At 49.4% G+C, this 56,195-nt stretch carries 62 protein-coding genes and 5 tRNA genes (1 of these 67 cut by a window edge); 54 read left to right on the top strand and 13 right to left on the bottom strand.

From position 1 onward, the window contains the following. The 5 genes in view from NYE26_RS04300 to NYE26_RS04320 are tightly spaced (at most 26 nt apart) and all read left to right on the top strand, a layout consistent with a single transcriptional unit that may run on beyond the window. Nucleotides 1–249 carry the final stretch of an alpha/beta hydrolase gene (locus tag NYE26_RS04300; protein ID WP_339254123.1) on the top strand. 510 nt of this gene lie to the left of the window's left edge, so 249 of the gene's 759 nt are visible here — the last part of the coding sequence; its start codon lies off the left edge, out of view; the stop codon is at nt 247–249. A 2-nt stretch (nt 250–251) separates the two neighbouring features. Next, nucleotides 252–1,535, top strand: coding sequence for a radical SAM protein (locus tag NYE26_RS04305; protein WP_339254125.1), 1,284 nt, complete (start codon nt 252–254; stop codon nt 1,533–1,535). 26 nt (nt 1,536–1,561) lie between these two features. Beyond that, nucleotides 1,562–2,848, top strand: coding sequence for a radical SAM protein (locus tag NYE26_RS04310; RefSeq protein WP_339254127.1), 1,287 nt, complete (start codon nt 1,562–1,564; stop codon nt 2,846–2,848). A gap of 4 nt (nt 2,849–2,852) precedes the next feature. Then, nucleotides 2,853–4,151 (top strand): radical SAM family heme chaperone HemW, encoded by a 1,299-nt coding sequence (gene hemW / locus NYE26_RS04315; protein ID WP_339254129.1) that lies wholly within the window; start codon nt 2,853–2,855, stop codon nt 4,149–4,151. A 15-nt stretch (nt 4,152–4,166) separates the two neighbouring features. Then, a complete protein-coding gene (locus NYE26_RS04320) occupies nt 4,167–4,973 on the top strand; it encodes a hypothetical protein (RefSeq protein WP_339254131.1) in 807 nt (268 codons plus the stop codon). A 523-nt stretch (nt 4,974–5,496) separates the two neighbouring features. Here NYE26_RS04320 and NYE26_RS04325 read toward each other — a convergent pair. Beyond that, nucleotides 5,497–6,435 (bottom strand): 2-dehydropantoate 2-reductase N-terminal domain-containing protein, encoded by a 939-nt coding sequence (locus NYE26_RS04325; RefSeq protein WP_339254133.1) that lies wholly within the window; start codon nt 6,433–6,435, stop codon nt 5,497–5,499. A 148-nt stretch (nt 6,436–6,583) separates the two neighbouring features. Between NYE26_RS04325 and NYE26_RS04330 the strand changes: the two genes are divergently transcribed. From NYE26_RS04330 to NYE26_RS04350, 5 genes are all read left to right on the top strand, one after another. After that, a complete protein-coding gene (locus tag NYE26_RS04330; protein WP_339254135.1) occupies nt 6,584–7,135 on the top strand; it encodes a TetR/AcrR family transcriptional regulator in 552 nt (183 codons plus the stop codon). Nucleotides 7,136–7,237: 102 nt separating this feature from the next. Beyond that, a complete protein-coding gene (locus NYE26_RS04335; RefSeq protein WP_339254137.1) occupies nt 7,238–7,561 on the top strand; it encodes a hypothetical protein in 324 nt (107 codons plus the stop codon). Nucleotides 7,562–7,679: 118 nt separating this feature from the next. Beyond that, complete coding sequence (locus NYE26_RS04340; RefSeq protein WP_339254139.1) at nt 7,680–8,138, top strand: RidA family protein; 459 nt, start codon at nt 7,680–7,682, stop codon at nt 8,136–8,138. Between the two features lie 44 nt (nt 8,139–8,182). After that, entirely contained in the window at nt 8,183–8,689 is a 507-nt protein-coding gene (locus tag NYE26_RS04345) for an AAA family ATPase (protein WP_339257313.1), read from the top strand. Between the two features lie 290 nt (nt 8,690–8,979). Further along, nucleotides 8,980–9,783, top strand: a complete 804-nt coding sequence (locus NYE26_RS04350) for a hypothetical protein (RefSeq protein ID WP_339254141.1) — start codon at nt 8,980–8,982, stop codon at nt 9,781–9,783. Nucleotides 9,784–9,816: 33 nt separating this feature from the next. Here NYE26_RS04350 and pyk read toward each other — a convergent pair whose 3' ends face one another. Beyond that, nucleotides 9,817–11,247, bottom strand: a complete 1,431-nt coding sequence (gene pyk / locus NYE26_RS04355) for a pyruvate kinase (RefSeq protein ID WP_339254142.1) — start codon at nt 11,245–11,247, stop codon at nt 9,817–9,819. A 139-nt stretch (nt 11,248–11,386) separates the two neighbouring features. On the opposite strand from pyk, the gene NYE26_RS04360 reads away from it, so the two are divergent. From NYE26_RS04360 to NYE26_RS04385, 6 genes are all read left to right on the top strand, one after another. Further along, on the top strand, nt 11,387–12,289 hold the full coding sequence (locus NYE26_RS04360) for a LysR family transcriptional regulator (protein ID WP_339254144.1): 903 nt from the start codon (nt 11,387–11,389) through the stop codon (nt 12,287–12,289). Nucleotides 12,290–12,564: 275 nt separating this feature from the next. Then, nucleotides 12,565–13,191 carry a GNAT family N-acetyltransferase gene (locus NYE26_RS04365; protein WP_339254146.1) on the top strand — a complete coding sequence of 209 codons (627 nt, stop codon included), beginning with the start codon at nt 12,565–12,567 and terminating at the stop codon, nt 13,189–13,191. Between the two features lie 97 nt (nt 13,192–13,288). Continuing rightward, complete coding sequence (locus NYE26_RS04370; protein WP_339254148.1) at nt 13,289–14,209, top strand: YafY family protein; 921 nt, start codon at nt 13,289–13,291, stop codon at nt 14,207–14,209. Nucleotides 14,210–14,302: 93 nt separating this feature from the next. Then, the gene (locus NYE26_RS04375) at nt 14,303–15,220 is read left to right on the top strand and encodes a DUF2785 domain-containing protein (RefSeq protein WP_339254150.1); all 918 of its coding nucleotides are present in this window, start codon (nt 14,303–14,305) and stop codon (nt 15,218–15,220) included. Beyond that, nucleotides 15,217–15,879, top strand: coding sequence for a Type 1 glutamine amidotransferase-like domain-containing protein (locus NYE26_RS04380; protein ID WP_339254152.1), 663 nt, complete (start codon nt 15,217–15,219; stop codon nt 15,877–15,879). Before NYE26_RS04375 ends, NYE26_RS04380 begins: the two co-directional genes overlap by 4 nt. Nucleotides 15,880–16,234: 355 nt before the next feature. Continuing rightward, the gene (locus NYE26_RS04385; RefSeq protein WP_339254154.1) at nt 16,235–16,492 is read left to right on the top strand and encodes a ferritin-like domain-containing protein; all 258 of its coding nucleotides are present in this window, start codon (nt 16,235–16,237) and stop codon (nt 16,490–16,492) included. 398 nt (nt 16,493–16,890) lie between these two features. Here NYE26_RS04385 and NYE26_RS04390 read toward each other — a convergent pair whose 3' ends face one another. Further along, nucleotides 16,891–17,730 carry an alpha/beta hydrolase gene (locus NYE26_RS04390; RefSeq protein ID WP_339254156.1) on the bottom strand — a complete coding sequence of 280 codons (840 nt, stop codon included), beginning with the start codon at nt 17,728–17,730 and terminating at the stop codon, nt 16,891–16,893. A 144-nt stretch (nt 17,731–17,874) separates the two neighbouring features. On the opposite strand from NYE26_RS04390, the gene NYE26_RS04395 reads away from it, so the two are divergent. From NYE26_RS04395 to NYE26_RS04410, 4 genes are all read left to right on the top strand, one after another. Further along, on the top strand, nt 17,875–18,738 hold the full coding sequence (locus NYE26_RS04395) for a LysR family transcriptional regulator (RefSeq protein WP_339254158.1): 864 nt from the start codon (nt 17,875–17,877) through the stop codon (nt 18,736–18,738). Nucleotides 18,739–18,953: 215 nt separating this feature from the next. Further along, entirely contained in the window at nt 18,954–19,964 is a 1,011-nt protein-coding gene (locus NYE26_RS04400; protein WP_339254160.1) for an HD domain-containing protein, read from the top strand. 408 nt (nt 19,965–20,372) lie between these two features. Beyond that, nucleotides 20,373–20,843: a GNAT family protein gene (locus tag NYE26_RS04405; protein WP_339254162.1), complete on the top strand. Its 471-nt coding sequence runs from the start codon at nt 20,373–20,375 to the stop codon at nt 20,841–20,843. Beyond that, a complete protein-coding gene (locus NYE26_RS04410) occupies nt 20,840–21,388 on the top strand; it encodes an HAD-IIIA family hydrolase (RefSeq protein WP_036723327.1) in 549 nt (182 codons plus the stop codon). Before NYE26_RS04405 ends, NYE26_RS04410 begins: the two co-directional genes overlap by 4 nt. 33 nt (nt 21,389–21,421) lie before the next feature. Here the strand turns inward: NYE26_RS04410 and NYE26_RS04415 are convergent, their stop codons facing one another. Continuing rightward, nucleotides 21,422–22,339 (bottom strand): stalk domain-containing protein, encoded by a 918-nt coding sequence (locus NYE26_RS04415; RefSeq protein ID WP_339254165.1) that lies wholly within the window; start codon nt 22,337–22,339, stop codon nt 21,422–21,424. 157 nt (nt 22,340–22,496) lie between these two features. Here NYE26_RS04415 and NYE26_RS04420 point away from each other — a divergent pair, with 157 nt between their 5' ends. Beyond that, a complete protein-coding gene (locus tag NYE26_RS04420) occupies nt 22,497–23,165 on the top strand; it encodes a hypothetical protein (RefSeq protein WP_209876386.1) in 669 nt (222 codons plus the stop codon). A gap of 7 nt (nt 23,166–23,172) precedes the next feature. On the opposite strand, the gene NYE26_RS04425 is transcribed toward NYE26_RS04420, so the two are convergent. After that, nucleotides 23,173–23,880, bottom strand: a complete 708-nt coding sequence (locus NYE26_RS04425; RefSeq protein ID WP_339254167.1) for a hypothetical protein — start codon at nt 23,878–23,880, stop codon at nt 23,173–23,175. Between the two features lie 1,171 nt (nt 23,881–25,051). Between NYE26_RS04425 and NYE26_RS04430 the strand changes: the two genes are divergently transcribed. Further along, nucleotides 25,052–26,158, top strand: a complete 1,107-nt coding sequence (locus NYE26_RS04430) for a GGDEF domain-containing protein (RefSeq protein ID WP_339254169.1) — start codon at nt 25,052–25,054, stop codon at nt 26,156–26,158. 1 nt (nt 26,159) lies between these two features. Here the strand turns inward: NYE26_RS04430 and NYE26_RS04435 are convergent, their stop codons facing one another. Next, a complete protein-coding gene (locus NYE26_RS04435) occupies nt 26,160–26,732 on the bottom strand; it encodes a CGNR zinc finger domain-containing protein (protein ID WP_339254171.1) in 573 nt (190 codons plus the stop codon). Between the two features lie 172 nt (nt 26,733–26,904). Between NYE26_RS04435 and NYE26_RS04440 the strand changes: the two genes are divergently transcribed. Both NYE26_RS04440 and NYE26_RS04445 read left to right on the top strand, forming a co-directional pair. Next, a complete protein-coding gene (locus tag NYE26_RS04440) occupies nt 26,905–27,399 on the top strand; it encodes a DinB family protein (protein ID WP_339254173.1) in 495 nt (164 codons plus the stop codon). A 110-nt stretch (nt 27,400–27,509) separates the two neighbouring features. Then, on the top strand, nt 27,510–27,680 hold the full coding sequence (locus NYE26_RS04445) for a hypothetical protein (RefSeq protein ID WP_200869223.1): 171 nt from the start codon (nt 27,510–27,512) through the stop codon (nt 27,678–27,680). Between the two features lie 90 nt (nt 27,681–27,770). Here NYE26_RS04445 and cmpA read toward each other — a convergent pair whose 3' ends face one another. Next, entirely contained in the window at nt 27,771–27,908 is a 138-nt protein-coding gene (cmpA, locus tag NYE26_RS04450; RefSeq protein ID WP_143803736.1) for a cortex morphogenetic protein CmpA, read from the bottom strand. Nucleotides 27,909–28,027: 119 nt separating this feature from the next. Beyond that, a complete protein-coding gene (locus NYE26_RS04455; RefSeq protein WP_036697237.1) occupies nt 28,028–28,387 on the bottom strand; it encodes a hypothetical protein in 360 nt (119 codons plus the stop codon). Between the two features lie 119 nt (nt 28,388–28,506). Here NYE26_RS04455 and NYE26_RS04460 point away from each other — a divergent pair, with 119 nt between their 5' ends. After that, nucleotides 28,507–28,992, top strand: coding sequence for a SprT family protein (locus NYE26_RS04460; protein ID WP_339254177.1), 486 nt, complete (start codon nt 28,507–28,509; stop codon nt 28,990–28,992). Here NYE26_RS04460 and NYE26_RS04465 read toward each other — a convergent pair. Beyond that, complete coding sequence (locus NYE26_RS04465; RefSeq protein WP_339254179.1) at nt 28,989–29,630, bottom strand: pentapeptide repeat-containing protein; 642 nt, start codon at nt 29,628–29,630, stop codon at nt 28,989–28,991. The genes NYE26_RS04460 and NYE26_RS04465 overlap by 4 nt on opposite strands. A 36-nt stretch (nt 29,631–29,666) precedes the next feature. Further along, the gene (locus NYE26_RS04470; RefSeq protein ID WP_339254181.1) at nt 29,667–30,095 is read right to left on the bottom strand and encodes an Lrp/AsnC family transcriptional regulator; all 429 of its coding nucleotides are present in this window, start codon (nt 30,093–30,095) and stop codon (nt 29,667–29,669) included. A 138-nt stretch (nt 30,096–30,233) separates the two neighbouring features. On the opposite strand from NYE26_RS04470, the gene NYE26_RS04475 reads away from it, so the two are divergent. From NYE26_RS04475 to NYE26_RS04500, 6 genes are all read left to right on the top strand, one after another. Then, entirely contained in the window at nt 30,234–30,986 is a 753-nt protein-coding gene (locus NYE26_RS04475) for an MBL fold metallo-hydrolase (protein ID WP_339257315.1), read from the top strand. An 85-nt stretch (nt 30,987–31,071) separates the two neighbouring features. Continuing rightward, nucleotides 31,072–31,147, top strand: a tRNA-Asn gene (locus NYE26_RS04480). Nucleotides 31,148–31,153: 6 nt separating this feature from the next. Next, a tRNA-Ser gene (locus NYE26_RS04485) sits at nt 31,154–31,242 on the top strand. Nucleotides 31,243–31,562: 320 nt separating this feature from the next. After that, entirely contained in the window at nt 31,563–32,567 is a 1,005-nt protein-coding gene (locus NYE26_RS04490; protein ID WP_339254183.1) for a Gfo/Idh/MocA family oxidoreductase, read from the top strand. Nucleotides 32,568–32,610: 43 nt separating this feature from the next. Continuing rightward, on the top strand, nt 32,611–33,534 hold the full coding sequence (locus tag NYE26_RS04495; RefSeq protein ID WP_339254185.1) for an AraC family transcriptional regulator: 924 nt from the start codon (nt 32,611–32,613) through the stop codon (nt 33,532–33,534). Nucleotides 33,535–33,547: 13 nt separating this feature from the next. Further along, complete coding sequence (locus NYE26_RS04500; RefSeq protein ID WP_339254187.1) at nt 33,548–34,630, top strand: Gfo/Idh/MocA family oxidoreductase; 1,083 nt, start codon at nt 33,548–33,550, stop codon at nt 34,628–34,630. A 238-nt stretch (nt 34,631–34,868) separates the two neighbouring features. Here the strand turns inward: NYE26_RS04500 and NYE26_RS04505 are convergent, their stop codons facing one another. Beyond that, entirely contained in the window at nt 34,869–35,693 is an 825-nt protein-coding gene (locus tag NYE26_RS04505; protein WP_339254189.1) for a type II CAAX endopeptidase family protein, read from the bottom strand. Nucleotides 35,694–36,240: 547 nt separating this feature from the next. Here NYE26_RS04505 and NYE26_RS04510 point away from each other — a divergent pair. The 18 genes from NYE26_RS04510 to NYE26_RS04595 all read left to right on the top strand — a co-directional run bounded on the left by NYE26_RS04510 (nt 36,241) and on the right by NYE26_RS04595 (nt 52,605). Beyond that, a complete protein-coding gene (locus NYE26_RS04510; RefSeq protein ID WP_036723345.1) occupies nt 36,241–37,146 on the top strand; it encodes a branched-chain amino acid ABC transporter permease in 906 nt (301 codons plus the stop codon). 12 nt (nt 37,147–37,158) lie between these two features. Beyond that, nucleotides 37,159–38,127, top strand: a complete 969-nt coding sequence (locus NYE26_RS04515) for a branched-chain amino acid ABC transporter permease (RefSeq protein WP_339254191.1) — start codon at nt 37,159–37,161, stop codon at nt 38,125–38,127. After that, entirely contained in the window at nt 38,096–38,878 is a 783-nt protein-coding gene (locus tag NYE26_RS04520; RefSeq protein WP_339222793.1) for an ABC transporter ATP-binding protein, read from the top strand. Before NYE26_RS04515 ends, NYE26_RS04520 begins: the two co-directional genes overlap by 32 nt. 4 nt (nt 38,879–38,882) lie before the next feature. After that, nucleotides 38,883–39,584, top strand: a complete 702-nt coding sequence (locus tag NYE26_RS04525) for an ABC transporter ATP-binding protein (protein ID WP_339254193.1) — start codon at nt 38,883–38,885, stop codon at nt 39,582–39,584. Nucleotides 39,585–39,658: 74 nt separating this feature from the next. Continuing rightward, nucleotides 39,659–40,855, top strand: a complete 1,197-nt coding sequence (locus tag NYE26_RS04530; RefSeq protein ID WP_339254195.1) for an ABC transporter substrate-binding protein — start codon at nt 39,659–39,661, stop codon at nt 40,853–40,855. A gap of 176 nt (nt 40,856–41,031) precedes the next feature. Next, nucleotides 41,032–42,165 carry an alanine dehydrogenase gene (ald, locus tag NYE26_RS04535; protein ID WP_339254196.1) on the top strand — a complete coding sequence of 378 codons (1,134 nt, stop codon included), beginning with the start codon at nt 41,032–41,034 and terminating at the stop codon, nt 42,163–42,165. 142 nt (nt 42,166–42,307) lie between these two features. After that, a tRNA-Glu gene (locus tag NYE26_RS04540) sits at nt 42,308–42,382 on the top strand. 117 nt (nt 42,383–42,499) lie between these two features. After that, a tRNA-Leu gene (locus NYE26_RS04545) sits at nt 42,500–42,582 on the top strand. 221 nt (nt 42,583–42,803) lie between these two features. Continuing rightward, the gene (locus NYE26_RS04550; protein ID WP_339254198.1) at nt 42,804–42,941 is read left to right on the top strand and encodes a hypothetical protein; all 138 of its coding nucleotides are present in this window, start codon (nt 42,804–42,806) and stop codon (nt 42,939–42,941) included. 278 nt (nt 42,942–43,219) lie between these two features. Further along, nucleotides 43,220–43,690, top strand: coding sequence for a DUF6323 family protein (locus NYE26_RS04555; RefSeq protein WP_339254199.1), 471 nt, complete (start codon nt 43,220–43,222; stop codon nt 43,688–43,690). Next, nucleotides 43,690–45,129, top strand: a complete 1,440-nt coding sequence (locus tag NYE26_RS04560; RefSeq protein ID WP_339254201.1) for a DUF6179 domain-containing protein — start codon at nt 43,690–43,692, stop codon at nt 45,127–45,129. Before NYE26_RS04555 ends, NYE26_RS04560 begins: the two co-directional genes overlap by 1 nt. Nucleotides 45,130–45,265: 136 nt before the next feature. Beyond that, nucleotides 45,266–45,553: a GNAT family protein gene (locus tag NYE26_RS04565; RefSeq protein WP_339254203.1), complete on the top strand. Its 288-nt coding sequence runs from the start codon at nt 45,266–45,268 to the stop codon at nt 45,551–45,553. Between the two features lie 59 nt (nt 45,554–45,612). Further along, a complete protein-coding gene (locus NYE26_RS04570; protein WP_339254205.1) occupies nt 45,613–45,885 on the top strand; it encodes a hypothetical protein in 273 nt (90 codons plus the stop codon). Between the two features lie 140 nt (nt 45,886–46,025). Beyond that, a complete protein-coding gene (locus NYE26_RS04575) occupies nt 46,026–47,570 on the top strand; it encodes a response regulator (RefSeq protein ID WP_339254207.1) in 1,545 nt (514 codons plus the stop codon). A gap of 2 nt (nt 47,571–47,572) precedes the next feature. Next, nucleotides 47,573–49,303: a histidine kinase gene (locus NYE26_RS04580; protein WP_339254209.1), complete on the top strand. Its 1,731-nt coding sequence runs from the start codon at nt 47,573–47,575 to the stop codon at nt 49,301–49,303. Between the two features lie 143 nt (nt 49,304–49,446). Further along, nucleotides 49,447–50,793: an extracellular solute-binding protein gene (locus NYE26_RS04585; RefSeq protein ID WP_339254211.1), complete on the top strand. Its 1,347-nt coding sequence runs from the start codon at nt 49,447–49,449 to the stop codon at nt 50,791–50,793. A gap of 76 nt (nt 50,794–50,869) precedes the next feature. After that, the gene (locus NYE26_RS04590) at nt 50,870–51,796 is read left to right on the top strand and encodes a sugar ABC transporter permease (RefSeq protein ID WP_339254213.1); all 927 of its coding nucleotides are present in this window, start codon (nt 50,870–50,872) and stop codon (nt 51,794–51,796) included. Then, entirely contained in the window at nt 51,793–52,605 is an 813-nt protein-coding gene (locus NYE26_RS04595; protein WP_076082389.1) for a carbohydrate ABC transporter permease, read from the top strand. Before NYE26_RS04590 ends, NYE26_RS04595 begins: the two co-directional genes overlap by 4 nt. A gap of 217 nt (nt 52,606–52,822) precedes the next feature. Here the strand turns inward: NYE26_RS04595 and NYE26_RS04600 are convergent, their stop codons facing one another. Continuing rightward, entirely contained in the window at nt 52,823–53,020 is a 198-nt protein-coding gene (locus tag NYE26_RS04600) for a hypothetical protein (RefSeq protein WP_036697411.1), read from the bottom strand. 146 nt (nt 53,021–53,166) lie between these two features. On the opposite strand from NYE26_RS04600, the gene NYE26_RS04605 reads away from it, so the two are divergent. Then, on the top strand, nt 53,167–53,544 hold the full coding sequence (locus NYE26_RS04605; RefSeq protein WP_036727506.1) for a helix-turn-helix transcriptional regulator: 378 nt from the start codon (nt 53,167–53,169) through the stop codon (nt 53,542–53,544). 83 nt (nt 53,545–53,627) lie between these two features. After that, a tRNA-Leu gene (locus NYE26_RS04610) sits at nt 53,628–53,710 on the top strand. A gap of 118 nt (nt 53,711–53,828) precedes the next feature. Here the strand turns inward: NYE26_RS04610 and NYE26_RS04615 are convergent. Further along, nucleotides 53,829–54,308: a glutathione peroxidase gene (locus NYE26_RS04615; RefSeq protein WP_036727508.1), complete on the bottom strand. Its 480-nt coding sequence runs from the start codon at nt 54,306–54,308 to the stop codon at nt 53,829–53,831. 171 nt (nt 54,309–54,479) lie between these two features. Here NYE26_RS04615 and NYE26_RS04620 point away from each other — a divergent pair, with 171 nt between their 5' ends. The 3 genes from NYE26_RS04620 to NYE26_RS04630 all read left to right on the top strand — a co-directional run bounded on the left by NYE26_RS04620 (nt 54,480) and on the right by NYE26_RS04630 (nt 56,001). Then, nucleotides 54,480–54,914 (top strand): organic hydroperoxide resistance protein, encoded by a 435-nt coding sequence (locus tag NYE26_RS04620; protein ID WP_036727509.1) that lies wholly within the window; start codon nt 54,480–54,482, stop codon nt 54,912–54,914. A 281-nt stretch (nt 54,915–55,195) separates the two neighbouring features. After that, nucleotides 55,196–55,474, top strand: coding sequence for a hypothetical protein (locus NYE26_RS04625; RefSeq protein ID WP_036727511.1), 279 nt, complete (start codon nt 55,196–55,198; stop codon nt 55,472–55,474). Nucleotides 55,475–55,581: 107 nt separating this feature from the next. After that, on the top strand, nt 55,582–56,001 hold the full coding sequence (locus NYE26_RS04630) for a thiol-disulfide oxidoreductase DCC family protein (RefSeq protein ID WP_339254218.1): 420 nt from the start codon (nt 55,582–55,584) through the stop codon (nt 55,999–56,001). Nucleotides 56,002–56,195 lie beyond the last annotated feature (194 nt).

A 56,195-nucleotide genomic window follows, 5' to 3' on the forward strand; every position in this document is an offset into this window, starting at 1 on the left:
GCGACCCACCGTCTGATGATTCAGATCAAGCATCCCGATCTCCGGCCGCTCCTTCAGGGCATCCGGCAGAGAACGCTGATTATTAGCGGGGAGGCGGACCGGATTACGCCGCTGCACAAGGCGCTGGAGCTGAACCGGTATTTGCCGGACTCCCGGATGCATTCGGTTCCAGGCGCTGGACACTTTATGTTTCTTGAGGCGGGCGAAGACGTAGCTGCTGCCGCGCTTACTTTTCTTAAGGGGGAGTGAGCATGGGCAGAGTGCTGCTGATCTCGGCGAATACGGAGAAGCGGCCCCCTGTATTCCCGCTGGGTCTTAGCTATATTCACGCCAGTCTTGTCGCTTCCGGCTGGGAGGCAGGCATGCTGGACATGACCCAGCTGGAGTACACCCGGGAGGCCGTTACGAATTACCTTAACGCCTATGCGCCTGATTACATCGGCTTGTCGATCCGTAACCTGGATAATTGCTGCATGCAGTACCCCCGGAGCTTCGTGGATCAGGTCTGCTTGATGGTGGATTGGGTGCGTGAATGGAATAGCAGGGCTGGTATCATTCTGGGCGGGGCGGGCTTCTCGCTACTGCCCAGGCAATGGCTGCAGGAGACGGGAGCCGATTACGGCATTGTCGGTGACGGCTGTGACAGTATCGTGGAGCTGCTTAACCAGCTGGAGGCGGGGCAGGTGCCGTCCGCAGTAAGCGGGCTCATGTTCAGGACAAGGGCCGGGGAATGGAATTACTGGTCGCCGTATGCGCCTGAGCAGCTGGATCAGGAGTATTTTCCCAGCCGCAGCGGGTTTCTGCACAGCTATGATGTGGAGCGGAGGGTCCGCCATAATGTATTGACCAAAAGGGGCTGTGCGCTAAGCTGCACCTATTGTGCTTACCCGTCTCTGGAGGGCCGGGCCGTCCGTCTGCGGTCGCCGAAGGGGGTTGCCGATGAAATTGAGCAGATGGTGGTTCAGTATGATATCGGCTCTTTTGATTTCGTGGACAGTGTGTTCAACTATCCGCTGGAGCATGCCGAAGAGATCTGCCGGGAGCTGATCGGGCGGACGCTTCCGTTGTCCTGGGGCTGCTTCCTGAATCCGCGGTTCTTCACGGCAGAGTTCGCCGGTCTGCTTAAGCAGGCCGGGTGTACAGAGGTGGAGTTCGGCATTGATTCAGGCAGCGATATCTGCCTCAGGTCGTTCAAGAAGAACTTCCGGCAGGCCGAGATCCGGACAGTGGTCCAGCTCTGCCGCGACCAGGAGCTGGACTTCAGCTTCTGCCTGCTGATCGGGGGGCCGGAGGAGACGCCGGAGACCCTGCACGAGACGCTGGATCTGATGGAGGAGCTATCGGTGCAGCGCATCTTCGGCTTGTTCGGCATCCGTATACTGCCGTCCACTGATATGTACAGCTATGTCGGTTCGCCGGAGCCGGATGATCTGCTCCATCCGAAGTTCTTCATGTCTCAGCAGCTGAGTCTGGAGCAGGCGAACAGCATCTGTGCGCCGTACCGGGAGCGTAACCCGGACTGGATGTTCATATGAAAGAGGAAGAGCGGGTGGAGTGAAGCATGAGAATACTGGTGGTGTCTACGAATACACTGCTGAAGCCGCTGCCAGTTCTTCCCGTCGGGGCGGGAATGGTCTACTCGGCTCTGACCGCTGCCGGATTCAGGACACGCTTTCTGGATCTGGCCTTTATGGCTGAGCCGCTGGAGGCACTCCGCGAGGAGCTGCGGGTCACCGGAGCGGATCTGATCTGCCTCTCGGTACGCAACATCGACAACCAGGTGATTCAGCAGCCGGAGAGCTATCTCTCTTTCTTACAGCAAGTCATGCAGGTATGCCGTATTTGCAGTTCGGCCAAGGTACTGCTTGGCGGAGCTGCCATGCTGGTCATGCCGGGCGAGCTGGTGAAGGAGCTGGGGGCGGATTACGGCATCAAGGGGAGCGGGAGCGAAGCGGAAGCGGTGCGGCTGGCCCGTGAGATCGAGCGGGGGCAGGCCCCGGAGACAGGTACGGTACGTAATGCAGATCCCGCCTATCATCCGGTGTACAGCCGTATTCCGCCGAAGCCGCTGTTCGCTCCGCAGTATTTTATCCCGAACCCCCGCATCAAAAAAGCCTCGATGGGCTATCAGGCCTCCAGAGGCTGCAGCCGGCACTGCATCTATTGCTCGGAGGGCTACATGAATGCCGGCGCCTGCCGGATTCCTGCGGAGCAGTTCAGCGAAGATATGAAGATCCTGGAGAATGACTATCAGGTGCATAATATTACTTTTGTAGACGGTGTGTTCAATCATGATGTGGAGGAGACGATGGAGTTCTGCCGGCTGATCGGCCGCACCAGCCCCTTGCTGGAATGGAGCTGCGCCCTGACTCCGGCCCATATTACCGGGGACCTGATCCGCTTGCTGAAGGAGACCGGCTGCCGCTTCGTAGACATCGGTGCCGACTCGGGTTCGCGGCAGATGCTCCGGCGGATGGGCAAGCAGTTCACCCCGGAGCAGCTTGTTGAACTGGGACACCTGCTGGAGCAATATCGTCTTCCTTATTCGGTATCGCTGCTGTTCGGCGGGCCTGGGGAGAATGCGGAGACGGTGCAGGAGACGGTGCAGCTGGTCAATCAGATGAATCCGGTCTATATTCTGGCCAGCCAAGGCATCCGTGTCTACCCTCACACCGCACTCTACAATATCGCTCTACAGGAGCAGGTGATCCGGGCTGAGGATAACTTGCTTTTTCCGGCCTATTACCAGTCTAAGGACTACAGCGCTGACTTGCTCACCGATGCTCTGTCTGCATCACGCCACATCTATAAGGATATGCTTATGAATTCAATTGGAGGAAGGACTTGATAGAATGAACAAGCCAGTGTACCCGTTCCGGGAGATCGGGATAGGGCATTATCCCATGGGGAACACTCCGGTGTCGCCAGAGGACAGCGCACGGCTGCCGTCTCTGATGAACTTGAATCAAGCTGCGGCAAGCTCCAAGCTGGTCTATGTACATATTCCCTTCTGCGATTCCATCTGCCCGTTCTGCCCGTACCCCAAGGCGTTCAACGAGCAGGGAGCCCGCAAGGATTATCTGGCTGCGCTGTTCCGCGAGCTGGAGATGTACGGGATGACGCCGCAGATCCGCAATTGCTCAGTGGAGGCGCTATATATCGGCGGCGGGACGCCAAGCGTGCTGGACGAGGAAGAGATCACCGCATTATTCGAGCAGCTACAGGCTACACTGCCTATGCAGAGAGTTGAAGAGATTACGTTCGAGGGTAACCCTGCTTCCTTCACCGCCGCCAAGCTTAAGCTGCTCCATGCGCTTGGGGTGAACCGGATCAGTCTCGGGGTGCAGACGTTCAACGATGAGCTGGGCAGACGCCTCGGGCTGCTTCAGACCGGTGAGGATTCCCTGCGCAGTATTCAGGATTCCAGAGAGGCGGGCATTGCGAACGTCAGCCTGGACCTGATGTACAATCTGCCGGGCCAGACGATGGAGGAATGGCTTGCGGATCTGGCGAAGGTAGTGGAGCTGGAGATCGGTCATGTCACGTTATTTCCGCTGAAGATCATTCCCGGCTTCGGTCTGGCGAAGCGCATTGCCAGCGGTGAGCTTCCGGCCTGCGGCGGACTTGAGCTGGAGCAGCAGATGTATATAGAGGCTTGCCGTTATCTGGAGTCGCAGGGCTATTCGGTGGAATCCACGTATGATTTCGTCCGGCCGGGAGGCCATCATGTGTATAGCCGCAAGCATTTCGACGATTACCTGGACCTGCTCTCTGTGGGGCTGGGGGCGTTCGGCGATGTGGGCGGCTATGCCTACCAGAATGTGAAATTACTCCCTGAATATGTGAAAAAGATTACATCCGGCGACCTCCCTATTGCTTTAGGCTACGAAGTGAAGGCAGAGGATCTGCCTAACCAGTTCCTGGCGATGGGCCTACGCCGTACAGCGGTTGACCGCCAGCAGTTCCGCCGCAAATTCGGAGTTTACCCGGAGGAGCATTTCCCCGAGCTGTTCGACAAGTTCGTGAAGGAAGGGCTGGTGGAGATCCGCGAGGACACGATTGCGCTCACGCGTTTCCACGGGTTGTTCTGGGGCAACAATGTATGTAAGGAGTTCTGCGAGGAGCAGATCAAGATGGCTTTTCCAAAATAATGGAGGGGTACTGAAATGAACAGTAAAGTGAGTAAAAATGTCTTCTACGGCGATCTTCAGGAGGCCGGGAAGTATGCGGAGCTGGAGCAGCGTCTGCTCGGCGAGTCGAATCTGCCGGGGCCGCGGGCGAATCTGGGGGCGGCTTCCACCTTCGCGGATGCTTTCGCGTCGGATTGGGTGGCCAGTGAAGCCTGGGAGCTGCTTGTGCAGTGGACGGGCAAGACAGAGGCGGAAGCTCCTACGGATGATCCCCGCGAGTTCCTGCCGTTCTGCGCGCTCCAGGCGATGGGCAGCTATTACCGCTATGCAGAGCCTGCCCGCCAGCAGATCATTCTGGAGCGCTGCCGGGCGGCGATGAATGATGCACGCTGGCGGATGCGCGAGGCGGCAGCGATGGCGCTGCAGCGCATCGGGGAGCAGGACTTCGGCGTGCTCCGCGCACTGTTCGACGGCATGAAAGGAACGGCTAACGCGCTGGAGCAGCGGGCCTTCGTCGCTGCCCTGGCCCACCCGCCGATGCTAAAGGAGCAGGCGAACGTGCTGTATGCGCTGGAGCTGTCGGAGGAGATCCTGGACGGCATCGCTGAAGGCCGGACCCACTGCAATGCGGAGGAATTCCGCGTGCTGTCCAAGGGTCTGGAATACGCAGTTAGCGTCTTTGTGGAACGCGCCCCCGAAGCCGGCTTCCGCATGCTCGCCAAGTTCGCTGTAACCGATGACAAGCGCATGCAAAAGATCGTAAAATCCAACCTCGGCAAAGCCCGCCTGGCCAAAAAATTCAGCCAGGATGTGGAGCGTATTCAGGTGTTGATGAATGCTTGATGGGGGAGCGGGGGCGGAATGAGGCGCTTCGCGGGGGATTGGAGGGGCGGCGGCGTAAGGCTCCTGAGAAATACGCTTGTTGAGGGAGCGAATCCGTCTGGTTACCCAACTCTGCTGCTCCATGCTCCTTCGCGGACCTGAGGGCCGTTATTTTTAAACAAACCTTGTTTTTTGCGGCTAGGCGGACTGTAGTGCGCTTATTGTCTCTCTGCGAGGCGTTTTCAGGTGGCATATCCATCAATAAGCGCCCTGTAGTCCGCGAATGCTGGAAAAGTTGGATTTTTCGCGAAATAAGGGCCTCTGAGTCCACTTGGAAGAGTGGAAGAGAGCACCACGCTGAGGTCCTAGTCAAGTAAAGGAAACAGAGATAGCCGGCCTGCATACTGAAGTATGCGGTCCGGCTTATTTTGTAGTGTGTTGTGTTTATGTATTTGTTAATTTGGATGCAGTCGCACTCTACGTGTGTAGAGTGCGTGGATTGAACTCAGAATTACTCTGTTTCAATACATAGCTTAAACCACTCCTATCCTGATACCTCTACTTTGTGTTGTCCACTGTTTTCCAAAGCCGCAGCAAGCCGAGGCAAAGCTATACCTAATTTTTTCGCTTCCCGCACAACTTCATGTATCGCAAAGCCTGCTTTGCTATTGTTGTATTCCATGAAAAGCCGTGCTAAGCTACCCTTTGCAAAAACCAGCTTGTTAAACAGCGTGCCGAGAAGTGCCGGCGGGATCTTAGTCAGCAGCAGAGAAGTTGCATCAGCTTTTCCGCCTCTGGCTTTTATTACCGGAATTATCTCCCTCATACTCCTGCCAACATTTGCGAATGAGTCGCTATGATCCAAGACTGCCGCAAAACTTCCCAGTCTCAACACCTCGGCTTCCATTGCCGCATTCATGGCGAAGTGATTCCAGAGCCAGTTTTGCATATCCTTGATCCAACGAATTTTAAAATGGGCACTTTCCAATAGCACTTTGACCTTGTTGTTAATAGCTTCAGTGCCTGCCCGTGGCTGCTCCAGAAACAGCATTTTTAAAAAGCCGCCTCTAAGCCTGTTGTCCTCAATGCCACCGCCGCCTCCCGGGAATCCAAAGACCACATTGTTCATAGACAGGGGCGAGATCGATGATTTCAAATCCTGCCAAAGGTTATTGAAGATGAGGATAGGCGTGCTCCCGGCAACTGCCGATAATAGTTGTGCTGCTGCCGGAAGCTGCTCCGTGTTGACACTCACAATAATGAGGTCATAACCGGGACTGATTTTCTCATGCAATGTAACGTTCCAGTTTTCTTTGACGAGCTGTTTTCCTTTTCGTGCATCCCACATTTCAAGCTTAATGCTGCTTCCAAAAGTTTCTTTCCTCCCTTCTCTAACGTAAAATTCCACGGTATGCCCTGCCTGTTCCATCGCCCAAGCATACTGGACCGATATGACACCTCTGCCGAAAAATAAAATTCGCATATTAGCCTCCTGAGCCTATATATTAATCCTTGTTGATTATCCAACAACGTGTTGTATAATTTATTGTATAGAAGCGCTATAGGACCATCAACCATCAGATTTTTAAGATCTGTCGTATGATCGATTGCACAGAAACTGGAGGCCAATAATGAATAAGCAACCTGAAATTACGGATAAAACAAGACAAACCTTCATCAATGTATTCTGCGATTTATATAGCCAGAAACCCATTGAGAAAATAACCATCCAAGAGATCGCTAAGCGATCAGGATATAACCGCAGTACCTTTTATCAATATTTTACGGATATCTATGAGTTGTTGGATTACGTGGAAGAGCGTGTTTTTAGATCCATTAAAGAGGAAATGGCAAGCAGAGAGTTCTCCACACATACCTTCCAAGACGCACTTCAATGCCTGGAGAATGCAGAGGAAATTTCAATCCTGAAAGCGCTCTTGGGCGACTATGGTTCTGTTCGTTTTATCGAACGTTTGAAAAGAGAAATCCCTTTTGAACGATTAATTGTCGACCTTCCGGCAAATGAAGCTTTAGCACCCTATATCATTGAGTTTTACATATCCACACTAATGTCGATGTTTCGCCTGTGGATACGGAATGACAAAGATCTGTCGTCGGAAGAATTGGTCAAGCTGATAGATACCCTATTTACTAATGGGATTAGGACGACGGTGATTCCTTAATATGTTAAAATACAACAATGATATGATGAGGAGGATTGTCCTACGGTAAAAACTCAGATCAGACAGCTAACCGTCCAAGACCGGCCTTTTGTATACTGGCATGTGGGCGGTTCCCGCCTCACGTTAAATATTTCACCCAAGGAAGATAAAACCACAAAAATCACGCTCATTTTCGCAGTCACTCCACCTGAAGAGGATCGTCACACCTCCTGGGAGTTTTATGATATTTCAGCATACAAAAACAACTCCCAAACCACCATTCATCTAGGCAAACCGAGACATATTTCCGAGCTTATTCTTTACATACAACGGGAAAAACCTGAGTTGTGGCTCACAGGAAAGCAGCATACGATAGAGAATGCTTGGGAGCTGCTGCAAGCCATGGGTTACTCGAGCCTGGAGCCCGTTTGGGTTAAGCGGTGGTAGAACCTGATTCGGTGTTCTCTGCGATAAGATAGGCTGAAAAACGTAGAGGATAGGATGCCATGAAAGCGTTAAAATTCACTTTAATTTTTCCAAATCTAATGAGTGAGGAGATTGAAAAATGGCTGATCAAACAGTGGCTGGTAGATTAGCAACATTAGGAATCGTTCTCCCCCATGCAAGCGAACCGGCAGCCAAATACGCAAATTACGTAAAAGTGAACGGGTTGTTGTTCGTTTCAGGCAAGGGGCCTGCTGGTACGCCTAAAGGTAAGTTAGGTCAGGAGTATACCACCGCAGAAGGTTATGAGTTTGCCCGGCAAACGGGGATTGAGATTTTGGCTGTACTACAAACAGCTTTAGATACACTGGATAAAGTGAAACGGGTCGTTAAAATTCAGGGCTTTGTTAATGCGGTCGCCAGTTTTGAAGAGCATCATAAAGTGCTTAATGGCTGTTCCGATCTGATGCTGGATGTTTTCGGTGAAAAAGGTATTCATGCCCGTTCAGTCTTTGGAGCTGTTTCGGTTAGAGACAATCTTCCCATCATTATTGATTCGATATTTGAGGTTGAGGAGTAAATAATCAACTTATTTATGAATCCAGGAGTGATCACTTGATTATTATGATTAACGGAGCGTTTGGCTCTGGTAAGACTACGACTGCTCAAAGGCTTCAACCCTTAATTCCAAATAGCATGATTTATGATCCTGAGGAAGTTGGATATATGTTAAGAAAGATCATTACAGAAGATGAAGAGGAACTAACTGATGATTTTCAGGATATAGAATTATGGAGAATACTTGCTGTAAAGACAGCTCAAGAATTATTGAAGAAGTACAAGAAACATCTTATTGTTCCTATGACAATATACAAAGCTGTGAATTTCGAATACATTTACAACGGTTTTAAAAGTATGGATCGAGAAGTATTTCATTTTTGTCTCTTAGCATCCGAAAACACAATTAAAAAACGTATTGAAAAACGCGGGAACACTTATGATGCCTGGTACCAGCAGCATACAAAAGCAAGTGTAGCTACATTTAATGAGAGTAGATTTCAACAACATATAGAAACTGACCATAGAGAAACTGAAGAAATCATTGAAAAAATTTTAAGAAAAACAGTCTAGACTCTCATTCTGCATTTCAGGCTAATGCTACAAGTCGTATGAATTATGCACTGGCGTGACCTCCAGGCACAAGCTTCTCACAGAAAATCTGACTGATCTTCATGACAAGGTTGTCCCCGTCAAAAACAACATTGGATATACTGAGGGTCACTTCACCTTGTGTCTCTGACGTCCTTTATAACTTATCATCTCTACAATTCTAGCTCCTTTCCTATATACCTATACAACAGCACCGAGAAGCCATTTCGTGACATGAATTCACAACTCTTGTCTTAATGGGGGGCCGCATTATGAATCTTTGGCCGATGAAATTCATTTCAGTTGTAATTTGTTTGGCATTGGCGGTATGCGGATGTGCTGGCTTGAAAAGCAAGGGAACTGAGCATGTTAGGGCAAGTGATTTCATTATTCCCTTGAACGTTAGCGAAGTGTTGAAGCGTCCAGAGACTGGGGTTATTGAATATTTTGAAAACCGTCGTGAAGATTTTGATATTCTAGGCCATTATCTGTTAGAGAATGAAAAAGTGTTCCAGACTCGGCCTGTCATACTTCAACAAGATTATTCCATCGAGAACATCCAGGACCCTGAAATTCAACAAATCGCTCAAACATTGTTTCGAGAAGGTATTGTAAAGAGGATATCCTCCTTAAATGATGCCCCTAGTAAAAGTATTGACTTTTTGTTTGGTGCTGAAGACAACTTGTATCAACAAGGCATAACCTACCTCAGCCTACCAGAGATGGCCAAAGGGGATCCTTCGAAATTCAGCTATGTGAATGACTATAAGAATCTGGGCGGCGGCTGGTACTATTATGTCTTCCACTATGACAAACTTAAAGATGAAGATGAATTTCGGAATCTAGCTTGGGCCCAAATCTCAGAAAAGGAAAGAAGCACTTTAACCACGCCGAAAGAGAAAGCCATAGTGATCCTAGAGTCTGGAAAAAACGTTGGCTATTGGATGGATGACAGAAAGTTAGATGTTGTTGTATCCGTTCAATTTGATACGGAAATGAACGGCCTACTGGGACCGATTACAATGTTTTTTGATCCAATGACCAAAGATTTGATCGGGGGCAATCTGCGTTTCTAATAGGCTGGAGTAAAATGCGAACTCCGTTTTTATTTATATCCCTTCCCCAACTCGGTGAACCCGCAGCAGGTTAGTGGTTCCGGTACAGCCTACAGGGACTCCGGCGGTGATGAGCACCAAGTCGCCATTTTGCACGTATCCGGCAGACCTCGCCAGTTCAACAGCGGCTTCTACGGCTGCATCTGTGCTAGAAGTAGACTCGTCGCGGAGCAGCGGAATTACACCCCAAGTCAAGGAGAGGGCATGCAACACGCTCTCCTTAGTGGATACGGCGATTACCGGTGCAGTGGGCTTGTGCTTGGCGATCATCCGGGCGGTAAAGCCGCTTTCGGTCAGGGCGAGAATAGCTTTGGCGGAGAGTGCGAGGGCAGTGCGAACAACGGATTCGCCAATGGCGCTGGTCACGTTGGTGCCAGTCTCGTTACTCTTGCAGTTGGAGCGGCCGTAGCTCCCCAGGACGGACTCAGCGCGGGCGGCGATGCGGGCCATGGTCTCGACGGACTCCAGCGGGTATTTACCTGCGGCAGATTCACCAGACAGCATGACAGAATCGGTGCCATCGAAGATAGCGTTGGCGACGTCACTTGCTTCTGCACGGGTCGGACGCGGGTTCATCTGCATGGACTCCAGCATGTGAGTGGCGGTGATAACCGGTTTTCCGGCCAGGTTACACTTCTTGATCATGTCTTTTTGAACCAGCGGCACATCTTCTACCGGCAAGTCCACGCCCAGATCGCCGCGGGCAACCATCAGGCCGTCGGCTACGCCCAGGATGGCATCCAGGTTCTCCAGACCCTCGTCATTTTCAATTTTTGCGATGACTTGGATATGGCCGGCCTTGTGTTTGCTCAGAATATGCTTAATCTCAAGAATGTCCTCAGCTTTGCGGACGAAGGATTGAGCGATGATGTCGATATTCTGCTCAACGCCGAATTTGATGTGCCGGATGTCCTTCTCGGTTACGCCGGGAAGACTGGTTTTGATGCCGGGAACGTTGACGCCCTTGCGTGGCTTCAGCTTGCCGCCGTTCTTGACGAGGCAGGTAATCTCGGTGCCTTCGGAATTTACGACTTCCAAACGTACTAGACCGTCATCGATCAGGATGCTGCTGCCAGGCTTCACGTTTTGGGGTAACTGCTTATAGGTGACTTGGATACGGTCCTTCGTGCCGAGCACTTCCTCCGTGGTTAGAACCACGGTTTCTCCTGGTACCAATTCCACGTACTCCGAGGCCATTTTGCCGATACGAATTTCCGGACCTTTGATGTCGAGCAGGACGGCCACATATTGGTTTAGTTCCTTGGCTGCTTCCCGGATGTGGCGGATGCGCTCTGCGTGCTCCTCCAGCTCACCGTGGGCTAAGTTCAGGCGGGCGACATTCATACCGGCTTGGATCAGCTTACGGAGCATTTCGGGGCTTTCGCTGGAGGGGCCGATGGTACAGACGATTTTAGTTTTACTCATGGAATTCTCTCCTTCATCGATAAATTATTTAACCTTGTGAAAAATTTCCCTTATCCTTACAATAAAGCATAACGATTCATCAGAAAAATATATATAATTTCGTTCTTCATCAATTTTGATGTAGGAGGCAGGTCATCTTATGAATCTTCATGCCCTTAAAATATTTCACACCATTTCTGAAAAAGGCGGAGTCACCCGCGCTGCGGAGGAATTGCGGATCAGTCAGCCTGCGGTTACGGCCCAGGTCCGTAATCTGGAAAAGGAATTAGGCATACAGCTGTTAGCCCCCAAGGGGCGTGGTATCTTAGTGACCGATGCGGGTCAGATGCTGGCCAGCCATGCCAAACGATTGTTTGCATTGGAGCGTGAGCTGGATGAGGCAGTGCGTGAATACAAGGCCGGGTTCAGCGGCATCTTGCGGATTGTAGCAACCTATCTGCCCGCTAATCTGCTGCTGCCGGAATGGCTGGCCCTCTACAAGCAAGAGCATCCTTCCGTAGAGGTGGTCTTGAATACTGCAAATTCTCGGGAAGCGGTGGAGGGGCTGCTACAGTACGATGCCGAGGTAGCCGTATACGGAGGCGGCTGGGAGGAGCAACCGGGCATTGAATGGGAGGAGCTTCTGGAGGACGAGCTCTGGTTCATCGTCCCGAGAAACCATCCATACGGCGGACAGGAAATTACTTTAGCGGAGATGATGAAGGTTCCCTTCATTCTGCGTGAAGAGGGAAGTTCTACCCGGGAGCGTCTCTTCTCTTTATGCCGGGCTTTGAACGTGAGTCCTCCCAAGGTCGGTCTACAATTTAATGGGGTGAACGAGATGGTTCGGGCCGTCATCGCGGGCTACGGGGCCATCTTCATCTCCTCTCTGGCGGTTAGGGATAATGTGGAACGCGGGGAAGTGGAGCGTGTGATGGTTAACGGCACTTCGCTGCTGAATCCGATTGCCGTCTGTACCCGGAAGCAGGAGGCATTGTCGCCAGCGGCGGCAGCATTTCTCTCACTGGTCCGGGAGCAGTCGAAAGGAGGGGCAAGGAATTAACTGTTCTACTTGCAAAAGAAGAATGGCACTGTTAAGACGTTATAGAGAGAAGATTGCGGTTGCGCACATCAGTTTTTCGAAGATAAAGAGAGGACGATCAGAACATGAATGTGGAAGTGTATACGTTAAATGCGTTTGCGAAAAGGGGCAGGACTTCGCCTAAGCGAGAACGGTGAAATCAATCAGGTTCGGGTTGGCGGTGCAGTGGCTGGCATTGAACGAAGACATATCATGATGTAAGCGGAATTAAGCCACCGTACCATAGGGGGCAAGAAATGAAGCTCTCAGACAAAACAAGTACATACCATTTGAAGATATCCATTTGGTTGCTAACCAGTAAAGTGATCAAGCTAAGAATAAGGCAGGTACAACTAATGAATACCGTAAACATCGTCTACCTTGAAACAGAACGGCTTGTGATTAGAACTTTTGCAGAAAGTGATTTTGAGCAATTTAAAAAGCTTTTGGATATATATGAGGGATGGCAGGCGCAGAAGCCGAGAGCAAAGGAGTTTTTTGACTGGCACCTTTCAAATTATGGGAAGATGGATATTGTAACCGGATGCTTGTGTCTCGGGGTCTTTGAAAAGGAAACAGGGTTCATAATTGGACAGGTTGCTGCACAAGAACATGATGACCTTCGTGAGCCTGAGTTTGGGTACGGTCTTCTTACCTCCGCAAGAGGGATGGGGTATGCGAAGGAGGCTGCGAAAGCATTTCTTAACTGGATTGGGAATGAGTATGATATCCCGTATATTGTAGGAACAGTTGAGGTTAATAATCTCTCTTCTCAAAAGGTTCTTGAGCACTGCGGGTTCGAGCTTATCGATAAGCGGAATTTGTTGATTCACCTGACGGATGAGCGATATGATTTTAAGTATTATCGCTATCATTTCAAGTAGCCTTAAATAATGGATGGGGCTCATACAAGTAAATAGTTGTGCTACATAAAAAATCCCACCCAGAGGAGGAGACGTTCCTTAGCGTCACACACCAATCATGCGAGTCAATCGATTACTCTCCATGCTGCTGATCATCTCCGGTCAAGGTACGGTAACGGGCAAGGCGCTTGCCGAGCATTTCGAGGTATCCTTGCGGACGATCTACCGGGATATCGAGAAAATAGGCGAAGCCGGCATACCTATTGCATCGTCCAGCGGCAAGGGCGGAGGATACTATATTATGGACAGCTATAATATAAGCAGCCTCTTTTTAAACCGGGATGAAGCTCATACGTTTGTAGCTGTAATGAAGAATTTACACGGCTTGTTTGGCCGAAACGAAGCTTTCAATGACATGCTGCTCAAGGTGGAACATACCTATAAGCGGGAGCCGGGTAAGGATAAACTGACTCTGGATCTGTCCCATTTCAGCATGGAGCAGGAGATTAAAGAGTACATTGGGATCATCAGCAAGGCCATCACGGATAACAGGCTGCTAGTGTTCGATTATATCAACAGGGATATGGAATACCTGGAGCGAACGGTAGAGCCGGGCTGGATTGACTTTCGTCACGGCCATTGGTATGTGGTCGGCTTCTGCCGGGTCAGAAAGGACTACCGCAGATTTAAGCTTGTGCGGATCAGGCAATTGGAGCAGGGGCCGCCGTTTGAAAAAAGAGAGCTGTCGGCAGAGCGGATCGCCGATGTCATTGAGCACAATTATTCGCAGGCGGGCATACAGGTTGTGTTGAGATTCACTTCGCGAATTGGCGCGCAGCTTTCCGAGTATTTTGAGAAAGAGAAGATTAGCCGGGGTGAAGATGGCTTCTATCTCGTTACGGATACATTTCCTCATGAGGAGGGTCTGCTGAAGTTCATTTTAAGCTTCGGCAAGGAGTGCGAGCTGCTGGAGCCTCGTGAATTACGGGCGGAGCTGCAGCAATATATGCAAAATATGCTTCTATCCTACAATGACTGACCCCCTGGTGTCAGTCATTGTGTTTTATAGTAGTCATATCGGCTGGAGAAATACATAACGCCGCTATAACTGGGTTAGGAGTGAACCGACTAAATGAAAGCCTGCATTTTGGACGAAGATGTCAATGAATGGGGTACGAAGGACACGCGGACAGAACTGATACACAAGCTGCACAGATTGGAGGAAGAACAGTATATCCTGCGAGAGGGAGAAAGCATCCAAGACTTTACCGATCTGATGCTGCGGCATATTGGTGACCCGGGGCCTGAGCTTCGTGAGCATATTTATTCTACCTTTTACATATGGCTGAAGCGCGATAATAAGTTCACAGATGAGGAAATGCGGCATCTATTAACTGTCCTGATGGACGACCGACATTTGTTCTACCGGATTGGAAGCGTGGATGACCACAGCGTACTCACCAGGGCATTCGCGGTTCTGCCGATCGCTCTTATTATGCAACGGGACAGGCTTCAACCATTCTTGACGCCAAAAGACTTCCAGCATCTAAAGCGCTCGCTGCTTCGCTACTATCAGGAGGAGAAGGACCTGCGCGGTTATCTGGCAGCCGAAGGCTGGGCTCATGCCGCAGCTCACGGGGCAGATGCTCTGGAGGAGCTGATCCGCTATAAGGAAAGTGACATTGAGGTGCAGCACGAGGTGCTTATGGCGATTACAGGAATGCTGCGTAACAGTGTCCGGATTTTTGACGAGGAGGAAGACGAACGTATGGCTAACGTTGTGGACACGATGATCAGTGAATCGCTGCTACCACAGCAGGAGATTGCCGACTGGATTCATAGCTTGGCGCAGTGTACTGAATGGCCGGATACACGCGCACAGAGAGTTGCCAGAGTGAACGGGAAAAATATGGTGCGCAGCCTGTATTTCAGAACACTTGCCCGGCATGACGGGAATCATCGGAGACTTACCAGCGCCATGCTGGCGGCTGAAGCTAAATTAAACCGCTTTAACGGGGCAAACCCTGCATATGGAGGTGATGAAGCTTGAGTACTCACTATTATTTCAGTTGGTTTAATGATTTTTTACCGGAGGGGCTGGTTGAGTGGTTGCAGGAGGATCTACAAGACAGACAATCGCTTGTTATGATTAGCGCTCAACCCTCTGATTATGAAGACGGGCAGATTAACTTTGAGGATATAACGGAATGGACATGGCTCCATCAGGCCAATCTTATGTTTAAGGAGAACCATTTCATCGATTACCGCATGCCAAAGGATGAGGCCCGGCAATGGATTCAGAACGCGTCGGTCATTTTTTTATGCGGCGGAGATCCTGTTCAACAGAACAACTTTTTGGCGGAGTATGAATTAACCGATGTGATTAAGAACAGCAATGCCGTTATCTTGGGGGCCAGCGCCGGTTCGTTGAACATGGCTGCCAAATGGGTAACCTCGCAGAGCGCCGATCATACCGTTGAAATAGATACGATTCATGATGGGTTGGACTTTAATCCTTTTGCCTATGAATCTCATTCGAAACGCGATTACGCCTCGTTCGTTCAAGGCTACCTGTTCCCCTTATCGGAGGAGATCGATATATATGCGGCAGAACAGGAGAGTGCGATTCGTGTAAAAGACGACGCAATCGAAATAATGGGCCCGGTATATTTAATATCCCGCTCGAAGATTCAGAAAATAAGTGTATGATTACGAAACAACCACAGAACCATTTGAAATACAGTCAGCGATTGAATCATTGCTAAAGGTATCCATGCATGTTCAGTCTTTGGAGCTGTTTCGGTTAGAGACAATCTTCCAATCATCAGCGATTCAATAATTTGAGGTTGAAGAATAAAGGAGAACCCAGGAGGATACCTTGGAAAGCCGCTCATCCAGGCACATACTACGTTTGGTGGGAGTGTTAATCTAGGAACTGTGAGGTGAACAAAATGATGAACTTTTTTATGATCAACTCATCAGACTTGCCCCAAACCAAGAACAAGTTGAAGTGATTACCTCTATTCGGAATGATGAAAGAGGACATAATCAAATGTTCCGACAAATGTATAAGGAATTAACAGGGCATGAAGTAACAGGAGTTGGCAACGAACCTCCGGATAATGTTAATTCTTATATTGCCGGGTTGCAACAAGCCTTCCAAGGTGAATTATCTGCTGTTGAGAAATATCGAAAGATATGGTTCGGTCTTCCGTACGGCATTTACAAGGATACTCTGTATGGCATTATTCTGGATGAGCAAAAACATGCGGCTAAATATAACAATCTCCTGCTACAAAACTTAGCTGCAAATCGGTTCTGATCCTACGCACGAAGAGGCCTCTTTACTCACAGGGAGTGGAGGGGCCTCTTTGCTGATTAATATGCATCTAGTGTTCACTAGCCGTATCTGGTGTAGAGTACAAAGTCCTGTAGGGATATCTTATACAAACATTGGAGATTGTTCCTAAGTATATAGCGGAGGATCCAATGGTAGATGTGTGGAGTAGAATCAGCTCACCTTAATATTCAATTCTAGATTTTAGCTTTGCTCAGGAATAATAACATCTTCAGTGGGTACCATATGGAAAAACCAAGTTTATGCTATCCTCGAGTGTCCTTTCATATCTAATTAAGAAATTCAAACCTGAACAGTAACATCATTAGAAAAACACGAGGAAGTGGCATACACGCCTCGTGTTTTTTCTGTGTCACCCTAAATCACGAATGTTTATTGCAAAAATGGTCGATATAATCAGAACATTGTCCAGGTTCATCTTCCATTACGAAATGACCAGCTTTTGGAATGACACGTAGACAGGCATGGGGGATATCCTGGACAAGCCTCTTTGCATAAGCGAGGGGCTGCCATTCATCTTCCTCCCCCCATAGAATTTGAACGGGGACCTTCAGTTTGGGTAAATCTGTTTTATAGGATTCAGTATATTTTGCATTATAGTGAGCTACCTGATGGGAGAAAAAAGATGCTTTACCTAATAGACCGGCATGGGGTGCAAGATATGCGTCTAGTGTATCCCCTGTCATGAGGTCTTTATTATAAACTGCCATGGGTAACTGTTTTTTTAGCATGGTATCAAAATCAGTACGGGACATTTGTTCAACCCGTTCGAACTGTTCTTCAATAATTTTCTTCCAGGTTGGTGAGGGCCACGAATCATAGCTGGGGATGTTGAGTAACGTGAGCGATTGTACACGCTCAGGTTGTTCCTGAGCCAATTGGAGGCCAACAATTCCACCTAGATCGTGGGCTGCGACATGTAAACGATCCATTCCGAGTTCGTCTAAAAGCTGACTGAACAGAGTATATTGTGCTGCCACAGAAGTATCTGCTTCGAGTGGTCTTTCGGATGCTCCATATCCAAGAAGGTCATGAACGTAGATTTTATACCCTTTTTGAACCAGAGAGGGGATTACTTTTCTCCATTCATAGCTATAAGACGGTGTTCCATGAAGGAGCCATATGGGAGAGCCTTCTCCGTATTGCTCATAAGCAATTCGATATCCATTGATCAACATGGATGACGTTGCTGCTGTTTGCATGGTGATTACTCCCTTCTATAAACGATTGAGATTAATTTAGCTCTTATTGAGTTACATTGAATATAAACGATTGCATTCTATTAGTAAAATTGATAGTTTATATGTAAACAATCAGTTTTGATGATGGTAAAAAGAAGGGAGCCAATGATGGAAATACGTCATTTGGTAACATTTATTGCGATTGTAGAACACGAGGGATTTACCAAAGCTGCTGAGCATCTTGGATACGCGCAATCTACAATCACATTGCATATCAAGGCATTGGAAGAGGAGATTAACTACCCTTTATTTGATCGAATCGGTAAGCGGGTTATTTTAACGGAGACTGGGAGAAAATTGTTGCCACATGCCAAAAAAATGCTTGACCTGTATCATATGATTAAGGAAGTGACTGCTGCGCAAGGGGAATTAACGGGTAATATCGTTATCAGTATTGGGGAAACTTTGTTGATCTATCGTTTTCCGCCTATTATTGAAGAGTTCAAAAAATTACATCCCCATGTCAATATAGAATGGCACCAATTAGATTCCGTACATTATAAAGAGAATTTGATGCAAGGTAAAAGTGATATTTCCTTTATGCTGGGGACAGAGGTACATGACCCCAATTTGTACAGTGAGAAATTGGCTGAGGAGCCCATGATGTTGTTGTATCCAAATTCATTTGAGCTACAACTGGACATTGTGCAAAGCAATTTACTTTTTACCGAAAGAGGTTGCGATTATCGCACATTGTTTGAACAATGCATTGAGGAGTATCAGTTAGGGATTACTTCCAATATTGAATTCTGGAGTATTGAAGCCGTGAAACAATCTATATTGAGTGGTATGGGCATATCCTTGCTACCTCGAATTACGGTAGAGAGGGAGCTGAAGGAAGAAAAACTTTCAGGTCAGCAGTATAAACAGAATCTAGCTACGCAGTTGTTATATCCCAAAAACAAGTGGATATCTCCTCAAGTAGAAGCTTTTATTGAGATCGTTAGAAAGCATGCCTCCCTCTGGTAAGAAATGAGAAGAGTGTTGATAATTATTCGGATTCAATTCAAGTATTGAACTAACGAAGAACGTTAGTCCAACAACACAGCTGCAGTCTATGACTTTATTTTCTCGTTCAGATCTGCCGCCATTTAAAAAGCTGACTCTCCCATCTACTTCACAGTTTGCGTCTACTATTCACTGGTCCGTAACTAGAATTTAAGAACACAGGAGGAAACCTTGGAATGGACTTTCGGTTAAGACTTGATGGTGCTTTAGACGAAATATATGAACCTCTATGGAAGCTCAGGATTCAGCTCACTGATGAAGAAAAAGCACTGCTCCGAAGCAAAAAGGTGCGGCGGCTTCATTACATTCGTCATGGAGGAGCTTCTTTCATCAATACCCACCATACCTACAGCCGCTTACAGCATACGTTAGGTGTATTTGCGCTTACAGCGCATTTTGAGCCGGATAATCGTACGTTGCGGGCAGCTGCATTGCTGCATGATATCGGACATGCGCCTTTCAGTCATACACTAGAATCCCTTCCAGGCGTGGATCATCATGAATGGACTCGGGAGGCCGTGTTTTCACAGGAGATTGTTGACATCCTAGCCCGTGCAAATATTCGTACAACTGATGTTATGGACTACATAGATGGATCAAAGCGTAGCCTATTGAGGAACAAGGACGGAATTCTTCATGCAGATCATCTGGACTCCTGGGTCAGAAGTGCATTTGTCGGCGGTTATCTGACTATTTCGGCTGGTGAACTTTTTGAAGCGATGAGCTATAGAAATGGAAGTCTTCAGTTCACACTGGAGGCTGGCAAGCAGGTCACTGAGCTCATATGGGAAGAAGCCCGTATGCAAGCTTCCCCGGCTAACATCGGCGTAAACGCGATAATGAGGAAACTGGCTGGCCGCTTAGTACATAAGAATGAACTTGGAACAGCTAAGTTGCCCGTCATGACAGATACGCATATCGAGCAGTTGCTTTGTAGTGATCCGGACACACGGGAAGAGTATGAGCAGTTGCTCATGGAATCATGGCGAATTCGCGTGTCGCGGGAAAAGCCATCTTTTCCAGTGGAAACGGCAGTTTTGAGTAAGCTCTATCTCGCAATGCCGCTCATCCAAGATGTTGTGATTACTGAATATTCAGATGAATATTCGCAAGATTGTCTCGCTACGATTAACCAGCTTACAGAGCTGCTAGGCACATACTACGTTTGGTGGAGTGTTAAGATATGATGAATCCAGAGAATTTAACTTGCAAAGCATGTGCCTCCATTAGAATTAAAAATCCGGATAAATTTTGAATATAACATTTCGTAATCAAATTTAATGAGGAGTGAATTTATATTGATATTCTTTAAATTAAAGCCCTTATTTAAATTAACTGCTCTGGTTCTTACTGTCTTTGGCTGCTACGCGCTTATTATGAGATTATTTTTCTAATGATCTTTGTTCATTTGATACTTCGCTTTATGCGTCATTCTGGAGCCCATTTGGATTAAGCAGTGATAGTTGTTTCGTGTGGCGAGCAAGCCCCAAAGTTCGGGCAGTGTAATTTAGTTTTATTCAACTTCTACCTGGTCTTTACAGATATTTATTTGTATAATTATTCCATTCGCAGCCAATTACGAGGAGGAATTAATTATGCACATCCAGACAGAACGCCTTAGCATTACTGCTTTTACCCAAGAAAATTACATAAAAGTATCAGAAACGTATTCTATCAAAAATCATATCATTAACTATTTGGATAAGCTTAAAGGGGACCCTGAATTATTAGGCTGGGGTGCGTGGTTTGTGACCTTAACGGATAATCATCAAATTATCGGTGACATTGGATTCAAGGGAAAGCCCGATCATCAAGGAATTGTAGAAGTTGGATTTGGCCTTATTCCTGAGATGCATAATAAGGGGATAGCCACTGAGTCGGTAGGAGCTATTATAGAATGGGCCTTATCTTCAAAAAAAGTCCAAAAAATTGTGGCTGAATGTCTTATCGATAACATTTCATCTATCAGAGTTCTGGAGAAATTGAATTTTACACGAACTGGAATAGAGAACGGGATGATTAACTGGGAATTAGTAAATGATCAATTTAGAGGTGATTCCGCGTGACCCTTCAAGCTGTATTTGTGGATCGAGATGGGACCTTGGGCGGGAACGGCCATTTCATTCACCCCAGGGATTTTGAATTATACCCATACTCATTAGAAGCATTGCAATTACTCAAAGAACATGGAATTCCTATTATCGCCCTTACAAATCAGCACAATATATCGAAGGGGCGGGCTACAGAATTAGACTTTAGGAATGAATTTGACAGTTACGGATTTGACGCCGCATACATATGTCCGCATGAACCCGAAGACGGCTGTGTATGCCATAAACCGCAACCTGGAATGCTTCAGCAAGCGGCAACTGATCATGGATTAGATTTAACCCGGTGTGCGGTGATTGGCGATGTGGGTTCGACTGATATGCTTGCAGCGGCAGCAGTGGGAGCCAGAAGAATTCTGGTAGAGACAGGCTGGGGGATGCAGTCTTTGGATAAATACCGTCACCTGTGGTATGAACAGGCAGAACCAGATTACATCGCGAAGGACCTTCTGGATGCGGCAAAATGGTTGGTTAGCACAATAAAGCGGACAACGCCTGAATAGAGCTGCGTTGTCCGCTTTTTTCGGAGCAATAGCTTAGGATTTCACCTCTCCCGGAATCTCAAAAAACACCTCTGACTCCATACCCTTCATTCCCAAAGTAGTCTTTTTGCCGTCAAGCTCAATGAATCCGTAACCCGATTCTCCAATATGGCCCATGTAATGGTAGAATACGACGCGGCCCGTTAGTTTGGGGAGAGTGCCGTCCTGGTTGGTAATTTGGTAAGGGAGAAAGAACAGACCGCTTGCGGCTTTAACCTTCCAATCGAAGGTGGCGGTCCACTTGACTTCGCTATGGTCCCCCACAATCTCATAGTAGGAGATACTGTTACCCCCGGATAGGAAAAATTTGTCGGCCCTTCCCTCCGGGAAATAGTAGTCGAAATTGCCTCCCTCTACGCCGCCCACTTCAAATTGTTCAAGCGCGCTAACTCTGGGTAGTTTCAGGGCTGCGGTCCGGGCTTCAGCCAGATGGGAGGAGGCTAATTGCTGTTTAAGCTCTTCACTAGGCTTGGAGGCTACGAAGACGATCCGTTGTTTGGGATTCCACAAGACATAAGCCCCGGTGGATTCAGCCATGAAGCGCAATGGAACCATCACCCGCCCTTTTCGGATGGCCGAAGCCGCTTCGAGTTTCACTTCCTGATTACCGATCTTTGCTGTTCGTTGGCCTGCCACTAAGGTGACGGTCTGTCCGTCCCGGGTAAGCGTGACTGTCTTCGAGGCGTAGTTCCATTGGATGGAACTACCGGGTATTTTTTGGGCCAACTGCAGTGGAACCATCGTAGTGCCATTCGTGATATACGGAACTACATCTGTATCTACAAAAGAGTTGTTCATCAAGATCTGAATAGCAGATGAAGCGGCCGAAGCCGTTCCCGTTAAGGCATTTCCAGTGAATAGCAGTGACGCGATAAGCCATCCGGCAACGCCTCTTTTCAATCTTGTGTTCACTTTTGCATTCCCTCCTTAATCCAACTTATGTTTTATTTTTCCTTAAAATTTAGACGCACGAGAGAGGAGAAGGTTGCTATAAGTTAAGCTTGTGAGCTAATCTATATCGCAGTTTGCGCCAACGTAATACGCTGTATCATTATAGGGAGGGCTTACAGTGGAAGTAAACAATCGTATTATCAAGCATTACCTGAAAAACGTTCTGTTTATAAATGGAACAGCCTATGCTGGAAAATCAACGATGGTAAAAATGCTGGCCGATAAATATGGGTTAATTCATTGTGGTGAAAATTACGATTGTGTACCCGTAGGTATACCCACTCCAGAACAATATCCAAACTTATGTTATTTTCAAACGATGAAAGACTGGCAAGAATTTATCAACAGAACACCAGAGGAATATGATAATTGGATTAAGGGGTGTACGCGAGAGATCGTAGAGTTTGAGATAGCGTATCTTATGCACATATCCCATTCGCAAAAGGTTATCGTCGATACTAATATCCCGTTTGATATATTACGAGAGATAGCAGATTATAATCAAATTGCGATCATGCTGTCCCCGCAGTCCATGTCAGTTGAACATTTTTTTGACCGTGATGATTCGGATAAAATGTTCATCAAGGAACAAATAATGAAAGCTGATCATCCGGAAAAAACAATGGCGAACTACCTTGCCTGTATGGCTAAAATGAATAGCAAAGAGCATTATGACCAATGGGCTAATAGCGGCTTATTTACAATCGTGCGAAAAGACACAACAACTGACACAAAGTTGGAAGTGCTTGAAGTCCTTGCGAATCACTTTGGATTAACGGTCCTCTAACCACTTGCTATAAATTTTCGGAGTTGAACTCCTTTAGCCGGATTAATTTCTGTTTGCCGCGATTTCCTTTTTTCGTTGTGAGATGTCCCTGGTCGTCCGTTCTCCGCTGGATGTATTGTCCAGTCAGATAGTTAATGTCGTCCTCGTCCGACTGATCCATGGTTGTGGCTCCAGTAAAGTAGCTTCCCTGGGTGGAACCAATCAAAAACCAGTCATGATCCTGATACCGAAATCTGTACTTGTTGTACCATCTCCAGTTGCTGCCCCCATAATCACTAACCAGGACAGAACCCCGGTCAATGGTCAAGCTATCAAAAGGATCGCCCCAAACTCCGCCTTCATCCGATCGCAAAACAACATTTTTGGCGATGATGGAGAGGGTGTATGTATTATTTTTGCCGCCAAATGCGATTAAGAGTGGCCGTGGAGACGCCTCGTCCTTAACCGTATCCTTCTCAATGACCGTTGCGAGATCTGAGATCCCGTCTTTATTCAAATCTCCTTTGGCGATAGCCTTTTCTCCCAGGACAGGCTCTAAAATGTGCCAACCTGCCGGAATTAGTGCATTAATGTTATTTGCTTTGGCTGATGGTGTTGGGCTATGGGTTGGCGCTGCTTTTGCCTCCGCAGTTTGAAGTTGATAAGGAGCGTTACACCCCACTATGTAGCTTAAAAGGGCAACAATACCTACGGACCTTACTATTAGTTTTTTCATCGAGTCAGATTCCCTTCCTCTTCATGTGTTTCAGCTTAGTACGTGTACCTTCACTAGTATAGCGAATGGATTGATGAACATGTAATACCTTGGACACAACAAAAAAACTACAATATTGAGAGATTTATATTTATGCAGAATTAATTGCGATGAATTAAAATAGAAAAAGAGAATCGGTGCGAATGCCAAGATCCCATGAAATCCCTGGGGGTTTCGCACCTCGGAATTTGTCGAATTCCTGACAGGTCGATAGTGCTAGCTGAATGTCAAGGTGTGATTCATACTCTTCTGATATAATAATAAGGGAAAAGAAGTAAAACGATGTGTGAAAGGCATTGGTTATGCTCTTTGCCGCTGTCGCACTCTACACGAGTGCGTGGATTGAAATACGACAAACGCCGTTGTTGCCAATTGCGTCGTATTTGGTCGCTCCTCGTGCAGGAGCGTGCATTGAAAGTAACGTAAGCTCTGTGCCAAAGAACTAGTACAGCATCAGATTTAAAAGAATAGATAAGCTTGTGGAACCCTAGCAACCCAAAATCTAACGGACCGGAGTGACCTTATCCTTGCAAAAACGCCACTTTTTGCAGCTTAACGGACTCAGGCGACCTTATTGTTTCTCTATGAGACGTTTCGGAGTCGAAGTGTGAAGGATAAGGCCTGTGGAGTCCGTTACTCGCCCAAATGACGACTTTCTTCCTGAATAAGAGCGCGTCAGTCCGTTACACTAAGCCAATCCCCACTGAAGAACAACTCCCCCTTGGAAAATATGTAATTAGAAGGAGAATTGCGTCTGCTCCACTATTTTAAACCTGAGATGGACTACATGGAGTCTCGCTCCTTCTCTAGGGGCTTGGATTGAAATCTCAATCGGTCACAGACCGGTAAGATCGTTCCTCGTGCAGGAGCATGCATTGAAAGGGAAAATATCTCATCTATGCTATACGATTAAATATCGCTCCTCATACAGAAGCGTGAATCGAGCTTGCCTTCACAGCAATGAATCAGCTGGTGGAGAGACTTGCCATTCCACTTCCCCACCCCCCGTACATATCCCACAAGTGAGTATCCGACCCGGACCCTGGCATGTTAAAATAGGAGAAATGTGTACATCTAATGTGTGAATTTAATCGGGGGGCAACAGGTGAGAGCGTTGAGATTGAGAGATTACATGGGCCCTTCGGAGACTTCTGCGCACCGGCAGGCGAAGTGGGTCAAGCGGTTTCTGTATACGTATTGGCTGGTGATTGCTCTGCATTTCCTGGCCCAGCTGGGGTCTTTTGTATGTTTGCCGTATCCCATGGGAGCGCATGAATTCTACTATGATGTGCTGCTTTATCCGACGCTGCTGATGAGTGCGGTGGTCGGGTTGACGCAGCTGGTGGATGTTGCGGCACCGAGGTATTCCTTCGTGCTGCTGTTTGTGGCGGGGACGATTATTGCCATGATGATTATCCATCTGAATATGGATATCCGGATTATCGGGGCGTTGATGCTGCTGCCGATTATTGCGTCGGCGATTTTTTTTCGGCTGGATCTGACCTTGTTCACGTCTGCCCTCCAAGCGGCTGCGTTCTTCATTCTGTACCGCTGGGATTACTGGTTCAAGTATTACCTTACAGACTTCGACCTGGTTGCCATTCCGCTCTTCCTGCTAGTCGGGACCCTGGTGGCGGGGATTGTCATTATTAACGGGCGTGAATTGGCGAGCGATCTGGAAGCTACCTTAACGGCCAAGCAGGATCTGATGATCGAGAACGCGGTGATCCGCAAGCTGTCTACCACCGATGCACTGACAGGACTGTATAACCATATTTCTTTTCACGAATTCTATGAAAAAGCGCTGGAATACGGAAGCCAGGGTGCCCCGTTCCATCTTGCGCTGGTGGATATCGATAATTTCAAGCAAATTAACGATAAATATGGACACCGTACGGGGGATCTGGTGCTGGCCCGGGTCGCACAGATCATCAAGGACCATCTCTCTGCGGCAGACATTGCTGCCCGCTACGGCGGCGAGGAGTTTGCGGTGTTGCTGTTCGAGAAGAGCTTCGAGGAGGCCTATACGCTCATGGATTGGATACGCCACCAGCTCTCGGAGACGCTACATGAAGAGATGGAGAACGGGGCGGTGACCGTCAGCATTGGCCTCAAGAGCTATGCCGAAGGCACCACCAAAGAAACGCTCTTCGAAGAAGTCGATAATCTCCTCTATACGGCCAAGCACTCCGGCAAAAATACTACGCTGACCCCGCTGACTCAGCGGATTGTGGTATAGATTACTCTGCCGGAGCTTCACCCTCCGCTGCTTTTTTGCGTGCCCGGAACCGCCGGACCTTCATCAGATTCCCGCACAGCTTGTCGTCGCAGTACCGCTTCGAGCGGTTGCGGGTATCGTCGTAATAGACCCAGAGACAGTCAGGATTCCCGCAAATGCGGAAGCGAGAAGGTTCCTTCTCCAGCAGCGCAGCCGCAAAAGAAGCGGCAATCTCCGCCATAATCTGCCCCCAGTCCGCACCCTGCGGCTGGAGGGAGATCTCTGCGTCACCTGCGGGCGTCCAGACCACACGGCGAACAACCGGCCCGTTGCCCATGTAAGTATTTAACTGCGCAAGCAGTTCTGTAGACGGAGACTCTCCCGCGACCAGCCGCTGCAGCTCGTCCCACAACAAGCCGCGTAGTTCTTTCAGTTGCTCCAGCTCCTCCGGGAGGAGAGGGCCTGCCGCCGGCAGTTTCTGCTCCACCAGCCATTGCTCCAGCCACTCCGGTTCTTCGAGCCGGTCCTCGTCCTTGCTCCGGTCACTAGTCCGCCAATTCCGCCAATAGCTGTTCATGAAATCTACCCACAGCAAGCTTCATCTGTCCCTTCGCATGATCTTTCCCTTGATTGTAACAGTTAAAAATGAGTTATGCTAGTTACTTGATACACTCCGGCAAATATGTTAAAGTGCTCGTGTAACTGTTATTATGGTTGTTTAGTCGTTACCAAATCATTAACACCCACAAATTACAGGAGGAATTCAAATGGAAAACAAAATCAGCGATGTTCTATTGGAGAATTGGGATTATGTAATGGATGTAGAGGATTGGCAACCGCCGCTGAGTGCTGCGCTTGAAGGTGTGAACAGTGAGCAGGCCCTCTGGAAGCCGGAGGGAGCGGCGGGCAATTCGATCTGGGAGAACGTTAACCATCTGACGTATTATAAGGAGCGTCTGCTGCGTAAGCTTAAGGGGATGGAGAAATTGCCTGATCTGGAGAGCAATGACGCCACGTTCACTGTAACAGGAAGCGGGGAAGAGGACTGGAAGCAGGCGGTAGACAAGCTGAAGTCCATTCATGCCTCACTACGCGAGATTATTGTAGCTCTGGAGGAAGGCGCTTATGAATGGGGCGGCTCCGGGCATGCACCGGGCGAAGAGGTAATGAGCCTGATTCTGCATGATGCCTATCATACGGGACAGATTGTACTGGTCCGCAAGCTGCAAGGCTCCTGGCCAAGCACCCGCCGTTTCGATTAAGGCGACAGCCATATTTTACAAGAAGTCAGCGCCCTTACACCTCTGTTTCAGCTCCAAATCCCCGGGTTAATGGATGACATGCAAGTACAACCCGAGAGGAGAGATTGAAGATGGAGCCGAATTACAAGGACAGAAGTGTTGAGGTTGAACGGACAGAGGTGCACCGCAAATCGGATTCCAGTCTGGTCGCATCCACGTTCATTAAATATGCAGCCTACATTATAATCACCTTCGGAGTTCTGTTTTTCCTGGTGAAATACGTATTCCCGATGTTTAAATAAGCCGGCTGCCAAGCGCAGACTTGGCCGGATTTACGCCAAAAAGCCACGATGCCCCTTAGGGGATCGCGGCTTTTTTTTGACATAACCTACCTATACGTTCTTCTGGATCATCTCGTGGGAATCGGCGGTATTCCGGTAAAAGAACCAGCATTCATTCAGCAGTCTAATCTGACGGCAGTCCTTCTTGAAATAGGCCTTCATGAGCTGTTGGCGAAGCCATTGTGGCAAGGGTACCCCTCCTCTGCATGCTTCCTGTGTATAGATAGCATATGGGGGAATACGCCCAAAGGTGCACGGTTAGTTTCAGGTAGCCAAGCCGAATTTCACAAGGCCGCCCGGAACCAGCGTTACTGCACCCGTTCTTCTTCCTCTTCATACCATTGTTCCAACTGGGCCTGGAGCGCCCGGATTTCGGTCAATAGTGAGATCAGCGGGTAATGCTCCTCCTTAATGGAGGCAAAAGCCTGCTCCAGCCGGTTAATATACGCCAGCCCCGACTCCAAGTGATGCTCTTCGCGCAGCAGCTCCAGCGCCTCGCATTCGGCCACCGCCCGCGGCAGTCCGGGTACATTCTCGGCTGTCAGCTTGTCGATTTCTTTGTTCAGGCGAAGATTGAGGGCGCTTAGCTGGTAAGCATATTCCTCCGGCATCTCCACGAATAGCAATTCCTGATCCTGCTGCATAATTACGTAACGCATTCTAGGCATGTTTCATTCTCCCTCCGGACTTGTCTTCCTTCTTGACAGTGTAGCGTATGGGCAAGTTACAATTCAAGTAGTGATCTAATTTCAGGTGGAGAGGACCGTGAAGGAGCGCTATGACCAGTATGAGCAACGAAGAGCTGCAGCAATGGATTGAGCAGGTGTCACTGAAGAGCTTTGGCGTGCCTTTCCGGCATACGGCGAGCTTTAACAGCAGACTTACGACAACCGGCGGACGATATTTTACCAAGAGCCATAATATAGAGATTAATCCCCAGCAGCTGGCGATGTACGGACGGGAGGAGACGGAGAAGATCATCAAGCACGAACTCTGCCACTACCACCTGCATCTTGCGAAGCGGGGATATATGCACCGGGATGCTGATTTCAAAACACTGCTGGCCCGCGTCGGCGGCAGCCGGTATTGTCAGACCCTGCCGGGCGCCAAGGCCCGTAAGCCGCAGCCTTACCGGTATAAGCTGGTATGCATCGTCTGTGCCACTGAATATCTGCGTAAGCGCCGGGCCGATCCTGGGCGGTACCGATGCGGTAAATGCTCCGGCAAGCTGAAGCTGATTTCGCTAGAAGCGGGCGCGGGTCCGGCTACTTAATTTTTGATAACCAGACCTAGTAGTCCGGCAAAAGAAGCCGCCTGCTCCGCAGAGATGATGCAGCCCTCCAGATCCTGGAGATCCACCAGCAGGCCGGTGAACTCGCAGTCGCTCAGGTCAACGCCCTTCAGCTTGCATCCTGCCAGCGTGGCCTGCTCCAGATTACATTCCGAGAAATACAGGTCTTTCAGGGTGGATTGGTAATAATCCGCGCTGACCAGCGAGCTGCGCTCGAAGGAAGCCCCTTTGAAGTTGGCAAAACGAAACACCGCGAATTCCCCAATACATGCTGTAATGGATACATTTTGAAACCGTGCTCTGGTGAAGTCTGTGCCGATCAAGCGGCAATCCCTGAACTCGGTCCGGTGTATGAAGGCATCACTGAAATCCACATTGGACAGGTCGCAATGATCGAAGACCACATCGGTAAGCTCAATGCGCTGCAGCGAGGATTCCGTGATGGTGACGTTTTTGAAAATGGTCTTGTCGAAAGCTACCCGGGTAGCCTCCTGATATTCAATGAGCGCTCCTTCGATGAGGCAGCGGCTGAATTCGTCTTTGGAAGCAAGGGTGTGAATATCCTGCGGCATAAGTAGCCCGAGATCTGTGATTCTGGGTGGTTCTATTTTGTTACTCATGTCGGCCTCCTTGGCAGTTCCTATCCTTATTTGTCCTTATTTGATCTGGCCCATGTCCAGGTTGACCCGGTAATTGCCATACTTCAGCAGTTCATCCAACAAAGCGGTCAGCGCCTCCTGATCCACCGTACGCACCCGCATCCAGTAACAGCCCTCCCCGCTGATGCGGTACAGCTCGGTGACACTCTCATGGGTCTTCGCAAAAGCCTGAAAAGGCGGATGATCCTTGTTGCTGCTGAGAAAAACCGTTATAAAGGCGTGAATATTCTGACCGATCCGCAGCGGGTTCCACCGGATGGTGTAGCCTTCAATGATGCCAAGCTCCCGCAATCTGCGGACACGTGCGCCTACAGCCTGGCCGGTCAGATGGACCATCGCCCCGATATCCTTATGGCTTAAGGTGGAATCATCGATAAGGAGCTGGAGGATGCGGTAATCGGTATTGTCGATGAGGTAAGAGGTCATTTCCTTGAATTCCTTTCCGGCTGAAAGCAGAACGTAAGAATCTCTTTCGCGGCGCAATGTCTTCTATTCTTGCCCTGATTTATACTTATTGTATCAGAAATTGATCTTAAGTAAGACATCCGGGAAGAGGTGCATATGATGAAAATTAAGCTGATCCGCCACGCCACTCTATGGCTGGAATACGGCGGTGCGACGTTTCTGATCGATCCCATGCTGAGTGCGCAGGGTGTGAATCCGCCGATTATGAATTCAGGCGATGACCGCCGGAATCCACTGGTGCCTCTGCCGGGGCCTGTCCAGCAGTGGCTGGAGCCGGATGCTGTACTGGTCACGCATCTGCATCAGGATCACTGGGATGCTGCAGCAGTAGAGCAGTTGTCCAAGGAGTTGCCGGTGTATTGCCAGGAAGGTGATGGGGAGCGAATTGCTGCCCAGGGCTTTGGGCGTGTTACAGAAATTATGGATACCGGCTCTGTGTCCGTCGGCGGTGTGACCCTGACACGTACAGGCGGGCATCACGGGACAGGGGAGATCGGGGAATTAATGGGCAAGGTCTCCGGCTTCGTCTTCCGGGCGGAGGGCGAACCTGTGCTGTACCTGGCGGGAGATACCATCTGGTGCGAAGAGGTTCAGCAGGTGATAGCGGCGCAGACACCGGAGGTCATTATAGTCAATGCCGGAGGTGCCAGCTTCCTGAGCGGAGGCCCCATTACCATGAACGAACAGGATGTGGTGGAGGTATGCCATGCCGCTCCGGCTGCTTCGGTAATTGCTGTGCATATGGATACGATTAACCACTGCCATGTGACGAGGGAACTACTGAAGCAGCGCCTTGAACAGGAAGGCTTGTCCGGCCGTGTTGCCGTGCCGTTGGACGGTGAGTGGATCTGATGATGTAAACGATCTCATAATCTCTCGCTACGCGCTTGACTAACCTGTAGAATCATGATAAATTAATCCTTGTTCATGTTAATGTTCCCTGATAGCTCAGTTGGTAGAGCACTCGACTGTTAATCGAGTTGTCACAGGTTCGAGTCCTGTTCGGGGAGCCATTACTTGGAGAGATACCCAAGTGGCTATAAGGGGACCCTCTGCTAAGGGGTTAGACTGCGTAAGCGGTGCGAGGGTTCGAATCCCTCTCTCTCCGTTTTGATTAAACTTCCCTGCTAGGGATGAGAACCCTCGGTGGTTCGTTGGAGCATAAGCTTCGTTAGGGTTGCTTCGCAATCTCTCGCGCAGCGAGAGTATCCCTCTCTCTCCGTTCTTCAATTAACACATAAGGAGCTCATATTGAGCTCCTTTTTTGCGTTCACCCAGCGGGAGTAGCTGAATCTCTGGATGATACGATCTCCCTGTCTGATGTCGTAATTCCATATAATCGATGTCGCATTTATCTACTAAAAATCCTGCTTATTATGTGATACTTTATAGATGATGTCAGAATAATGTATATGGAGGTGCAGGCGGGTGAGCATTAGGATTGGCAAGATTAGCTTTTGGCATGTACATGCCTGGGATTATACGAAACAGGCCCAGGAGCATGGAGATACGGAAATTGCTGCGGTATGGGACGAGGATGCGGAGCGGGGCAGGAAGGCGGCAGAGAGCTTGAATGTCCCGTTCTATGATTCTTTGGATGACATGCTTGCCCGGAAGGATATAGATGCCGTTATTGTCGATGCGCCAACCCAGATGCACCGGGAGGTCATGATTGCGGCGGCCAGAGCAGGTAAGCATATCTTCACCGAAAAGGTTGTAGCTGCAACGCTGAGTGAGGTGAATGAAATCCTCTCAGAGGTCGAGACTCATGGAGTGAAGCTAACCGTGTCCCTGCCGCGGCTGAATGACGGTTATACGTTATCGGTTACAGACATTCTAAGCCAGGGACTGCTAGGGGAAATTACGTATGTCAGAGTCCGCTTATCCCATAACGGCGCAACAGCCAAATGGCTTCCCGAGCATTTCTATAGCCTGGAGCAATGCCAGGGCGGGGCTTTGATTGATCTGGGATGTCATCCCATGTACCTGACCAGGCTGTTTCTGGGTCAAGAGGTGACCGGGGTCAGCGCGAGCTTCGGATATGTGACGGGCAAGGAAGTGGAAGACAACGCAGTTGCGACGCTCTATACGGATTCGGGAGCAATCGGTGTGGTGGAAGCCGGCTTCGTGAACAGCTATTCCCCTTTTACCATAGAAGTGCATGGAACGGAAGGAACTCTGCTCTATGGAACGCCTGAAGCGAAGCTGCTGGTTAGAAGTAATAAAGCAGCAGATCAAGGGGCTGCCTGGAACGATACGCCTGTGCGGGCCAACCGTGACAGCGCTTTTGAGCAGTGGGTGGCCCACATCCAGAACAACACGCTTGCTTCTGACAATATTCAAGCGGCAACGGAGCTTACCCGGTTAATGGAGGCGGCGAATCTCTCGGCGAAGGCAGGACGGGTGGTCCGGTTAGCCGAACTGAAATCTTAATCACTTATCCGGGTACAGAGCGTAGCTCAAGCAGGAGGTTAACATGAGCCCTTTTCCCTTCGAGATTATGTTTGAGAAGATGGATCTGCTGGAAAGACTGGATATTTCCATCCTGTGGGGACATTATGAAATTTCTGTTCTCCGGTTTCATTTGACCTCTTTTCCGCCGGGGAAGGTCATTGATTTCCATAACCATGCTGAATTTGAATTTCATTTCATCCCGCGGGGCAAGGGAACGGTCATTCTTGGGGATCAGCAGTATCCTTTATCGGAGGGAATGCTCTATTTGACCGGACCGGGAGTGATGCATCGTCAGGAAGCAGATGTGGAAGAGTCGATGGAGGAGTTATGTCTGCATGTCAACATTACGGAGAAGCAGAGAGACGATGCAGACCCATGGGAGGTTGCGGAAGCGGAAGAATGCGTGGAGAAGCTGAGGAGGCTGCCGCTGATCCCTGCGCAGGATTATCACAGGGCGATGAAGTGTTTTCTGGAAGCCTATGAGGCCTGTGACGGCAAGCTTGCGGGATATTACACCTCCATCAAGCATCTCGTGATCAGTATCCTGCTTAAGGTGACCAGAGCGTATGATACAGGCGGGATGGGAGTTGCGGCACCCGTACGGGATATGGTGACCTACCGCTATCAATATGCTGTTCAGTACATGGAAGCGAATTATTCAGCAGCCGTGACGCTGGAGAATGTTGCGGAGAAGCTGAATATTAGTCCGAGGCAGCTACAGCGGATATTTAAGCAGGTTGATTCGGATCACACCTTCAGCCGGATTCTTGAAGATATCCGGTTGCAGGCGGTGTGCAGCAAGCTTGAAGCCAGCAACCTGTCGATCGAACACATCGCGGAGTCCGAGGGGTTCACCAATGCAACCTATCTGCATTCGGTATTCCGCAAGCGGCTGGGCATGACCCCGGCTGCTTACCGCAAGTCCCGTAAAATACATGAACAGTGAGGATGAGATGACGATGAGCAAAGTGTATCGTGTTGGCGTGATCGGCTGTGGAGGAATTGCGAACGGGAAGCATCTGCCTGCCTTAAGCAGACAGGATAAGGTTGAAGTGGTGGCCTTTTGCGATATTATCAAGGAACGGGCTGAAGCGGCTGCTGAACAATACGGCAATGCGGATGCGGCTGTCTATACGGATTACCAGGAATTATTGAAGGATGCTTCCATTGATATTGTTCATGTGCTTACTCCCAATGATGCGCATGCGGAAATATCCATTGCGGGCTTGGAAGCGGGCAAGCATGTGATGTGTGAGAAGCCCATGGCCAAGACAGCGGCAGATGCCAAACGTATGGCTGAAGCAGCGAAACGTACAGGGAAGAAGCTGACTATAGGGTATGACAACCGGTTCCGGCAAGACAGCTTGTATCTGAAAAAAGTCTGTGAAGCAGGCGAGCTCGGTCATATCTATTATGCGAAAGCACATGCTATCCGGCGCAGAGCAGTCCCTACCTGGGGGGTGTTCCTGGATGAGGAGAAGCAGGGGGGCGGCCCGCTGATTGATATTGGAACCCATGCGCTGGATCTGACGCTCTGGATGATGGACAACTACAAACCGAAGGTTGTGCTGGGGACCAAATACCACGAGCTCTCTCAAAAAGAAGACGCTGCCAACGCCTGGGGGCCCTGGGACCCGAAGAAATTCACCGTGGAAGACTCTGCGTTCGGGATGATTGTAATGGAGAACGGCGCAACGATTACGCTGGAAGCAAGCTGGGCGCTGAATTCGCTTGACGTGGATGAAGCCAAGTGCAGCTTGAGCGGAACCGAGGCGGGTGCGGACATGAAAGATGGTCTCCGGATTAACGGGGAGAAGCACAGCAAGCTATACACGAATAAAATTGAGCTAGGTGCCGGGGGAGTAGCCTTCTATGACGGCAAAGAGGAGAAATCTACGGATATCGAATTAAGAAAGTGGATCGAAGCGATCGAACAGGATAAAGATCCGGTCGTGACTCCTGAACAGGCTTATGTGGTCTCCCGGATTCTGGAGGCCATCTATGAATCGGCCCAGACGGGTAAGGCGGTATATTTAGACTAGGCGATCATTGTTAGGTCAGATCTCAAATTTCGTAAAAGCTTCAAATGTTAAAAAAGCAGCGATTCTCTTATAGGAGAATTGCTGCTTTCTGTTTTTGGTCCCTTGATGTTTGGAGGGTTTCTTTTTTGTGTTAAAAAATCTGTTTTCGCATCCCGCTTAAACAGCGGAGCGTCCACCCAAGTGCTAACGTTGATCCTGCTCAAAAAAGCCAGCTGTATCGTATTTGCCGAATTTCCATTTACAATCTGACATCTAGCGTAGATCTTCTGTAGAAGAACCACGCTGCAATCACAAGCGTAACAGCCACCAGTATCCCAGACTCACCCGTCCAGAGATAGGCATTCTTCCCGCTGGTGAACCGGTCGAAAGCGTCCTGAATGATAGCATTCCATGAGGCGTGGAGCAGAACTGCCGGCCATAGGCTCCCCGTGCTTAAGCGCAATAGACTAATAATGATGTTGAATGAGCTGATGGTTATCATGAACAATACGACCGATAAGGCCAGAGAAGGGCCAGAATAGTAGCTGCCGATTAGAATCGCCGGGATATGCCAGATGCCCCAGATCAGTCCGCTCATGAGAATAGGCTTCGGGACGCGGGCCTCTATGAGCCGGGTCAGCATGTAGCCTCTCCACCCTAATTCCTCGCCTGCACTGCTGATGATTCCCATCGCGGTCCCGATGGACATTTGAATAAGGATTGCCCCGGCCAGCGAACCTGCAACATTGCCATTGTGTCCGGTATACTCTGCCAGTCCTGTGATCCAGGCGGTCCCGTAGGCCACCAGGCCAACTGCAACCGGCAACAACAAGATGAACGGAATCGCCCTGAGCGTGCGCCGTCCCCCGAATCTCAGGGAGATATCCGCGAAGCCCTCACGCAGCAGGATACGGGTGAGTATAGAGGAGATCCCGGGCGCCCACATCAGCAGCAAGCCATACACAGGCGTTACAGTAAGAGCCAGTATGTAACTAATAGCCGTAAGAGGAATGAGTAACAGGAAGAATACTAACAAGCCTCTCCTGGCAGATTGGACGGTCTCCTTTTTTTCAATGGTGCTCATTTCAATTTCACTCCTTTGAATGTGTGTAATGCTTGGTAGAGTATAGCAACGAACGGGAATGCGAGGAACAACCTGGAGCCTGGCAGCCCCTTGGGACCTTGGCCCAGTCATCAATGAGACTGTAGATGTAGGGAGACTATTCTACCCTTCAGCCTGACCTCCACCTCCATACACTGCTGGTTCAACCCGTTACCCCTTTAATTAATTGAAGGAATGATGCTGTAAAGAGACAAATGTTATATTAATTCCGCAGAAAAAAAGTATTGTATAAGAAAAGGAAACAACTTCTAAAACGTTCCTGCTTGAAAATCCTCTGTTTTTCTCCTGTTTTCTGCGCATTTTTCGCAAACCTACAATAACCTACTGAATCCTACATATATCATGTTATGTAATATAACACCAACTATTGAATTTTGTATTAATTCCCACAATTATTAGTGACGATTCTCTGACCATGTGTTAATATAAATGACATCATAATCCAAGAAAAGAGAAGCAGCACAGAGAAAGGGGTATACAAGATGAACATGGGGAGAAGTGGATGGCGATGGAGTACTTCATTCAGCAACTAATAAACGGAATATCCGTAGGCAGCATTTACGCTCTGATCGCCCTTGGTTACACAATGGTGTACGGTATCATCAAGCTGATTAATTTTGCGCATGGCGATGTATTCATGGTAGGGTCGTTCATCGGTCTGTACAGTGCCAAATACCTGGCGAATGCCGGATTGCCGCCTATCGTTGTACTGCTCTTGTCGCTGATGATCTCGATGACGATCAGTGCGCTGCTAGGTATCAGCATTGAACGTCTGGCGTATAAGCCGCTTCGTAAATCCACACGGATCGCAGCGCTGATCACAGCCATTGGTGTATCCTTCCTGCTTGAATATACGGGGGTGCTGATCCTTGGGCCGCAGGCCAAGGGCTTCCCGGATATTATGGATAAGAAGCAGTATCACCTGTTTGGTTCCTCCATTCAGGTCGAGTCCAATCAGATCATGATTCTGCTAACAACGATAATTCTTATGCTGGTGCTGCAATATATCGTCAGGTACACCCGAACGGGCAAAGCCATGCGGGCCGTATCCTTCGATGTTGAAGCGGCGCGGCTGATGGGCATCAACGTAGACCGCACCATTTCCGCCACCTTCGCCATCGGTTCGGCGCTTGCCGCTGCAGCGGGCGTGATTTTCGGCATGACGTACAATTCGGTTGATCCTCTCATGGGCGTAATGCCCGGGCTGAAGGCTTTTGTCGCGGCAGTGCTTGGAGGGATTGGCAGTATACCGGGTGCGCTTGTTGGCGGATTGCTGCTGGGAACCGTGGAGACAGAGATTTCTTCCCTCGGGTTCTCGTCCTGGCGTGACGGCGTAGCCTTTGCGGTACTGATTCTAATCCTTATCTTCAAACCATCCGGGCTGTTCGGCAAGAATGTCCGGGAGAAAGTGTAGGGGGAAGCTGCCGTGAAAAAAATAAATAAAAAATTCTGGCTGGGCATTCTTATTGCCCTTGCGTTCTATGGAATCGTAAAAGTTCTTCTAACAACAGAAATCCTTAGTGATGTGAATCAGTCTATGCTGCTGCTCATCGGGGTTAATATCATGCTGGCCGTGTCGCTGAACCTGATTACCGGGATTACCGGGCAGTTCTCGATTGGTCATGCCGGATTCATGTCGGTGGGCGCGTATACCTCGGCGATTCTTACCCTTGACTACAATGTGCCGTTCATTCCGGCGATTCTTGCGGGCGGACTGCTGGCAGCGGTATTCGGTGTATTAATCGGGATGCCTACGCTCCGGCTTAACGGGGACTATCTGGCTATTGCGACGCTGGGCTTCGGTGAGATCATCCGCATCATTATGCTGAATACGGAATATGTCGGCGGAGCTTCAGGGCTCAGCGGCATTCCGGCCAAGACCACCTGGACCATGCTCTTCTTCTTCACTCTGCTCTCAGTCGTCCTGATTAATAACTTCATTAGATCTACTCACGGCCGGGCCTGTATTGCGATCCGCGAGAATGAGATTGCCGCTGAGGCGATGGGGATTAATACAACACGCTACAAAATCATCGCCTTCACCATCGGTGCGCTGTTTGCCGGTATGGCGGGCGGCCTGTCGGCCCATACGTTCTATGTTATTACGCCGGGGAGCTTCAACTTCCTGAAGTCTTTTGAAATCATCGTTATGGTGGTGCTCGGGGGGCTGGGCAGTACGGCAGGCTCTATCGTGGGTGCGGTGTTCGTTACCCTGCTGTACACCTACTTACGTGAATTCCCGGAATGGCGCATGATTATCTACTCCATCGTGCTCATTCTGATGATGATCTTCCGTCCGAGCGGCCTGCTTGGCGTAAGCAAATTCTCATTCTTCAAGTTCAGCAAAAAGGAGGCAAAGGCAAATGACGCAATCGAGAGCAGCGGTACTCCTTGATGTGAAAGCGGCCAGCCGGGCCTTCGGCGGACTGAAGGCGGTCAGCGAGGTCTCCCTTCATATTGATAAAGGCGAGCTGATCGGCCTGATCGGACCCAACGGTGCCGGTAAAACGACACTGTTCAACCTGTTGACCGGAGTGTACCCGCCATCGTCGGGCAGCATTCTTTTGAATAATGAGTCTATCGGCGGGATGAAGCCCTACAAGATCAATCATAAAGGCGCTGCGCGTACGTTCCAGAACATCCGCCTGTTTACGGCTATGACCGTGCTGGAGAACGTTAAGATTGCCTTCCATCAGCATGCGAAGCACTCGTTGTTCTCTTCGATGCTACGTCTGCCGAAGCATTTCCAGGGCGAAGAGGAGATTACCCGGAAGGCGATGGATATTCTCAAAATCTTCAATTTGGCTGACCAGAGTGACGAGGTGGCGAGCAACCTGAGCTATGGGAATCAGCGGCGTCTGGAGATTGCCCGGGCGCTTGCGGCCGGACCCAAGCTGCTGCTGCTTGATGAGCCGGCCGCCGGGATGAACCCGAATGAGACGCGTGATCTGATGAATCTGATTGCCTGGATCCGGGAGGAATTCGACCTGACGATTCTGCTGATCGAGCATGATATGTCACTGGTAATGGGGGTCTGCAGCCGTATCTATGTGCTGGACCGCGGAATCCTGATCGCTGACGGAACGCCGGCGGAGATCCGCAACAATCCGAAGGTCATCGAAGCGTATCTGGGACAGGAGGCGTAGCGCCATGCTTATAGTACAGGGAATCAACGTATATTACGGAGCAATTCATGCCTTGAAGGATCTGAGCATCACCGTGAAGCAGGGGGAGATTGTGACCTTGATCGGTGCCAACGGTGCCGGCAAGTCTACGCTGCTCAAGACGCTCTCGGGGCTGCTGAAGCCAAAGACAGGAAGTATTGAATTCCTCAATAAATCGATAACGAATCAAAGCGTGCAGGCGATTGTCAAAGCAGGGCTGATCCATTGTCCCGAAGGACGGCGTGTATTCGCCAATATGTCCGTCGAGGAGAATCTCGAATTAGGCGCTTATCTGCAGGATGGAAGCAGCCTGGCTGCGGACTTCGAGCATGTCTACCGTACCTTCCCGCGTCTCCTGGAGCGCAAAAAGCAGCAAGCCGGAACGCTGTCAGGCGGGGAGCAGCAGATGCTGGCGATGGGGCGCGCCCTGATGGGCCACCCGAAGCTGCTGCTGCTGGATGAGCCGTCGATGGGGCTGGCGCCGCTGCTGGTCCAGGATATTTTCAAGATTATCAAGGAAGTCAACGATGCAGGAACCACTGTATTGCTGGTCGAGCAGAATGCGCACCAGGCGCTCAAAATCGCCGACCGTGCCTATGTACTGGAGACAGGCCGGGTCGTGCTTGAAGGGGATGCCAAGGAAATGGCCGATTCCGATGAGATCAAAATGGCTTATCTCGGGCACTAACAGGCTATCCATACTACAGCAGCATCACAGAAACAACATATATAAACTAAATAATCAGGAGGCTGGGAGAAACTATGAAGAAACTTGGGGCCATTATCTTGTCGACAGTATTGACTGCGGTATTAGCATCCGGCTGCGGCAACAACACAGAGAACAGCGGTAACTCTGCAAGCGGCGGAAATACAGCCGGAGGCACCATCAAAATCGGGGCTGACCTTGAGCTCACAGGCGGTCAGGCTTCTTTCGGCGACTCCGCATCCAAGGGCGCGAAGCTGGCGGTTGACCAGATCAACGCCGCAGGCGGTGTACTCGGCAAGCAGCTTGAGCTGGTCGTTGCAGACAATGCATCGAAGTCTGAAGAAGCTACCCAGGCGGCACAGAAGCTGATCACCAATGACAAGGTCGTGACCATTATCGGCGCATCCACTTCGACCAACACGCTGGGGATCGTTCCGGTAGCTACGGAGAAAAAGATTCCGCTTGTCTCGGTAGGAGCTACCAATCCGAAGGTTACTGTGGATGAACGCAGCGGCAATGTGAATGAATTCGTGTTCCGCGCGGCGTTCATCGATCCGTTCCAGGGGGAGGTAATGGCTAACTTTGCACTTGATTCCCTGAAGGCTAAGACGGCTGTCATCTATACCGACACTTCGTCCGACTATTCCAAGGGTCTGCAGAAGTTCTTCGAAGAGACCTTCAAGGCCAAAGGCGGCGAAGTGCTGAGCCAGGAGTCCTACCAGCAGAAGGATTCGGACTTCAAAGCAGTTCTGACCCGGATCAAAGCAGCGAACCCGGATGTCATCTACCTGCCTGGTTATTATGAAGAAGTAGGTAAAATTGTGAAGCAGGCCCGTGAGATGGGCATTACCGTTCCGTTCCTCGGCGGCGACGGCTGGGATTCCCCGCAGCTGGCGGAAATAGCCGGTGCCAAAGCGCTGGAGAATACGTTCATGTCCAATCACTACTCGCCTGAAGATACAGCTCCTGAAGTAACCAGCTTCGTAGACGCCTACAAAGCGGCTAACGGCGGAGCGGTTCCTGATGGTATGGCGGCCCTGGGCTATGATGCCCTGAAGCTGGTGGCTGATGCGATTACCCGTGCGGGTGAAGCTGATCCGGCCAAGATTACAGAAGCACTGGCAGCGACTAAGGATCTGCAGCTCGCTACAGGTAAAATCACCCTGAACGACAAGCATGACCCGGTCAAAGCCGCAGTTGTGCTGAAATTCGTGGACGGGAAGCAAACCTTTGAAACCAAGGTTAATCCTTAAGCTGCGAAATTGCATATACTAAGGTGAAGGAACGGGGAGCCGGTCCGCAGGAGGCCAGGGTGTCTCTTGCCTCACCTTAACCGTGAAGAGGAAGGCCCCGAATGGGAGCCTTTCTTTTCGCATCTTACAGGGATACAATGTTGACTATAATAGAACAACTTTGAGGGGGAATCGGCATGATTATTGGCGTACCCGCAGAAATCAAGAATAACGAGAACCGCGTCGCCATCACCCCGGCCGGGGTGGAAGCGCTCCGGAAGGCAGGTCATGAAGTGTATATTCAAGCTTCTGCCGGCATAGGCAGCGGTTTCAGCGACAAGGAATATTCGGATAAAGGTGCTGTGATTCTGGATACGGCCACTGAGGTCTGGAGCAAGGCGGAGATGATTATCAAAGTGAAGGAGCCACTACCGGAGGAGTACGGTTATTTTCGCAAAGGGCTGATCCTCTTCACCTATCTGCACTTGGCACCTGAAGCAGAGCTGACCAAAGCACTGGTGGATAGCGGTGTGACCGCTGTGGGCTATGAGACGATTCAGCTTGAAGACGGCTCGCTGCCGCTGCTGATTCCGATGAGTGAGGTCGCCGGACGGATGGCGGTGCAGATCGGTGCCGGTTTGCTGGAGAAGCCGCATGGCGGCAAAGGCGTTCTGCTTGGCGGTGTGCCTGGCGTGCAGCCGGGAGAGGTCGTCATTGTCGGTGGAGGAATTGTCGGCACCAATGCGGCGAAGATCGCGCTGGGCATGGGGGCGCGCGTCACGGTGCTGGATCTGAATGCGGGTCGTCTGCGCGCGCTGGATGATATTTTTGGCGGGCGGCTGGTGACCGTGATGTCGGATTCCTATCATCTGGAGCAGGCTGTGCGCCGGGCGGATCTGCTGATCGGAGCGGTGCTGATTCCCGGTGCCCGTGCCCCCAAGCTGGTCAAAGAGTATATGGTGCAGCAGATGGAAGAGGGCTCTGTAATTGTGGACGTTGCGATTGATCAGGGCGGGTCGATCGAGACGATTGACCGGATCACCACCCATGAGAACCCGACGTATGTGAAGCATGGCGTGGTCCATTACGCCGTAGCCAATATGCCTGGAGCGGTCGCCAGGACCTCGACACTAGCGCTGACCAATGTGACTATTCCTTATGCGCTGCAGATTGCCAATCTGGGCATTCATGCGGCGGCAGTCCAGAGTGCGGCGCTTGCGCGCGGCCTGAATGTAGTGGCAGGCCAAGTGACCAATGCTGCGGTGGCCGGGAGTCTGGGGTATGAATATGCGGATGGAATCCAGGTGCTGGCTGCGGGCGGGGATAGCTGATCTTAAGAGGGGAGAAGCAGAGGCTGCACACTGCGGTTCTCCCCGTATTTTCCGGGAAATGCGACCTTCAAAAAAAGGCTTGTCAAATCCGCCGACGTTTGATATACTCATTTTTGTTGTCACAAAGAAAAACTTTAAATTTGGCTCGTTGGTCAAGGGGTTAAGACACCTCCCTTTCACGGAGGTAACATGGGTTCGAATCCCATACGAGTCACCATTTCTTCTTCGAATGTATGGGATGAGAATCCTTGGGTTCGTTGGAGCATAGGCATCGTTAGGAATACTTCGCAATCTCGTAACGGAGTGGAGAGTATCCCATACGAGTCACCAATATGCGGTAGTGGTGGAATGGCAGACACGCTATCTTGAGGGGGTAGTGGGTGTATACCCGTGGAGGTTCGAGTCCTCTCTACCGCATAACATGTTAAAAGCAGAAAAACCTTGATGATTCAAGGTTTTTCTGCTTTTTTGTTTTAGGCGTGCCCAGAGGCACGCATTATCTAGTTGGTGCAAGTCCAACCAGGGGAGGGGCCAAACCACTCTTGGAGCTAGGATGCTTGCGCATAGCGAAATTTGTGTGTAAAAACATGATGTTAATGAAGTGAATCCTGTTATGTTGGGTGCTGATTCCCGCTACAATGGACGAGAGCCAAGGAGAACAACAAGCGGATGAAGTTTGTACGGTTCCGTCCTACCGGAAGAAAGACGCTCGTTTGAAGAGGTGGGAGGTTAAGCAGGTAGTTGCAGATATTGCTGAAGAAGATAAAAGGTATTAGTTAAAGCTCATATCTCCATAAAAAAAAGCGGTTCTTACGTATGTAAGGCTGCTTTTTGATCGCAAATATTAAAATGAATGCAAAAAAACCAAATTTTGTTTGACAAAAAAACAAAAATATTTATAATATAAAATGAATATCATTTATCAATTTATCATATATGAAACCGAAAGTCAAGAGAATTTTTGCCTGTTTTGATTTTTTTGTGAGAGGAGTTAGAGGGATTAACAGCTTATTTCCTTGGAGAATAGCACAAATTAAATGAGGGAGGAATTCTTATGTTTTTGTCGCGTATATTCAACTCCTTAAATACTTCCATGCAGGAACAGGCTATGGTCCAGATCCTTGAGCTGAACGAGAAGACGAAAAAATATGGGCTGATGTTGTCTCCTGAAGAAGTGAAACAAATGATTCTTGCCAGGAATCAGGTGCTGATCAGCTATGGACGAGTGGAGCTGAGTATTGAAGTGACTAAGGATTTAATTGAAATGTTTTCCGCGTCTCCCTATGTTCATGAGGATGACTATGCCTCTACATTGAATGAGTTGCATGAAATTTTTTACTATCTCAAAAACGAAACCGAGGACAAGATCGGAGATTACAGGCTGATTGAAATGATGAGAGAGCTCTATGACAACGACTGTGGAGGTTCTGTGGATTTACTGAAGAGCAGGCTTGAAGAGTACGCTGAAGTATTCAGGAGAGAAATACAGCAGAACGAAGCTATGCTTGAGGGAGATGATGACTAGTGGGGACAGAGGACTACAATGATTTTCAATCACTGGTTACCAGGGGGGACATCAAAAGAAAAAATCTTAAACAAAACCAGTACACGGTTTCGCTTATGAATGAAGGACTTCGCACTGGGCTGCTGAACAGTCAGGAAACATACGGTATTCAAAATAGGCTGATGCTGGTCCTGCAAAATCTGATCAAACGCTACACACAAGGAGAAAGTTCATCGGTTACCACAGAAACAGCGGAAAGCCTCTTTATCTCTATGATCTATGCAGTCGACGCTTTTCTTAAGAGTATGGAAACGCCTGAGGAGGCGATGACTTGTCTTAAAAAGGTTGATACTCAAAGCATCTACGAAAACGGTGTGAAGATTGTAAGCAAATGCTTTGAAGAGACAAAACAGCTCTACAATGAAGTCAAAAAGAACAAGCTTGATGTCCCGGTAGATGCCTACAACATGACTATAGATGAGTCTTTGCCCGTATTTATGAAGAAATACGGAATCATCTTTGACGCACATAACACAATGGCCAGCATTGATTATCCTCTCGCGATCGACGATATGCGGCTTCAGGGTGTCTTTTACATTAGACAATATTTAGAGCGTCTTCAGATGGAAACTAACTTTTGCCGCTTCTTCAGCCACGAAGACCTTCTCCATATGCTGGTGAATTTCGGGAGAGTAAGCCGGTTTGATTATCGTATCGAATTATTCAACATCTATGAACTAATGTTACATAATGCAGTCTTCTCTGTTATATCGGGCGGTGAGGCAAGCCAGGTTAAGATTTCGGAGTATCAATTCGAGCGGTTGGAGCGGGAATTGACTCAGGCTACTCCGAGTCAAATTGATTTGCTTGTCCGCGAAGCGATGGTCCGTCTTCAGAATGAACTGTATATCATCGACCCTTCATTAACAGAGTACATGGATCGATGCAGAGATACGCTGGTACAACGTATCGTCAATACAGCACATTCCCGCAGCCTTCATGCCCTCATTTTAACTCGGCAGGAAGAGAGACTCAAGCCACTTGAATTTTCTTTGAATCCGGATGACCATTTGAGCGATATTGAACTGCGGAAATTGCTGGCTGAAATCATGAAGAGAGACAAGAAGGAAGATAAGGCCCTTTTAATCAAATCGAGTCTGTATTCGCTTCATGATTTTTTGGATGTTTTTGAATCTGATAGTCTTTACGGGGACGAATATGAGGCGGTATTCTTTCTGTTTGGAGATACGGAACTAGCGATCTTGGCCAAGATCGTTTTTTATGAGGACCTTCGGAGCGACTTCCTGGATTTTGAAACGATTGTAGCAGACAGCAGCGGAAGCGATGGTGATTGGAGGTCACACTATATTGAATTTATGCAAAAATTGGATGTGGATCGTCTGCGGTCCATTGAGAAACTCATCAATATGATTGATTATGAGGAAATCAAATTTTATTGAGCCGAAAAAATATTCTAGGAGGGACCGAGTATTTGTCATTGGAGCAGGTGCTGAAATACGAGCCGGGCGGTGTAAGCAGTGAAGAAGAATGCAAGAATATGGCCAGGGAACGTGCGGAAGGAGATTGTTTCTGGGGATGATAGGTTACATCTTCAACCCTGATTTTTATGGAAAAGGCTATGCCACTGAGGCTTGCCAAAGAGTTTTAGAATACGGGTTTGAAGCATTAGGAATTCATCGGGTGGTGGCTATGTGTAATCCTGAGAACGCGTCTTCCTGGAGATTGCTGGAGCGATTGAATATGCGCCGTGAAGGGCATTTCAAGAAAAAAGCCTTTTTCAAAAGAACAGATGACGGGCAGCCTGTATGGCATGATGCGTACCAGTATGCAATTCTAAATGAAGAGTGGAGTTCTATCGTATAATCCTATCAATCTTGGAGACAATACTAGTAAACGCCTTACCTGGGAGGTAGTCTACGGTAATGAATTACTCTGAGATCTATGATCTTCACCTTCAATTGTTAAAAGCTTATTCTGCTCATAACAACGGAGAGTACTCGGCCTATCAAAGGGAAATCGATTACTACACGAATCAACTGCGTTTTGCTGAGGATATGGTGCAGAGGATCTTCGTTCTGAATCAATTGGTCAAGCTGCATGAGCAAGAGCGGGAGGGCTTGATCCGGTGGTGTTCAGAAGCATATTTTCATAAAAATTACGATGTTAACGACTCACCGGACGGCAGTCTAGGATAGTGCCGGCCGGTGAGTTTTTTGTGTGGAAGACTAGGGCTATCTGCAATTCATTTAGGAATCCATTTCCATTGACAGCCCTTCCATGTTCCGTTATACCTGCATATATATCAGGATTCGACAGGGACGGGAGGATTTCTACAGTGAATTCATTAATTTCAGTCATGCTCGTAGATGATGAGCCGCTTGCACTAGATCATGTGTACCACTCGGTTCCGTGGGAGGAGAATGGCTTCCAGGTGGTCGCCCAGGCGACCAGCGGGCGCATGGCGCTGCGGATGTTCGAGGAATTACAGCCGCAGATTGTCATCACCGACATCTCCATGTCGCCGATGGACGGCTTGGAGCTGGGGCGGCATGTCGTCCAGCTTGCCCCAAGAACGCGGCTGATCTTTCTGACTGCTTACCGGGATTTCGACTATGCCCGCCAGGCGCTGGAGCTGCGCGCGGCCCATTATCTGCTTAAGCATGAGATTAGTCGTAACCGCCTGCTGGAACAGCTGAAGCTGCTGAAGGAAGGTCTGGCAGTGGAGGCCGCCGAGGAAGAAGGGCACGGACATGCGCTCCATATCCTGCTTAAGGATATGCTGGCAGGCAAGTATCAGGCTCCTGCAGGAAATCAGGAATCCCGTCTGCACCGCCTCGTCGCAGATTATCAGCAGGGTCAGCCCGGACTGCTGTATTTCGAGCTGGAGGCTGCAATGAAGCTGGACGGCAGCCGGAGTAATACGCGCAGTGGCACGGCCCTCGTATGGAAGAATATCGAAGAAGAGATCCGCCGTCAGACAACGGACTTGGAGGAGCTTCAACTTCTAGAGATGGATGAAGGCGGATACATCGTGCTGCTGAAGATAACCTCTTCCAGCAGTCTGCTGCTCCAGCACTATAGCTTGCGGCAACTCGCTGCCCAAGTTCTGCTCTGTCTGGAGTCTTACTATCGGGGGAACCTTCCCAGAGTGATCCTCTCCGCAGGCAATGGCGCAGAATTGCCGGACCGCCGATATGCGGCGATGAGGCAGGCTTATGATTATTCTGTGTTTTTGCCGCCAGGTGCTGTATTTCTGCTGGAGCAAGCTGCTTCTACTCGGGAAGCTACCTGTATTGCTCAAGAGGTCAGACAATACCTGTTATCTCCCGAACGCAGCCTGCTGGAACGGCTGAAGACCGGTCTGGACCACATCGCTACCCAGGCCTACTTGGTAGATTTGCGCGCCGTCATGGGTGAGATCAGAGGCGCATGCCGCAAGGACGGAAGCTTCGCCATAGACCAGGAGCTGGGCACAGACGCGCGGCAAGTAGTTAACAGCTTGTACCGGATTCTCGAAGACTGCTTGCAGCAGCCGCAGAGTCCGAAGCAGTATTCCCGCTGGGTGAACAAAGCGATGGAGTATGTTGCCGGGAATTACGCCGATCCCGATCTGTCCCTGGAGACGGTCGCAGGCCATCTGCAGATCAGCAGCATCCATCTGCGGACAACCTTCAAGCGGGAGACGGGCCAGTCCCTGCTCGACTATACGACGGAATATCGGATCGGGCTGGCGAAGCAGCTCCTGCAGACTGGTGAGTACAAGATCTACGAGGTATCGGAGAAGGTAGGGTACAAAACCAGCCAATACTTCAGCCAGGTTTTCAAAAAAACAACGGGCATACAACCCAAGGACTTCCTGCAGCAGAGGGGCAGCGAATAGCTATGCGAAAAATTAAGAATAAAATTCTCGGCAGCGTGATTCTGATCGTTACGCTGTCGGTAACGGCCATCAGTGCCCTGGCGTATGAGCAGTTCTCTTCGATTCTCGAAGCGCAGGCCCTGCGTGAGGATACCATCCATCTGGAGCAGACCACGAATCAGATGAACCATATGATTGACGATGTGCAGAAATATGCCGCCAATATGGTCAACGATGAGCTGCTTCAGCAGTTCGCTGCAAGGTTGAAGTATTCCTCTACGTATGACGAGCTTAGTGCATACCGCGATGTGGTCACTCAGCTGACCAAATTTAATGTGCTGCGGGACTACCTTGAGAGCTCGGCCATCGTCCGCTCTGATGGGAAGATTTTCTGGTCCTCGCTGTATATTGATCCGTATTTTGAACGGCTGCTGCAAGAGGACTGGTATCAGGATGCCTTGAAGAACAATGCCAAAAGCGGGTTCACAGCTCCCCATCTGATCCAGGACCCCGAGAGCAAAAAAATTGTCAGCTTCTTTATCCGTTTTGATCCCCAGTATGGCGGAGTGCTGCTTTTGAATATTGATTACGCAGCTTTTGAGAGTCTGTTCCAGTACTTGGGCCAGTCCTTCGACCAGGTAGCCTGGATCGGCCCGGGTCAATCATTGCTCTATCAGCAAGGCACCGCCACTGAGATGCCTACCCACACGCTGAGCGCAGACAGCCCGGACATTCAAGTCGTTAAGCATGACAAGGGTTATTATCTGGCCAGCGCTTTTGAGAAATCGGACTGGTCTGTCTCCACCTTTACCTCCAATGAACGGTTCTATGAGTGGGTGGGTTATATTGTCCGCTACTGGGCCGTCTTCCTCGCCTTGTGTCTGGTGCTGTGCTTTCTGCTGTTTCTTCCGATTATCTCCAATATTATCCGTCCGATTCTGCAGATGACCAAAGCGATGAAGCAGGTGTCTATGGGCAACTATAATGTTCAGCTCTCGTTCCGCAGCAATGATGAGCTGTCTGTGCTGAAGAATGGTTTTGAGACGATGCTTGGCGATATTGAGCGGCAGATGAGTGAGAAGGTGGAGCAGGAGCGCTGGAAGCGTAAAATGACGGCCGAGCTGCTGTTCGCCCAGATCAACCCCCACTTCATCTACAATACCCTGAACACCGTGGTATATCTGGCCCGCAAAAAGAATTACGCCGCGATCGAAGAGATGGTTGAATCCTTCATTGGCATTCTGCATGATGCTGTCAATATCGGCGATGCTGGTCTGTATATCACGGTGGAGCAGGAGATGAACATTATCAATCACTTCGTTACCATTCAGAAGTACCGGTATGCCGACCGGTTCGAGGTAGTCTGGAGCGTGGAAGAACAGGCGAAAGGGGACTATATTCCAAAGAGCCTGATCCAGCCGCTGGTGGAAAATGCTATTTTCCATGGATTTGCGGAGAAGGAGTCTGTAGGCCGTATTGAGATCATTATCCGTAAGCGCAGCGGAAGGCTGCTGATCTCGGTCAGAGATGACGGCTGCGGGATGAGCCAGGAGAAGGCGCAGGCCATTACGAATGGAACCCTGCCGCCGGCGCGACTTCGTTCAGGGGCGATGAAACAGATTGGACTGTGGAATATCCGGGAACGAATCGAGTATTTGTACGGGCAGGAAGGCCGCCTGGTCATCCGTTCAAGTGAGCAGGGAGGCACCAGGGTATCGGTTCTTCTGCCCTCACGGCCGCCATCGGCGGAGTGAGAAGACTATCATTATTTATACAAAATCATCGGATCGTCTAATTGTTGGGCGATGCCTTCAAGCTTATAGTACTACTATACAGACGGACGGAAGACATTACAGGAACCGCCCGCTGTCACAACAGATGCAAGGGGGATCTTAATTTGCACAATCTATTCAGTAAAAAAGCATCGGTTATAGCGCTTGTCTTAACGTTATGCTTCACCTTGGTGCTGGCCGGCTGCGGTAATGGAAACAACAACGCTTCCGGGGACTCCAGCGGCGCAAGCCCTGCGAGCACCTCAAGCGATCCTGCAAACGCTTCCGGTAAATTAACCGTGTGGGGCTGGGACAAAGCCTGGTTCGAGGGCACCGGAGCCAAGTTCAACGAGAAGTTCCCGAATGTCAAGCTGGAGTTCGTTGAAGTCTCGGCGGGGGATTATCTGAAAAAAATTCAGACCTCTATCGCTGCAGGCTCCGGTCTGCCGGATATTATCTGGGGAGAAGCGGCCTTCCGCGGCGCTCTCTATGAGCTTAACGTACTGCAAAGCTTGTCCGAAGAGCCCTACAAATTCGATACTTCCAATCTGCTCGACTTTGAGCTTCCGCTGCTGACGAACAGCAAGGGAGAGCTTGTCGGTCTGGAGCAATCCGGCTCGCCTGGGGCACTGGCCTACAAGCGTGACCTGGCTAAACAATACTTCGGAACAGATGATCCCGATGCATTGACCGCCATGTTCACCGATTGGGATACCTTTATTGCCAAAGGCAAGGAAGTCTATGAGAAAAGCGGCGGCAAGACCTTCATGCTGGGAAGCCTGATGGATGCCTATACCATCCTCTCCAACCAGGGTACAACCGCTGTTGTGGACGGAACCAAAGTGAATACCGAAGAGATGCTGCGGATCTTCACGCAGCTGCAATCCATCCGCGACAATAACGCTGAGGGCAAGCTGGCGATGTGGTCGCCGACCTGGAATGCTTCGTATTCGCAGGACAACGTAATCTTTTATCCGGCAGCGAACTGGTCGCCAGAATTCGTAATCAAGCCTAACGACAAGGCCAGCACTGGCCGCTGGGGCCTGATGGTGCCTCCGGAAGGCGGATATCCATATGGCGGCACGACCATCGGCATTTGGAAGGACAGCAAAAATAAAGATGCGGCCTGGGCGTATCTCAACTGGCTGTTAGGCACGGACGAAGGCGCTGAAGCCAACTTCGCCGCCTCCGATTATATTTTGCCGCTGAAATCCTTCTTCAAGGATACCTCCAAGCTATCTTCCGGGGCGGATGAATATTTCGGCGGACAGGATCTTGGAAAGTTCTGGGTAGAGAAGGTGTTCCCGAACATGAAGTCCAAAGCGGTGACCAAATACGACCAGGATATCTACAGCTCCTCTGAGCTGGTGCTTCAGGTCATGGCGCAGGATAACAGCTTCGATGCCAAGCAGGCCCTGGACAAGTGGGAAGAGCAGTTGAAGAAGAACCATCCAGAACTGACATTTGAATAGACCATATACTATATAAAAAGCGGCGGCCCGCTCGAAAGAACAGGCTGCCGTTTTAACGGATAGGAAGTGAAGAATCATGAAAACGAAGGGAATTAGCAGCAAAAATAAATGGCCGTACCTGTTCATCACGCCTTATTTCTTATCCTACGCCGTACTGAGCTTGTTCCCAATTCTCTTCACTCTATATATCAGTCTTACCGACTGGGATTTGTACGGCAACCGGAATTTCATCGGATTCAGCAATTACACGCAGTTATTTTTCCATGATTCCTTCTTCTGGAAATCCCTGCTCAATGTTATTATCTTCATGGCGGTATACCTTCCGGCCCTTGTCCTTATGGGAATGCTGGTAGCCAGCCTTATCGAAAGCAAGCTGATCCGCCGCAAAACCTTTTTCCGCCTCAGCGTATTCAGTGCCTATATGACAACTCCGGTCGCTGTCGGGATTATTTTCTCCCTGTTGTTCGACTGGCAGGGCGGGTTCTTCAATAATATGCTGATGGAGCTGGGCATTATTCAGGAGAAGATTAATTGGCTGGGCTCCGCCAGTTCCTCCCGCTGGGTAGTCATCCTGATGGTCTTCTGGAAAAATCTTGGGTATTTCGTCATGTTCTACACGGCGGGGATGGCCAGTATTGATACTTCTATCTACGAGGCAGCAGTCATTGATGGAGCCTCTTCCAAAGATGTATTCACACGCATTACGATTCCGCTACTGAAGCCGATCAACCTGTTCCTGATTATTACCTCCATTATCAGCGGCCTCCAGCTGGTGGAAGAACCGATGCTGCTGTTCAGCGGCTGGGCTTCCGGCTCCAGCATGGTAGGAGGGCCTGACGGCTCTACCTTCACACCGATCTGGTACATGTTCGATGCTTCCTTCAACGGCAGTGCGTTCAAGTACGGCAAAGGGGCAGCGATTGCTTACGGCACCTTCCTGTTCATCGCCTTGTTCTCAGTAATTGGCATGAAATGGATCAACAGGGGCGGTGACGACAAATGAGAGCAAAGAAATTCTTTACCGTATTGCTGCTTAGCCTGATCGCTATCGCGTTCCTGTTCCCGTTCTATATGATGATTGTGATGGGAACCTACTATTCCGAGGACCTGTTCAAGCAGCTTCCGATTCTGCCCAGCGGCTATCTGCTGGAGAATCTGCAGACGATCATGTCCGCCAGCTTCCTGCGGAATTATTGGAACAGCTTCTATGTTGCCGTGTTGTTCACCCTGGTGACGGTTGGGGTGGCCTCGATTACAGGGTTTGCTTTTGCCAAATATGAATTCAAGGGTAAAAATGCGCTGTATGGCTTCATTCTGCTGACGATGATGATTCCGGGGCACCTGGGCCTGATTGCTTATGTTATGGAGATGAAATGGTTCCACCTGAACAACACCCATGCGCCGCTGATTCTGGCCGGACTGAATAATGCCTTCGGCGTATTCTTCATGACCCAGTTCATCCGCTCCTCCGTCCCGACTGAGGTTATTGAGAGCGCGCGGATCGACGGCTGCTCGGAACCGGCTATTCTCACAAGAATTGTTGTTCCGTTCCTCATGCCGGCCATCAGCACCCTGGGGCTGATCTCCTTCCTCGGGTCCTGGAACGGCTATCTGCTGCCGCTGGTCACGATCAACAAGCCGGAGCTGTACACGCTGCCGCTGGGCATTGCCAATCTGTCCACCGTCTTCCGCACGGATTATTCAGCTAGTATTCTGGGGCTTACACTGGGTACATTGCCGCTGATTATTCTCTTCCTGTTCGGCTCCAAGACCCTGGTCAGAGGACTTACCGGCGGAGCGGTCAAAGGTTGAACACAATGAATAGGTAATCAACCGGAAATAGCAGGAAAGAAACCTCTCTTGTGGTGAAATGGAGTACGCTCAGCCATTTCACCGGAGAGGTTTTTTTGTGTATTAACAGAGTGCGCGGGAAAAGAAGGATTTTGCCAGGATAAGGTAGAATAACAGTAGCTACAAGAAGAATAATGCCGGTCGGCCCACACATGGAGAACTGCTGCTCCAACTGGAACTAAGATGGCGGCAGATTCAATAATTCAGCTACTTGACGGCGGTATCTGTCTGCCTTGCGCGTACCGTGAATCAGGTTGGACAGCCGATAGGGTGGGATGTCATGTAATTCACAGAATTTCTTCTGATCCAAGTGCAGTTCTGCCAGACGTTGCTTAATGGCCCAGCCGTAGGCAGTAATAGGGCGTTTGCTGTTCAGATTGCTCACCTCGTATCGACTATCCAGCCGGTATGATATAAAATAGGTAAAGATATAATAATAGTTAATTATATACTTTTTTACGTCATTTTTCAATAAAAAATAACGTTTTTACGTATTATATTTTTTGGGGAGGCAGTTGACTGATGCAATCCATCTATGAACGTATTGAATTATTGATTAAACGGCAAGGAATTACGAAGAAATCCTTCTGTGCACAGCTCGGAATCAGCACCGGCAATATGGGAGACTGGAAGCGTGGCAAATCTACGCCTGGCACACATAAGCTGATTGAGATTGCTGCATTTTTTCATGTGAGCTTAGATTGGCTGATCCTGGGCAAACAGCCCCAGACGATTCAGGAAAGCGGCGAGGATTATTTTTTTGGCCAAATGCGGCAATTGAATTGCCAAACGGAGGAGCTGCTGCCGGAGGAAAAGAACTTTATTAAGGAATATCTGGCCTTTACCAAGTATCGTAAGGATAAGGACAAGGATCAGGATACGAAAGGCGAAAATTCTTAAGCTGTTACCTTTACTTTTGAGCGCAACCGATTTATAATATTGAATGTTGGCCTCAAACAATGCTTCAACGTTAGACACACCGCGCGGTAGTGGTGGAATGGCAGACACGCTATCTTGAGGGGGTAGTGGGTGTATACCCGTGGAGGTTCGAGTCCTCTCTACCGCATATTTTTCATGAAAGCCGAGATCCTTGATCATTCAAGGGTTTCGGCTTTTTTTGAACTCAAAAACACCCTTCGCACGGAACTAATCCGGGTATGAAGGGTGTTTTTGTTGAATCCGCTCTAGCGCAGCAGCTTCTCGATATCCTCTTCGATCTGATCCGGTGTTGTCTGCGGGGCGAACCGCTTCAGCACACGGCCTTCCTGGTCCACCAGGAACTTGGTGAAGTTCCATTTGATGCTCTTCGAGCCGAGTACTCCCGGTGCCTCTTTGGACAGATACTTGAACAGGGGATGGGCGTCGGCGCCTTTGACATTGATTTTCTCGTACATAGGGAAGGATACACCGTAATTGATCTCGCAGAACTCGGCAATATCCTCGCTCTCACCCGGCTCCTGTCCGGCAAACTGATTGCTGGGGAAGCCCAGAATCTCAAAACCGCGGTCTTTGAATTTATCGTACACTTCCTGGAGACCCTTATATTGCGGGGTGAGTCCGCACTTGCTGGCTGTATTCACGACGAGCAGAACCTTGCCTTTGTACTTGGAGAGTGATTCTTCCTGGCCCCGCAGGGTGTTGGCTTCAAAATCATGGACATTCATGAATGATTCCTCCCGAACATTGATTTATCACAATTTAATTGTACACTATTCACCGCCGGAAGCAAGTTTTAAAAGGTAACAATCTGCCGGGTCGTTTCAAAAATGTGAGGTTGTTTAAGTTAAGTGTAAGTGTTCTTACAAAATTTGTGTTAAAAAGGAGAGATTTTAAAGATGAGTACATTGAAACTAAAACCCCTATATACTGCTACAGCCAAGGTTCGCGGAGGCCGTGAAGGTTCGGTGGAATCGTCCGACGGAGCGCTGAAGCATGATCTCAAAATTCCGAAGGAGCTTGGAGGTCCTGGTGGTGCAGGGACAAATCCGGAGCAGCTGTTCGCGGCAGGTTATGGTGCGTGCTATGAGAGTGCCCTCGCTAATATTGCCCGTAAAGAAGGCGTAAAGCTGCAGGATGTCGAGATTACGTCGAATGTGCTGATCGGCAAGGACGAGAGCGACGGAGGCTTCAAGCTGGCCGTGAAACTGGATGTGAAGCTGCCGGGCATTGAGCGCTCTGTGGCAGAGGATCTGGCTAAGAAAGCCCATGATTTCTGCCCTTACTCCAAGGCGACCCGCGGAAATATCGAGGTTGAACTGAACGTTCTGTAGAGATAGATAGCAATGTTCAATTGAATAGCATGCTTTATTCGTAAGACCAGACAGTCAATGTCTGGTCTTACGTTATGTAGAGACGCAGAACCACGGGTAGGAATGGACAAAGCTGGGAATAATGGCTAAATAGAGTCTGAGAAGGCCGAAAGTGTGGTAAATAGCTTGCAGGAGCCTGTACTTTGGTTGACATCACCCCGGAAATTCTTTAATATGTCTAAGTATCTGTTAATGTCGCGCGTGCTATTAACTACCAAAAATTTAAATAATGGGTGATGAAGATGTCTTACAAACCGAGTATTACGAATGTGACCAAAGCCAGCAGCAATGATAAGGAAGGATTGTACGAGTTCATTATCAAGCTTGCTGACGGAACGGAGTGCCGCGCGTTCTACAACCGGTTTCCGGAATGGAAAATGACGAACATCAGCCGCCTGCTCAAGACTCCTTGTCCGGTATGCCGCAAAGATTTCATCTGCAAATGCATGGAATCCTTCACTGCTGATTTCGAAGAGCAAATGACCGGGGACGAATGGATTAACAAGGCTATTGCAGAATAATTAGACGAACGGACGTTGTAGGCGCGGGAGCTATCCCGCGTTTTTTGCTTTTTTTTCAAAAGGAGATAGGAATGTTACACTATGCTTAAGAGGAAGGGGGCGGCGATGTGACTGAAGAGCGGAAGGAAGTGCAGGGCGAATCTATTGTGCTGATCGATGGGGTCTGTCATCTGTGCCAGGGAATTGTCCGGTTCATTATTCCGCGTGATCCCAAGGCGCACTTCAAATTCGCTTCCTTGCAGAGTGATGCGGCCCGGGAACTGCTTAAGGCAGGCGGTCTGCCCGAGCAGCAATTAGACACTGTGGTGCTGATAGAGAACGGCAAGTATTATACGAAATCGGCAGCAGTGCTGCGGATTGCCCGCAGACTCCGGTTCCCGTGGCCTGCCGCATATGTGTTCATCCTAATTCCGGGATCGCTGCGTAACGCTATGTACAGGATTGTGGCCAGGAACCGCTACCGCTGGTTCGGCAGGGATGAGCAGTGTCTGCTGCCGACACCGGATATGAAGCGCAGATTTCTGTAGCCGGTAAGGGGGATTCTGAGGGATTCTCTCAAATAGTGGTGAAAAAGTTATTGCTGACTTCTTATATCTATGCTACTATAGCAGTAAATTACAGGAACAGTAACGGAAGCACCGTTCAATGACCGTATTCACGGTTATTGGCGGTGCTTTTTTGCTGTTCTTTTTTCCATGTATTCAAGAGAGGAGGAGGAGTT

This window comes from Paenibacillus sp. FSL P2-0136 (genome assembly GCF_037975325.1).
In the GTDB taxonomy this organism is placed as follows: Bacteria; Bacillota; Bacilli; order Paenibacillales; family Paenibacillaceae; genus Paenibacillus_AQ; species Paenibacillus_AQ silagei.

Excerpts from the sequence above, each read along its gene's own strand:
- pyk (WP_339254142.1), bottom strand. The coding sequence starts at position 11,247 with ATGAGTAAAACTAAAATCGTCTGTACCATCGGCCCCTCCAGCGAAAGC.
- NYE26_RS04615 (WP_036727508.1), bottom strand. The coding sequence starts at position 54,308 with ATGAATGTCCATGATTTTGAAGCCAACACCCTGCGGGGCCAGGAAGAA.
- NYE26_RS04405 (WP_339254162.1), top strand. The coding sequence starts at position 20,373 with ATGCACATCCAGACAGAACGCCTTAGCATTACTGCTTTTACCCAAGAA.
- NYE26_RS04590 (WP_339254213.1), top strand. The coding sequence starts at position 50,870 with ATGAAAACGAAGGGAATTAGCAGCAAAAATAAATGGCCGTACCTGTTC.
- NYE26_RS04305 (WP_339254125.1), top strand. The coding sequence starts at position 252 with ATGGGCAGAGTGCTGCTGATCTCGGCGAATACGGAGAAGCGGCCCCCT.
- NYE26_RS04570 (WP_339254205.1), top strand. The coding sequence starts at position 45,613 with ATGAATTACTCTGAGATCTATGATCTTCACCTTCAATTGTTAAAAGCT.
- NYE26_RS04365 (WP_339254146.1), top strand. The coding sequence starts at position 12,565 with ATGAAGCTCTCAGACAAAACAAGTACATACCATTTGAAGATATCCATT.
- NYE26_RS04500 (WP_339254187.1), top strand. The coding sequence starts at position 33,548 with ATGAGCAAAGTGTATCGTGTTGGCGTGATCGGCTGTGGAGGAATTGCG.
- NYE26_RS04395 (WP_339254158.1), top strand. The coding sequence starts at position 17,875 with ATGATGGAAATACGTCATTTGGTAACATTTATTGCGATTGTAGAACAC.
- NYE26_RS04390 (WP_339254156.1), bottom strand. The coding sequence starts at position 17,730 with ATGCAAACAGCAGCAACGTCATCCATGTTGATCAATGGATATCGAATT.
- NYE26_RS04440 (WP_339254173.1), top strand. The coding sequence starts at position 26,905 with ATGGAAAACAAAATCAGCGATGTTCTATTGGAGAATTGGGATTATGTA.
- NYE26_RS04455 (WP_036697237.1), bottom strand. The coding sequence starts at position 28,387 with ATGCCTAGAATGCGTTACGTAATTATGCAGCAGGATCAGGAATTGCTA.
- NYE26_RS04310 (WP_339254127.1), top strand. The coding sequence starts at position 1,562 with ATGAGAATACTGGTGGTGTCTACGAATACACTGCTGAAGCCGCTGCCA.
- NYE26_RS04330 (WP_339254135.1), top strand. The coding sequence starts at position 6,584 with ATGAATAAGCAACCTGAAATTACGGATAAAACAAGACAAACCTTCATC.
- NYE26_RS04460 (WP_339254177.1), top strand. The coding sequence starts at position 28,507 with ATGAGCAACGAAGAGCTGCAGCAATGGATTGAGCAGGTGTCACTGAAG.
- NYE26_RS04375 (WP_339254150.1), top strand. The coding sequence starts at position 14,303 with ATGAAAGCCTGCATTTTGGACGAAGATGTCAATGAATGGGGTACGAAG.
- NYE26_RS04550 (WP_339254198.1), top strand. The coding sequence starts at position 42,804 with ATGGACGAGAGCCAAGGAGAACAACAAGCGGATGAAGTTTGTACGGTT.
- NYE26_RS04530 (WP_339254195.1), top strand. The coding sequence starts at position 39,659 with ATGAAGAAACTTGGGGCCATTATCTTGTCGACAGTATTGACTGCGGTA.
- NYE26_RS04625 (WP_036727511.1), top strand. The coding sequence starts at position 55,196 with ATGTCTTACAAACCGAGTATTACGAATGTGACCAAAGCCAGCAGCAAT.
- NYE26_RS04425 (WP_339254167.1), bottom strand. The coding sequence starts at position 23,880 with ATGAAAAAACTAATAGTAAGGTCCGTAGGTATTGTTGCCCTTTTAAGC.
- NYE26_RS04370 (WP_339254148.1), top strand. The coding sequence starts at position 13,289 with ATGCGAGTCAATCGATTACTCTCCATGCTGCTGATCATCTCCGGTCAA.
- NYE26_RS04385 (WP_339254154.1), top strand. The coding sequence starts at position 16,235 with ATGTATAAGGAATTAACAGGGCATGAAGTAACAGGAGTTGGCAACGAA.
- NYE26_RS04595 (WP_076082389.1), top strand. The coding sequence starts at position 51,793 with ATGAGAGCAAAGAAATTCTTTACCGTATTGCTGCTTAGCCTGATCGCT.
- NYE26_RS04430 (WP_339254169.1), top strand. The coding sequence starts at position 25,052 with ATGGGCCCTTCGGAGACTTCTGCGCACCGGCAGGCGAAGTGGGTCAAG.
- NYE26_RS04360 (WP_339254144.1), top strand. The coding sequence starts at position 11,387 with ATGAATCTTCATGCCCTTAAAATATTTCACACCATTTCTGAAAAAGGC.
- NYE26_RS04475 (WP_339257315.1), top strand. The coding sequence starts at position 30,234 with ATGAAAATTAAGCTGATCCGCCACGCCACTCTATGGCTGGAATACGGC.
- NYE26_RS04605 (WP_036727506.1), top strand. The coding sequence starts at position 53,167 with ATGCAATCCATCTATGAACGTATTGAATTATTGATTAAACGGCAAGGA.
- NYE26_RS04520 (WP_339222793.1), top strand. The coding sequence starts at position 38,096 with ATGACGCAATCGAGAGCAGCGGTACTCCTTGATGTGAAAGCGGCCAGC.
- NYE26_RS04350 (WP_339254141.1), top strand. The coding sequence starts at position 8,980 with ATGAATCTTTGGCCGATGAAATTCATTTCAGTTGTAATTTGTTTGGCA.
- NYE26_RS04555 (WP_339254199.1), top strand. The coding sequence starts at position 43,220 with ATGTTTTTGTCGCGTATATTCAACTCCTTAAATACTTCCATGCAGGAA.
- NYE26_RS04510 (WP_036723345.1), top strand. The coding sequence starts at position 36,241 with ATGGAGTACTTCATTCAGCAACTAATAAACGGAATATCCGTAGGCAGC.
- ald (WP_339254196.1), top strand. The coding sequence starts at position 41,032 with ATGATTATTGGCGTACCCGCAGAAATCAAGAATAACGAGAACCGCGTC.
- NYE26_RS04465 (WP_339254179.1), bottom strand. The coding sequence starts at position 29,630 with ATGAGTAACAAAATAGAACCACCCAGAATCACAGATCTCGGGCTACTT.
- NYE26_RS04580 (WP_339254209.1), top strand. The coding sequence starts at position 47,573 with ATGCGAAAAATTAAGAATAAAATTCTCGGCAGCGTGATTCTGATCGTT.
- NYE26_RS04325 (WP_339254133.1), bottom strand. The coding sequence starts at position 6,435 with ATGCGAATTTTATTTTTCGGCAGAGGTGTCATATCGGTCCAGTATGCT.
- NYE26_RS04320 (WP_339254131.1), top strand. The coding sequence starts at position 4,167 with ATGAACAGTAAAGTGAGTAAAAATGTCTTCTACGGCGATCTTCAGGAG.
- NYE26_RS04620 (WP_036727509.1), top strand. The coding sequence starts at position 54,480 with ATGAGTACATTGAAACTAAAACCCCTATATACTGCTACAGCCAAGGTT.
- NYE26_RS04565 (WP_339254203.1), top strand. The coding sequence starts at position 45,266 with ATGATAGGTTACATCTTCAACCCTGATTTTTATGGAAAAGGCTATGCC.
- NYE26_RS04525 (WP_339254193.1), top strand. The coding sequence starts at position 38,883 with ATGCTTATAGTACAGGGAATCAACGTATATTACGGAGCAATTCATGCC.
- NYE26_RS04445 (WP_200869223.1), top strand. The coding sequence starts at position 27,510 with ATGGAGCCGAATTACAAGGACAGAAGTGTTGAGGTTGAACGGACAGAG.
- NYE26_RS04505 (WP_339254189.1), bottom strand. The coding sequence starts at position 35,693 with ATGAGCACCATTGAAAAAAAGGAGACCGTCCAATCTGCCAGGAGAGGC.
- NYE26_RS04495 (WP_339254185.1), top strand. The coding sequence starts at position 32,611 with ATGAGCCCTTTTCCCTTCGAGATTATGTTTGAGAAGATGGATCTGCTG.
- hemW (WP_339254129.1), top strand. The coding sequence starts at position 2,853 with ATGAACAAGCCAGTGTACCCGTTCCGGGAGATCGGGATAGGGCATTAT.
- NYE26_RS04345 (WP_339257313.1), top strand. The coding sequence starts at position 8,183 with ATGATTAACGGAGCGTTTGGCTCTGGTAAGACTACGACTGCTCAAAGG.
- NYE26_RS04400 (WP_339254160.1), top strand. The coding sequence starts at position 18,954 with ATGGACTTTCGGTTAAGACTTGATGGTGCTTTAGACGAAATATATGAA.
- NYE26_RS04470 (WP_339254181.1), bottom strand. The coding sequence starts at position 30,095 with ATGACCTCTTACCTCATCGACAATACCGATTACCGCATCCTCCAGCTC.
- NYE26_RS04340 (WP_339254139.1), top strand. The coding sequence starts at position 7,680 with ATGGCTGATCAAACAGTGGCTGGTAGATTAGCAACATTAGGAATCGTT.